The sequence below is a fragment of the Microbacterium sp. bgisy203 genome (assembly GCF_965345155.1).
Lineage (GTDB): Bacteria > Actinomycetota > Actinomycetes > Actinomycetales > Microbacteriaceae > Microbacterium.
The window spans coordinates 55,606-112,532 of the sequence record NZ_CBDRLZ010000006.1 but is presented as its reverse complement, the minus strand read 5'-3'; the positions used below and the strand labels follow the sequence as shown (position 1 = coordinate 112,532).

Annotated in this window: 49 protein-coding genes (2 of these 49 only partly in view); 32 read left to right on the top strand and 17 right to left on the bottom strand. The window is 70.3% G+C overall.

Annotated features, from left to right (window positions below; translation table 11 throughout):
• Positions 1-476: the 3' portion of an enoyl-CoA hydratase/isomerase family protein gene (locus ACRVYW_RS10845; RefSeq protein WP_431804473.1), read on the top strand. It extends 343 nt beyond the left edge of the window; the window shows 476 of its 819 coding nt (coding positions 344-819); its start codon lies off the left edge, out of view; the stop codon is at positions 474-476.
• Positions 473-1,300, top strand: coding sequence for an SDR family oxidoreductase (locus ACRVYW_RS10840; protein ID WP_431804471.1), 828 nt, complete (start codon positions 473-475; stop codon positions 1,298-1,300). Before ACRVYW_RS10845 ends, ACRVYW_RS10840 begins: the two co-directional genes overlap by 4 nt.
• Before the next feature lie 68 nt (positions 1,301-1,368).
• On the opposite strand, the gene ACRVYW_RS10835 is transcribed toward ACRVYW_RS10840, so the two are convergent.
• From ACRVYW_RS10835 to ACRVYW_RS10820, 4 genes are all read right to left on the bottom strand, one after another.
• Positions 1,369-2,253, bottom strand: a complete 885-nt coding sequence (locus ACRVYW_RS10835) for a Cof-type HAD-IIB family hydrolase (RefSeq protein WP_431804469.1) — start codon at positions 2,251-2,253, stop codon at positions 1,369-1,371.
• Positions 2,254-2,351: 98 nt separating this feature from the next.
• The gene (locus tag ACRVYW_RS10830; RefSeq protein WP_431804515.1) at positions 2,352-3,215 is read right to left on the bottom strand and encodes a Cof-type HAD-IIB family hydrolase; all 864 of its coding nucleotides are present in this window, start codon (positions 3,213-3,215) and stop codon (positions 2,352-2,354) included.
• Complete coding sequence (locus ACRVYW_RS10825; protein ID WP_431804467.1) at positions 3,215-4,639, bottom strand: glycoside hydrolase family 1 protein; 1,425 nt, start codon at positions 4,637-4,639, stop codon at positions 3,215-3,217. Before ACRVYW_RS10825 ends, ACRVYW_RS10830 begins: the two co-directional genes overlap by 1 nt.
• A complete protein-coding gene (locus ACRVYW_RS10820) occupies positions 4,636-5,196 on the bottom strand; it encodes a CAT RNA binding domain-containing protein (protein ID WP_431804465.1) in 561 nt (186 codons plus the stop codon). Before ACRVYW_RS10820 ends, ACRVYW_RS10825 begins: the two co-directional genes overlap by 4 nt.
• A 111-nt stretch (positions 5,197-5,307) precedes the next feature.
• Here ACRVYW_RS10820 and rlmN point away from each other — a divergent pair, with 111 nt between their 5' ends.
• The 6 genes from rlmN to ACRVYW_RS10790 all read left to right on the top strand — a co-directional run bounded on the left by rlmN (position 5,308) and on the right by ACRVYW_RS10790 (position 11,716).
• Positions 5,308-6,540 (top strand): 23S rRNA (adenine(2503)-C(2))-methyltransferase RlmN, encoded by a 1,233-nt coding sequence (gene rlmN, locus ACRVYW_RS10815; RefSeq protein WP_431804463.1) that lies wholly within the window; start codon positions 5,308-5,310, stop codon positions 6,538-6,540.
• Positions 6,541-6,773: 233 nt separating this feature from the next.
• The gene (gene cofE / locus ACRVYW_RS10810; RefSeq protein ID WP_431804461.1) at positions 6,774-7,574 is read left to right on the top strand and encodes a coenzyme F420-0:L-glutamate ligase; all 801 of its coding nucleotides are present in this window, start codon (positions 6,774-6,776) and stop codon (positions 7,572-7,574) included.
• 146 nt (positions 7,575-7,720) lie between these two features.
• Positions 7,721-8,314, top strand: a complete 594-nt coding sequence (locus tag ACRVYW_RS10805; RefSeq protein ID WP_431804459.1) for a TetR/AcrR family transcriptional regulator — start codon at positions 7,721-7,723, stop codon at positions 8,312-8,314.
• 51 nt (positions 8,315-8,365) lie between these two features.
• The gene (locus ACRVYW_RS10800) at positions 8,366-10,177 is read left to right on the top strand and encodes an oleate hydratase (protein WP_431804458.1); all 1,812 of its coding nucleotides are present in this window, start codon (positions 8,366-8,368) and stop codon (positions 10,175-10,177) included.
• A gap of 27 nt (positions 10,178-10,204) precedes the next feature.
• The gene (locus ACRVYW_RS10795; protein WP_431804456.1) at positions 10,205-10,693 is read left to right on the top strand and encodes an NUDIX domain-containing protein; all 489 of its coding nucleotides are present in this window, start codon (positions 10,205-10,207) and stop codon (positions 10,691-10,693) included.
• Positions 10,694-10,702: 9 nt separating this feature from the next.
• Positions 10,703-11,716, top strand: coding sequence for an aldo/keto reductase family protein (locus ACRVYW_RS10790; protein WP_431804454.1), 1,014 nt, complete (start codon positions 10,703-10,705; stop codon positions 11,714-11,716).
• Positions 11,717-11,992: 276 nt separating this feature from the next.
• Here the strand turns inward: ACRVYW_RS10790 and ACRVYW_RS10785 are convergent, their stop codons facing one another.
• Both ACRVYW_RS10785 and ACRVYW_RS10780 read right to left on the bottom strand, forming a co-directional pair.
• Positions 11,993-12,529: a ribonuclease H family protein gene (locus ACRVYW_RS10785; protein WP_431804452.1), complete on the bottom strand. Its 537-nt coding sequence runs from the start codon at positions 12,527-12,529 to the stop codon at positions 11,993-11,995.
• 220 nt (positions 12,530-12,749) lie between these two features.
• Positions 12,750-12,875: a hypothetical protein gene (locus ACRVYW_RS10780; RefSeq protein ID WP_431804450.1), complete on the bottom strand. Its 126-nt coding sequence runs from the start codon at positions 12,873-12,875 to the stop codon at positions 12,750-12,752.
• 114 nt (positions 12,876-12,989) lie between these two features.
• On the opposite strand from ACRVYW_RS10780, the gene ACRVYW_RS10775 reads away from it, so the two are divergent.
• From ACRVYW_RS10775 to ACRVYW_RS10710, 14 genes are all read left to right on the top strand, one after another.
• On the top strand, positions 12,990-13,658 hold the full coding sequence (locus ACRVYW_RS10775; protein WP_431804448.1) for a GntR family transcriptional regulator: 669 nt from the start codon (positions 12,990-12,992) through the stop codon (positions 13,656-13,658).
• Between the two features lie 4 nt (positions 13,659-13,662).
• Complete coding sequence (locus tag ACRVYW_RS10770) at positions 13,663-15,189, top strand: MmgE/PrpD family protein (RefSeq protein ID WP_431804446.1); 1,527 nt, start codon at positions 13,663-13,665, stop codon at positions 15,187-15,189.
• 145 nt (positions 15,190-15,334) lie between these two features.
• Positions 15,335-16,234 carry a methylisocitrate lyase gene (gene prpB / locus ACRVYW_RS10765; protein WP_431804445.1) on the top strand — a complete coding sequence of 300 codons (900 nt, stop codon included), beginning with the start codon at positions 15,335-15,337 and terminating at the stop codon, positions 16,232-16,234.
• Between the two features lie 22 nt (positions 16,235-16,256).
• Positions 16,257-17,447, top strand: coding sequence for a bifunctional 2-methylcitrate synthase/citrate synthase (locus ACRVYW_RS10760; protein ID WP_431804443.1), 1,191 nt, complete (start codon positions 16,257-16,259; stop codon positions 17,445-17,447).
• Positions 17,448-17,576: 129 nt separating this feature from the next.
• Entirely contained in the window at positions 17,577-23,648 is a 6,072-nt protein-coding gene (gene pulA, locus ACRVYW_RS10755; RefSeq protein ID WP_431804441.1) for a pullulanase-type alpha-1,6-glucosidase, read from the top strand.
• A gap of 63 nt (positions 23,649-23,711) precedes the next feature.
• The gene (locus ACRVYW_RS10750) at positions 23,712-24,917 is read left to right on the top strand and encodes a thiolase family protein (RefSeq protein WP_431804439.1); all 1,206 of its coding nucleotides are present in this window, start codon (positions 23,712-23,714) and stop codon (positions 24,915-24,917) included.
• A 283-nt stretch (positions 24,918-25,200) separates the two neighbouring features.
• Positions 25,201-25,749: a hypothetical protein gene (locus ACRVYW_RS10745; RefSeq protein WP_431804437.1), complete on the top strand. Its 549-nt coding sequence runs from the start codon at positions 25,201-25,203 to the stop codon at positions 25,747-25,749.
• 1 nt (position 25,750) lies between these two features.
• Positions 25,751-26,335: a DNA/RNA non-specific endonuclease gene (locus tag ACRVYW_RS10740; RefSeq protein ID WP_431804513.1), complete on the top strand. Its 585-nt coding sequence runs from the start codon at positions 25,751-25,753 to the stop codon at positions 26,333-26,335.
• A gap of 8 nt (positions 26,336-26,343) precedes the next feature.
• On the top strand, positions 26,344-26,793 hold the full coding sequence (locus ACRVYW_RS10735) for a hypothetical protein (RefSeq protein WP_431804435.1): 450 nt from the start codon (positions 26,344-26,346) through the stop codon (positions 26,791-26,793).
• Between the two features lie 122 nt (positions 26,794-26,915).
• On the top strand, positions 26,916-28,070 hold the full coding sequence (locus ACRVYW_RS10730; protein ID WP_431804433.1) for an acyl-CoA dehydrogenase family protein: 1,155 nt from the start codon (positions 26,916-26,918) through the stop codon (positions 28,068-28,070).
• 4 nt (positions 28,071-28,074) lie between these two features.
• Positions 28,075-28,851: an enoyl-CoA hydratase-related protein gene (locus ACRVYW_RS10725; protein ID WP_431804431.1), complete on the top strand. Its 777-nt coding sequence runs from the start codon at positions 28,075-28,077 to the stop codon at positions 28,849-28,851.
• Between the two features lie 135 nt (positions 28,852-28,986).
• Positions 28,987-29,763: an electron transfer flavoprotein subunit beta/FixA family protein gene (locus tag ACRVYW_RS10720; RefSeq protein WP_431804429.1), complete on the top strand. Its 777-nt coding sequence runs from the start codon at positions 28,987-28,989 to the stop codon at positions 29,761-29,763.
• 12 nt (positions 29,764-29,775) lie between these two features.
• On the top strand, positions 29,776-30,756 hold the full coding sequence (locus ACRVYW_RS10715) for an electron transfer flavoprotein subunit alpha/FixB family protein (protein WP_431804427.1): 981 nt from the start codon (positions 29,776-29,778) through the stop codon (positions 30,754-30,756).
• Between the two features lie 5 nt (positions 30,757-30,761).
• Positions 30,762-32,567: a cytochrome b/b6 domain-containing protein gene (locus tag ACRVYW_RS10710; RefSeq protein WP_431804425.1), complete on the top strand. Its 1,806-nt coding sequence runs from the start codon at positions 30,762-30,764 to the stop codon at positions 32,565-32,567.
• Positions 32,568-32,588: 21 nt separating this feature from the next.
• On the opposite strand, the gene ACRVYW_RS10705 is transcribed toward ACRVYW_RS10710, so the two are convergent.
• The gene (locus tag ACRVYW_RS10705) at positions 32,589-33,107 is read right to left on the bottom strand and encodes an N-acetyltransferase family protein (protein ID WP_431804423.1); all 519 of its coding nucleotides are present in this window, start codon (positions 33,105-33,107) and stop codon (positions 32,589-32,591) included.
• Between the two features lie 124 nt (positions 33,108-33,231).
• Here ACRVYW_RS10705 and ACRVYW_RS10700 point away from each other — a divergent pair, with 124 nt between their 5' ends.
• A complete protein-coding gene (locus ACRVYW_RS10700) occupies positions 33,232-33,792 on the top strand; it encodes a thioesterase family protein (RefSeq protein ID WP_431804421.1) in 561 nt (186 codons plus the stop codon).
• A 4-nt stretch (positions 33,793-33,796) separates the two neighbouring features.
• Here ACRVYW_RS10700 and ACRVYW_RS10695 read toward each other — a convergent pair whose 3' ends face one another.
• Positions 33,797-35,317, bottom strand: a complete 1,521-nt coding sequence (locus ACRVYW_RS10695) for an MFS transporter (RefSeq protein ID WP_431804419.1) — start codon at positions 35,315-35,317, stop codon at positions 33,797-33,799.
• A gap of 161 nt (positions 35,318-35,478) precedes the next feature.
• On the opposite strand from ACRVYW_RS10695, the gene ACRVYW_RS10690 reads away from it, so the two are divergent.
• Positions 35,479-36,216, top strand: coding sequence for a TetR/AcrR family transcriptional regulator (locus ACRVYW_RS10690; protein ID WP_431804417.1), 738 nt, complete (start codon positions 35,479-35,481; stop codon positions 36,214-36,216).
• A gap of 24 nt (positions 36,217-36,240) precedes the next feature.
• Here the strand turns inward: ACRVYW_RS10690 and ACRVYW_RS10685 are convergent, their stop codons facing one another.
• Complete coding sequence (locus ACRVYW_RS10685) at positions 36,241-37,113, bottom strand: LysR family transcriptional regulator (protein ID WP_431804415.1); 873 nt, start codon at positions 37,111-37,113, stop codon at positions 36,241-36,243.
• Positions 37,114-37,226: 113 nt separating this feature from the next.
• Here ACRVYW_RS10685 and ACRVYW_RS10680 point away from each other — a divergent pair, with 113 nt between their 5' ends.
• Positions 37,227-40,979: a proline dehydrogenase family protein gene (locus ACRVYW_RS10680; RefSeq protein ID WP_431804413.1), complete on the top strand. Its 3,753-nt coding sequence runs from the start codon at positions 37,227-37,229 to the stop codon at positions 40,977-40,979.
• A 241-nt stretch (positions 40,980-41,220) separates the two neighbouring features.
• On the opposite strand, the gene ACRVYW_RS10675 is transcribed toward ACRVYW_RS10680, so the two are convergent.
• The gene (locus ACRVYW_RS10675; protein ID WP_431804412.1) at positions 41,221-41,988 is read right to left on the bottom strand and encodes a hypothetical protein; all 768 of its coding nucleotides are present in this window, start codon (positions 41,986-41,988) and stop codon (positions 41,221-41,223) included.
• A gap of 155 nt (positions 41,989-42,143) precedes the next feature.
• On the opposite strand from ACRVYW_RS10675, the gene ddaH reads away from it, so the two are divergent.
• Positions 42,144-43,040, top strand: coding sequence for a dimethylargininase (gene ddaH, locus ACRVYW_RS10670; protein WP_431804410.1), 897 nt, complete (start codon positions 42,144-42,146; stop codon positions 43,038-43,040).
• On the top strand, positions 43,037-44,263 hold the full coding sequence (gene rocD / locus ACRVYW_RS10665; RefSeq protein ID WP_431804409.1) for an ornithine--oxo-acid transaminase: 1,227 nt from the start codon (positions 43,037-43,039) through the stop codon (positions 44,261-44,263). The genes ddaH and rocD overlap by 4 nt, the downstream gene beginning before the upstream one ends.
• Positions 44,264-44,300: 37 nt before the next feature.
• On the opposite strand, the gene ACRVYW_RS10660 is transcribed toward rocD, so the two are convergent.
• Complete coding sequence (locus tag ACRVYW_RS10660) at positions 44,301-45,884, bottom strand: molybdopterin-dependent oxidoreductase (RefSeq protein ID WP_431804407.1); 1,584 nt, start codon at positions 45,882-45,884, stop codon at positions 44,301-44,303.
• A 149-nt stretch (positions 45,885-46,033) separates the two neighbouring features.
• Between ACRVYW_RS10660 and ACRVYW_RS10655 the strand changes: the two genes are divergently transcribed.
• Genes ACRVYW_RS10655 through ACRVYW_RS10645 form a run of 3 tightly spaced genes read left to right on the top strand, consistent with a single transcriptional unit; the run spans position 46,034 to position 49,490 of the window.
• Complete coding sequence (locus ACRVYW_RS10655) at positions 46,034-47,722, top strand: circularly permuted type 2 ATP-grasp protein (protein ID WP_431804405.1); 1,689 nt, start codon at positions 46,034-46,036, stop codon at positions 47,720-47,722.
• Positions 47,716-48,648, top strand: coding sequence for an alpha-E domain-containing protein (locus tag ACRVYW_RS10650; protein ID WP_431804404.1), 933 nt, complete (start codon positions 47,716-47,718; stop codon positions 48,646-48,648). The genes ACRVYW_RS10655 and ACRVYW_RS10650 overlap by 7 nt, the downstream gene beginning before the upstream one ends.
• Positions 48,645-49,490: a transglutaminase family protein gene (locus tag ACRVYW_RS10645; RefSeq protein ID WP_431804402.1), complete on the top strand. Its 846-nt coding sequence runs from the start codon at positions 48,645-48,647 to the stop codon at positions 49,488-49,490. The genes ACRVYW_RS10650 and ACRVYW_RS10645 overlap by 4 nt, the downstream gene beginning before the upstream one ends.
• Before the next feature lie 34 nt (positions 49,491-49,524).
• Here the strand turns inward: ACRVYW_RS10645 and ACRVYW_RS10640 are convergent, their stop codons facing one another.
• The 3 genes from ACRVYW_RS10640 to ACRVYW_RS10630 form a co-directional block, all read right to left on the bottom strand.
• On the bottom strand, positions 49,525-50,178 hold the full coding sequence (locus ACRVYW_RS10640; RefSeq protein WP_431804400.1) for an alpha/beta hydrolase: 654 nt from the start codon (positions 50,176-50,178) through the stop codon (positions 49,525-49,527).
• Positions 50,175-51,101, bottom strand: a complete 927-nt coding sequence (locus ACRVYW_RS10635; protein WP_431804398.1) for a VOC family protein — start codon at positions 51,099-51,101, stop codon at positions 50,175-50,177. The genes ACRVYW_RS10640 and ACRVYW_RS10635 overlap by 4 nt, the downstream gene beginning before the upstream one ends.
• Positions 51,102-51,297: 196 nt before the next feature.
• On the bottom strand, positions 51,298-51,876 hold the full coding sequence (locus ACRVYW_RS10630) for an NADPH-dependent F420 reductase (protein WP_431804397.1): 579 nt from the start codon (positions 51,874-51,876) through the stop codon (positions 51,298-51,300).
• A 114-nt stretch (positions 51,877-51,990) separates the two neighbouring features.
• On the opposite strand from ACRVYW_RS10630, the gene ACRVYW_RS10625 reads away from it, so the two are divergent.
• Together ACRVYW_RS10625 and ACRVYW_RS10620 are read left to right on the top strand one after the other, a co-directional pair.
• On the top strand, positions 51,991-52,611 hold the full coding sequence (locus tag ACRVYW_RS10625; protein ID WP_431804396.1) for a MarR family winged helix-turn-helix transcriptional regulator: 621 nt from the start codon (positions 51,991-51,993) through the stop codon (positions 52,609-52,611).
• Positions 52,612-52,615: 4 nt separating this feature from the next.
• On the top strand, positions 52,616-53,221 hold the full coding sequence (locus ACRVYW_RS10620; RefSeq protein WP_431804394.1) for a TetR/AcrR family transcriptional regulator: 606 nt from the start codon (positions 52,616-52,618) through the stop codon (positions 53,219-53,221).
• Between the two features lie 179 nt (positions 53,222-53,400).
• Here the strand turns inward: ACRVYW_RS10620 and ACRVYW_RS10615 are convergent, their stop codons facing one another.
• The 3 genes in view from ACRVYW_RS10615 to ACRVYW_RS10605 are tightly spaced (at most 5 nt apart) and all read right to left on the bottom strand, a layout consistent with a single transcriptional unit that may run on beyond the window.
• Positions 53,401-53,895, bottom strand: coding sequence for a MaoC family dehydratase (locus ACRVYW_RS10615; protein ID WP_431804393.1), 495 nt, complete (start codon positions 53,893-53,895; stop codon positions 53,401-53,403).
• Positions 53,892-55,922, bottom strand: coding sequence for a biotin carboxylase N-terminal domain-containing protein (locus tag ACRVYW_RS10610; RefSeq protein WP_431804391.1), 2,031 nt, complete (start codon positions 55,920-55,922; stop codon positions 53,892-53,894). The genes ACRVYW_RS10615 and ACRVYW_RS10610 overlap by 4 nt, the downstream gene beginning before the upstream one ends.
• Before the next feature lie 5 nt (positions 55,923-55,927).
• On the bottom strand, positions 55,928-56,927 hold the 3' portion of the coding sequence (locus tag ACRVYW_RS10605) for a carboxyl transferase domain-containing protein (protein ID WP_431804511.1). Its footprint extends 593 nt past the window's final position; the window shows 1,000 of its 1,593 coding nt (coding positions 594-1,593); its start codon lies beyond the right edge, outside the window — the gene reads right to left on this strand; the stop codon is at positions 55,928-55,930.

The following is a 56,927-nucleotide window of genomic DNA, read 5'->3' as shown; positions in this document are numbered from 1 at the left end:
TCATGCTGACGGCCGACTACATCGTCGCGAGCCCCCGCGCCAAGTTCGTCAGCCGCTACGCGAACATCGGCCTGAGCCCCGATCTCGGCGTCTCGACGCTGCTGCCGGCGGCGATCGGGCAGACCCGAGCGCTGCGCCTGCTGCTGCAGGACGAGACCATCGACGCCGACACCGCCCTCGACTGGGGCCTCGTCACCGAGGTCGCCGATGACCCGGGTACCCGCGCGGCGGAGATCGCGGCATTCTGGCTCGGCAACGCGACGGCCGCCTTCGGCACCGCCAAGCGCCTCATCCGCACGGGCGCGGGTCGCTCGTTCGCGGAGAACCTCGACGACGAGGCCGCCTCGATCGGGGCGCGCTTCGACACCCCCGAGTCCGCCGTCCGGGTCGCCGCGTTCGCCGCGGCATCCACCAGGAGCCGCCCGGCCGCACCCGCCACCCCGGCCGCACCTGCCACCCCCAAGGAGAACGCATGAGCCTCGCCGGCAAGACCATCCTGATGTCGGGCGGCAGCCGCGGCATCGGCCTCGCGATCGCCCTGCGCGCCGCCCAGGACGGCGCGAACATCGCGATGATCGCGAAGACCGACACCCCGCACCCGAAGCTTGAGGGCACCGTGCACACGGCGGCGGCGGCCATCGAGGAGGCCGGCGGGCACGCGCTCCCGATCGTCGGCGACGTCCGCAACGACGACGACATCACCGAGGCGGTCCTGAAGACGCAGGGCGAGTTCGGCGGCATCGACATCGTCATCAACAACGCGTCGGTCATCGATCTGTCGGGCTCGCTCGATCTCGCGGCGAAGAAGTACGACCTCATGCAGGACGTCAACGTGCGGGGGACGTTCATGCTCTCGCGCGCCGCGATCCCCGTGCTGAAGGATGCCCCGAACCCGCACATCCTCTCGCTCTCGCCGCCCCTCAACATCACGCCGCGCTGGCTCGGCGCGCACACCGGCTACACGCTCGCGAAGTACGGCATGACGATGGCGACGCTCGGCTTCGCCGCCGAGTTCGCCGACGCCGGGATCGCCGCGAACACCCTGTGGCCCGAGACGACGATCGCGACCGCCGCGGTGCAGTACTCGCTCGGCGGAGACCGGATGATGAAGGTCAGCCGCACGCCCGAGGTCTACGCCGACGCCGCGTACGAGGTGCTGAACAAGCCCGCGCGTGAGTACACCGGTCAGACGCTGATCGTGGAGGACGTGCTGCGGGATGCCGGGGTCACCGACTTCTCGCGTTACGCCGCGGTTCCCGGCACCCCCGACTCGGAGCTGTTCCCCGACATCTTCCTCTGAGCGGCGGCGTTTCGATTCGGTGAGCGAGGCGCGGAGCGCCGAGTCGAAACGGCGAAGCGCCGCGCAAGCTAGATCAAGCCGAGCGCGACGAAGGCGTTCCAGACGCCGTCGTCGAGCACGCCGGTCGTCACCCGGTCGGCCTTCGCCTGCAGTTCGGGGTCGGCGTTGCCCATCGCGACCGAGACGCCGCAGACCTCGAACATCTCGACGTCGTTCCAGCTGTCGCCGATGCCCACGGCCTCCTCCGCCGACCGCCCGAGGTGACCGAGCACCTCGACGATCGCGGCGCCCTTGTTGACCCCGAGCGGCCCGATCTCGCCGTTCGAACCGCCCGGCAGCGGCATCGATCCGGGGATGACGTGGAACCGGTCGCCGAGATCCTCCTGCGCACGCGAGACCGTGTCGGATGCCTCGCTCACGAACACCGCCTTCGCAATCTCGTCGAGGTCGGCCTCGTCGAGGGGGCTGTACCGCTCCGCGGCGTCGGTCATGACGGCATCCAGCAGGTCTGCGGTGTCGCCGTGACCGAGGTGACGGAGGTCTTCCGCGCGGCGCTCGGCGCGCAGCCGGACGAACTCGTTCATCATCGCGAAGACGCCGGGGCTCGCGTAGATGTGGTCGTGCGCCTGCAGGAAGTAGTGGATGCCGTGCGCGACGAAGTACGCGACGAGCCGGTCGAGGTCGGGGCGTGACATCGTGTGCGACACGACGAGGTCCGTGCCGATGGTCGCGAACGCGCCGCCGTTGGTGATCGCCCCGTCGAAGCCGATCGCGCGGACCGTCGGGTGGATGTCGCCCTCGGCGCGCCCGGTGCACAGGTACACGAGGTGGCCGTTCGCGCGCGCGGCGCGGATCGCGGCGATCGTCGAGGGTGCGATGACGGACCCGTGTTCGAGGATCGTCCCGTCGACGTCGACGAACACGGTGCGGGAGGGGGTCTCGGTGCCGGTCACGCTCCCATCCTCGCGCACTCGGATGAACGCCCGCTGGCCGCGCACGGGCAGCTAACCCGCCGACCCCTCGCGAACAAGGGCGAGAGCGGGCAGCCGGGTCAGAGGAGGTCGTTGGCGGCGAACGCGTTGCGGACGCCGTCGTCGTCGATCGCCGTGGTGACCTGATCGGCGAGGGCCTTCACGCCGTCGACGGCGTTGCCCATCGCGATCGACGTGCCGCACACCTCGAACATCTCGGCGTCGTTCCAGTTGTCGCCGATGCCGATCGCGTCGGCCCGGTCGATGCCGAGCCGGTCGAGGATCGCCTCGATCGCGGCCCCCTTGTGCACCCCCTTCGGCGCGACCTCGCCCGAGGCGGCGAACGCCAGCGGGATCGTCCCGCCGACGACGGCGAAGTCCTCGCCGAGCTCGGTCAGCGCCTGCTCGGCGGCGGCCACGTCGTCGGTGACGAAGACGAGCTTCGCCATCTCGGCGGGGTCGAAGTCCTCGTCCGCGTGGAACACTTTCGGCGGCAGCCCATACGCCCCGAACCGCTCCGCGATGAGCTCGGGGAGCCCCGCGGAGGCGAACATCTGGTCGTAGGACTGGAAGTAACCGTGGATGCCGCGCTCGGTCAGGTACTCCTTCAGCCGCGCGACCTCGTCGGCGGTGAGGAGCGACCCGGCGACGATCTCGTCGCCGACGCTCGCGAAGGCGCCGCCGTTCGAGACGGCGCCGTCGAAGTCGATGTCCATCAGCTCGCCCTGCAGCTCCGCCATCCCGCGGCCCGTCGAGAGGAACACCAGGTGCCCTCTCGCGCGGGCCGCGCGGATCGCCTCGGCCGCCGACGGCGGAATGTGGACGCCGTCCTGCATGATCGTGCCGTCGACGTCGAGGAAGATCGCCTTCCGGTGGAAGGGCGGCGCGGAGGCCGGTTCCCCGGCCCCCACGCCCGTCACGGCGGCGCTGTCTGCGGCATCCATCACGCCTCCAGCGACGCGCCGTTCGTGCGGATCACCTCGGCGTACCAGCCGAACGACTTCTTCCGGAAGCGCTCGAGAGTGCCCGAGCCATCGTCGTTGCGGTCGACGTAGATGAAGCCGTACCGCTTCGACATCTGCGCGGTGGATGCCGAGACGAGGTCGATGCAGCCCCAGGAGGTGTAGCCGAGGACGTCCACGCCGTCGGCGATCGCCTCGCCGACCTGCACGAGGTGGTCGTTCATGTACGAGATGCGGTAGTCGTCGACGACGGTCTTGACGCCGTCGACCTCGACCAGCTGGTCCTTCGCGCCGAGCCCGTTCTCCACGATGAACAGCGGCTTCTGCCAGCGGTCCCAGAACTGGTTCAAGACGATCCGCAGGCCCACCGGGTCGATCTGCCAGCCCCACTCGCTCGCCTCGAGGGTGGGGTTGGGGATGCCGCCCATGATGTTCCCCTGGCCCGACGTGTACCTCTCGGGCTCGGCGGTCGCGGCGACCGACATGTAGTAGCTGAACGAGACGAAGTCGACCGTGTTCTGCAGGTCCTCGCGGTCCTGGTCGGTGATCTCCAGCTCGATGCCCTTCTCACGGAGGGTCCGCAGGAAGTAGCCCGGGTAGGTGCCGCGCGTGTGCACGTCGCCGTAGACGAGGTTCGAGTGGTCGAAGTCCATCACCGCGAGCGCGTCGGCCGGCGACGGACTCAGGGGATAGGTGGGCATCGACAGGACCATGCAGCCGATCTGCGCGTTCGAGGCGACCTCGCGCGCGATGCGCGTCGCGCGCGCCGAGGCGACGAGCTCGTGGTGCATCGCCTGGTACAGGGTCTGCGCGCTCAGCTCCTCCTTCGGGGTGCTGATGCCGCCCGACATGAACGGGGCGTGCAGGAGCGAGTTGATCTCGTTGAAGGTCAGCCAGTACTTCACGCGCGAGCCGAACCGCTCGAAGAGCGTGCGAGCGTACCGCTCGTAGAACCCGATCATGCGCCGGTCGGCCCACCCGTTGTAGGTCTCGGCGAGGTGCAGCGGCGTCTCGTAGTGCGAGATCGTGACGAGCGGCTCGATGCCGTACTTCTCGAGCTCGTCGAGCAGACGGTCGTAGAACGCGAGGCCGGCCTCGTTCGGGGTCTCTTCGTCGCCCTGCGGGAAGATCCGACTCCACGCGATGGAGAAGCGGTAGGTCTTGAAACCCATCTCGGCGAAGAGGGCGATGTCCTCCGCATAGCGGTGGTAGTGGTCGATGCCGACGAGCTTCAGGTTGTCGGGGGTGGGGCCGTCGGTGCGCGCCTGGCCGATGCCGCCGTGGGGCAGGACGTCCTGGACCGAGAGGCCCTTGCCGTCTTCGTCGTAGGCGCCCTCGAGCTGGTTGGCGGCGGTCGCGCCGCCCCAGAGGAAGCCCTCGGGGAAGGTCGGGGTCGTGGTGCTCATGATGATGTCTCTTCTCTTGCGTGTGTGCGTCGTTGCGTGTGCGTGTGCGTGTGCGTGTGCGTCGGGGTGAGGGTCGGGGGCCCGGCGTCGCGGGCCCCCGACGGGCTCACTTGCCGGAGACCGTGGCGAGCGACTCCACCGCGACCGCGTAGAACAGCGGGTCGCCGTGCGCGATGGGGCCCGACGCCGGGGTGCCGCAGCTCCGGCATCGACGTCGAGGGGATGCGGACACCGGCGTCGAGCCGCTCGAGCACGTACGACACGTGGTCCAGCACCGCGATCGTGAATCCGCGCCCCAGTGAGCGCCCGAGGCGCCGTTCGGCGCCGTCGATCGCGCGTGCCACCGCCTGGATCACCGGGTACGGGGTGTCGTCGAGCAGGCGGAGTTCGCGGGCGCCCGCCTCGCCGTCGTCGAGGATGAACGTCTTCTCGACTTTCGCGGGATCCACGGCATCCGACGGCTTCAAGCCGAAACCGAGCCCCCGGCCCATCAGCACCCGCTCGCGGCACGACTCGTCGATCTGGATCACGACGTTGTTGTTGAGCACCTTGTGCACGGTGTGCCCCCACCCGCGTCGGCGCTGCTCATGGCGACGAGTCTATGGTCGCGCGGTGGCACCGGCATCCATCACCGGCATCCGTCCAGATGCCGCCGGTACCCTGAGAGCATGGAAGACTCCACCCCGATCCGCGCGACCACCCCACGCCAGGTGCGCCCGCGCACAGAGGGCTGGACCCAGAAGACGGATGCCGACGGCAAGCCGCTGTTGCAATTCGCGGCTCCCAAGCGAGGGATGCCTCCCGTGCACCTCGCCGACCTCACGCCCGCGCAGCGCGTCGAAAAGGCGAAGGAGCTGGGGCTCCCGAGGTTCCGGGCGAAGCAGATCGAGAAGCACTACTTCCAGCACTACACGTCCGATCCCGCGCAGATGACCGACCTTCCGGCATCCGGCCGCGACGAACTCGTCACCGGCATGCTGCCGCACCTGCTCACCGAGGTGCGGCGCCTGCAGACCGACCGTGGCGACACGATCAAGTTCCTCTGGAAGCTGCACGACGGCGCGCTCGTCGAATCCGTGCTCATGCGCTACCCGGGCCGCATCACGCTGTGCGTGTCGAGCCAGGCCGGGTGCGGCATGAACTGTCCGTTCTGCGCGACGGGGCAGGCGGGGCTCACGCGCAACATGTCCGCGGGAGAGATCATCGAGCAGGTCGTGCGTGCGAACGCCGCGATCCGCGCCAGCGAGCTCGGGCCCGCCGAGCACGAGGGTGAGCGCGTGACGAACATCGTCTTCATGGGCATGGGCGAGCCCCTCGCCAACTACAACCGCGTCATGCAGGCCGTCCGCACGATGGTCGACAAGGACCACGGGCTCGGCATGAGCGCTCGCGGGGTGACGGTGTCGACTGTTGGTCTCGTGCCGGCGATCAACAAGCTCGCCGACGAGGAGATCCCCGTCACCTTCGCCCTGTCGCTGCACGCCCCCGACGATCACCTGCGCGACGAGATGATCCCGATCAACTCGCGCTGGAAGGTCGACGAGGCCCTCGACGCCGCGCGCCGTTACTTCGAGAAGACCGGGCGGCGCGTCTCCATCGAGTACGCGCTCATCAAGGACATGAACGACCACGCCTGGCGTGCGGACCTCCTCGCCCAGAAGCTCAACGAGCGCGGGCGCGGCTGGGTGCACGTGAATCCCATCCCGTTGAACCCGACGCCCGGTTCGGTGTGGACGGCGTCCGAGAAGGACGTGCAACGCGAGTTCGTGCGGCGCCTGAACGAGGCCGGCATCCCGACGACCCTCCGCGACACGCGCGGCAAGGAGATCGACGGGGCGTGCGGCCAGCTCGTCGCGACTGAGGAGGACCGCGAGGTCGCCGCGGCCGTCCCGATCGACTGACGCTGGCGGTCTCCGCGCCCCCGCTCCGCGCCCCCTTTCCGCGCTGTGATTCCGCGCGCCGTTTCCGCGCGCGGGCGTTCGGTTCGCAGGACAATCGTCGCGCGAGGCCCCATCGAATCGGTGCGACGGGGTGTTCGGCGACGGATCTCCTGCGAACCGAACACGGATCGCGTGACAAGCAGGTGTTCAGCACACGGTGACCGGGGGAGCGGTGGCTGTGAGAGAGTGCCAACATGATCTCGATCTGGGCTCCCGGCGGCATCGGCGAGGTGCGGGAAGGTGACGACCTGGCGGCGCTCGTCCTCGACGCGTGCGCACGCGAGGGCACGCTGCTCGAGAGCGGCGACGTCGTCGTCGTGACCTCGAAGATCGTCTCCAAGACCGAGGGGCGCGTGCTCCCCGAGGAAGAGCGCGAGCGCGCGCTCGAAGCCGAGACCGTGCGCGTCGTCGCGACCCGCGTTCGCGAGAGCGGCGCGGTCACCCGCATCGTCGAGAACCGTCTCGGGATCGTGGGCGCTGCCGCCGGCATCGACGCTTCGAACACCGTTCCCGGCACGGTGCTCCTCCTCCCCGAAGACCCGGATGCCTCGGCCCGCGCGCTCGCTGCCGCGCTCCGCGCCGCGACCGGCGCGGTCGTCGGCGTGATCATCTCCGACACCCTCGGCCGCGCGTGGCGCGACGGGCAGACCGACATCGCGATCGGTGCGGCGGGCGTCCGCGTGTTCGACGAACTCGCCGGGCAACTCGACTCCTCGGGGCGCCCCCTCCACGTCACACGCCCGTGCCTCGCCGACGAGTTGGCCGGTGCGGGGGACCTCGCGAAGGGCAAGCTCCGCGGCCGACCCGTCGCGATCGTCCGGGGGATGCCGGACGTCGTCGGCGACCTGGACCTGCCCGGCGCCCGGTCGATCGCGCGCCCCGCCGCCGACGACATGTTCCGTCTCGGTACCGACGAGGCCTACGCCCAGGGCTACGCCGACGGCTACGACGAGGGTGCGGCCGAGGGCGCCGCGCTCGACGAGGGCGACGCCTGACGCTCACCTGACCGTTCCCGTTCGTTCGCCTATGGGTCCGGCGGGGGCCTGTCCGCGCGCGCTGTAGATGAGTACGCTCACAAGCGAGACCTCATATCGAGCGCAGGGGGTGCGTGATGAGTGGTGTTCGGGATATCGACCCGAAGGTGGGCGGTAAGTCCGAGGCCACCCGTGCGCGCATCATCGAGGTCGCCGCGCGTCTTTTCGCCTCCGACGGCTACGACGCCGTCACGACGCAGCGCATCTCGCGCGAGGCCGGCATCGCCGCCGGGACGCTCTTCCGCTACGCCGGTACCAAGAGCGAGCTGCTGCTCCTCGTGCTGAACGACCGCTTCGCCGAGGCGATCGACGACGGCATCCGCGCCGCCGCCGCCCTCGATGATCCCGCCGCCGCTCTTGCGGCGCTCGCCGACCCGGTGATCGCGTTCGCCGCGGCGCAGGGCGAGAACACGGCGCACTACCAGCGGGCGCTCCTCTACGGCCCGAGTGGCGAGCCGCACCGCGACCGCGGTCGCGCGCTCGTCGGCGCGTGGCGCGACGCCGCCGCCGGCGTCTTGGCGCGCACGCTCGACGTCGCCGCCGGCGACCCGATGCCGCGGCTCGCCGCGGAGACGGCGTTCGCGGCGCTCAGCCTTGCGGTCACCGACGTCACCCAGTCGCGCGGCGTCGCCGACCTGCACGCCCAATTCGACCTCATCACTTCCGGCCTGTCCATCCGACGATCGAGCACTCCCGCCTGATCGCCACCGCTCCACGCGAGCCCGAGAGGGCTCCACCACGAAGGGAAACCGATGTACTACAGCAGTGGGAATTACGAAGCGTTCGCCCGGCCCCGCAAGCCTGCGGGAGTCGACGACAAGTCGGCGTGGTTCGTGGGCGCGGGCCTCGGCAACATGGCCGCCGCCATCTTCATGATCCGCGACGGGCAGATGAAGGGAGACCGCATCACGATCCTCGAGGAGCTGAAGCTCCCCGGTGGCGCGCTCGACGGCATCAAGTACCCGAAGAAGGGCTTCGTCATCCGTGGCGGGCGTGAACTCGAAGACCACATGGAGTGTCTGTGGGACCTCTTCCGCTCGGTCCCCTCGCTCGAGATCGAGGGTGCCAGCGTGCTCGACGAGTTCTACTGGCTCAATAAGGACGACCCGAACTACTCGCTGTGCCGCGTCACGGAGAAGCAGGGGCAGGATGCCCACTCCAACAAGCTCTTCACCCTGTCGGAGAAGGGGCAGAAGGAGATCGTCAACATCATCATGGCGACCCGTGAGCAGATGGAGAACAAGACGATCGAGGAGGTCTTCACCGACGAGTTCTTCAACTCGAACTTCTGGCTGTACTGGCGCACGATGTTCGCGTTCGAGCCGTGGCATTCGGCGCTCGAGATGAAGCTGTACCTGCACCGCTTCCTGCACCACATCGGCGGACTGCCCGACCTGTCGGCGCTGAAGTTCACGAAGTACAACCAGTACGAGTCGCTCGTGCTGCCGATGTACCGGTGGCTGCTCGACCAGGGCGTGACCTTCCTGTTCGAGCACGAGGTCACCGACATCCAGTTCGACATCTCCGAAGGTCGCAAGCAGGCGACGCGCATCGACTGGGTGACCCGCGACGGCGAGGTGGGCGGGGTCGACCTGACCGAGAACGACCTCTGCCTCGTGACGATCGGATCGCTCACCGAGAACTCCGACGACGGCGACCAGGAGACCCCGGCGGTCATCAAGGACGGCCCGGCGCCCGCGTGGGACCTCTGGAAGAAGATCGCCAAGAAGTCTCCCGACTTCGGTCGCCCCGAGGTCTTCTGCGGCGACATCCAGAAGACGAAGTGGGAGTCGGCGACGGTCACGACGCTCGATGAGCGCATCCCCGCGCACATCGAGAAGATCACGCAGCGCAGCCCCTTCACCGGCAAGGTCGTCACGGGCGGCATCGTCACCGCCAAGGACTCGTCGTGGCTCATGAGCTGGACGATCAACCGCCAGCCCCACTTCAAGGCCCAGAAGCCGAACGAGGTCGTCGTGTGGGTCTACGGCCTGTTCGTCGAGGAGGAGGGAGACTTCGTCAAGAAGCCGATGCAGGAGTGCACCGGTGAGGAGATCGCGCAGGAGTGGCTGTACCACATCGGCGTTCCCGTGGACGAGATCCCCGAGCTCGCGAAGAACGCGGCCAAGACGGTGCCGGTCATGATGCCGTACGTGACGTCGTTCTTCATGCCGCGCCAGGCGGGCGACCGCCCGCAGGTCGTGCCCGAGGGGTCGGTGAACTTCGCGTTCATCGGCCAGTTCGCCGAGACGACCCGCGACTGCATCTTCACGACGGAGTACTCGGTGCGCACCGCCATGGAGGCGACGTACCAGCTGCTCGACATCGAGCGGGGCGTGCCGGAGGTCTTCAACTCGACCTACGACATCCGCTACCTGATGAAGGCGACGACGCGCCTCGCCGACGGCGACTCGGTCAACATCCCCGGGCCGAACTTCATCAAGGGCAAGCTCCTCGACAAGCTCGACAACACCCAGATGGGTCAGCTCGCCACGGACTTCGGGCTCTTCCCGGAGCACGGCGACACGAAGGCGCGCCCGCGTCACGACGACGCGATCGCGTGATGGAGTGGGCGTGAGAATGCCGCGCGAATGAGGACGACGAGCGCCGGCATCCTGCTGTACCGGGTCGCACCGGAGGGCGGGGTGTCGGCGCTCGTCGCGCACATGGGAGGCCCGTTCTGGGCGCGGAAGGACGCGGCGGCGTGGTCCATTCCGAAAGGGGAATACGACCCTGAGGCGGAGTCGGCACGGGATGCCGCGGTGCGCGAGTTCCGGGAGGAGCTCGGCGTCGAGCCGCCGCCCCTCGATGAGGGCGAGCTCGGCACCTACGCGTATGCGTCCGGCAAGCGGGTCACGGTGTTCATCGGGGACGGCGCGGGATTTCCGGCATCCCCCTTCGTTTCGGAGGAGTTCGGACGGTTCGAGATGGAGTGGCCGCCCCGGTCGGGCCGCAGGAAGAGCTTCCCCGAAGTAGACCGCGCCGAATGGATGCCGCTGGATGAGGCCCGTCCGCGCCTGGTCGCCGGGCAGCGCCCCGCGCTCGACGATCTCGCCCTCCGTATCGCTGAGGCCCGCTAGCTTGGGGGGATGGTCAACTATCGGTACCTCGGCAACAGCGGCTTCAAGATCTCGGAGATCACCTACGGCAACTGGGTGACGCACGCCTCGCAGGTGGGCGACGAGGCCGCGATCGCGACGGTGCACAAGGCGCTCGACCTCGGCATCACGTCGTTCGACACGGCGGATGCCTACGCCAACACGGCCGCCGAGGTCGTCCTCGCCAAGGCGCTCGCCGGGCAGCCGCGCGAGAACCTCGAGATCTTCACGAAGGTGTACTGGCCGATCGGACGCAAGGGCCCGAACGACACCGGGCTGTCGCGCAAGCACCTCTTCGACGGCATCCATGGTTCGCTCCGCCGCCTGGGCGTCGACTACGTCGACCTGTACCAGGCGCACCGCTACGACTACGAGACGCCGCTCGAAGAGACGATGCAGGCGTTCGCCGACATCGTGCGTCAGGGCAAGGCCCTCTACATCGGTGTGAGCGAGTGGACCGCCGAGCAGCTGCGCGACGGCCACGCCCTCGCCACCGAACTCGGGTTCCAGCTGGTCTCGAATCAGCCGCAGTACTCGGCGCTGTGGCGCGTCATCGAGGGGAAGGTCATCCCGACCTCCGAGGAGCTCGGGATCTCGCAGATCGTGTGGTCGCCGATGGCGCAGGGCGTGCTCACCGGCAAGTACCTGCCCGGTCAGCCCGTGCCGGCGGGCTCGCGTGCGACCGACGAGAAGAGCGGCGCGAACTTCATCAAGCGGTTCCTCACCGACGACGTGCTCGAAGCGGTGCAGAAGCTCACCCCGATCGCGGAGGAAGCGGGCATCACGGTGCCGCAGCTCTCGCTTGCGTGGGTGCTGCACAACCCGAACATCTCGGCCGCGCTCGTCGGCGCCTCGCGCCCCGAGCAGCTCGAAGACACCGTCAAGGCCTCGGACATCACGCTCGACGATGCGACCTACGCCGCCGTCAACGACGCGCTCGCATCCGTCGCCGTGACCGATCCCGAGGAGACCTACACCGTCTCGCCGAAGACGCGCGTCGCCTGACCCGCGTCGCCTGACCCGCGCCGCCGCGATCGCGTTCGCAGCGGGACGAAGCGTCCCGAAAGCAGGGCCAACCGGCACCCGGGGGTGCGCCGCGCCTCGTCGGGCGCGATCGGCCCTGCTTTCGGAACGTGACGCGCGTCTTTCGGAACGGGACGCGCGCCTTTCGGAGCGCGACGCGCGCCTTTCGGAACGGGACGCGCGTCTTTCGGAACGTGACGCGCGCCGAACGCCACGCCTCCCGGCGCGGCCGACCCTGCGCGCCGCCGGCGCCGGGCGTCAGCGCTTCTTCGCCGGCGCCGCGCTCACGTTGAGCACCGGGTGCAGGCCGCCGAGTGACGACCACGCGCTCGCGGTGCCCTTCGCCGCGTGCTCCGCGCCGCGCACGGCGCGCTCGTCGGCCCATTCGTTGAGGACATGGCCGCGATGCCCGCGCACGTGCTCGAGAACGACGTCGGGAAGACCCGCGTCGCGCCGGGCGTCGCGGGCAGCGATGAGCTGCTCGAGCAGGTCGCGGTTCTTCGTGGGGGCGCCGGTCGAGGTCTTCCACCCGCGGCGACGGTGCGCATCCATCCACGACGAGTACGAGTCGATCGCATACTTCGAGTCGGCCTGCACGACGAGGTGCGCGACGTCGGCGTGGTCTTCGATGGCCTTCAGCAGGCCCATGAGCTCGCCGATGTTGTTCGTGCCGACGGGAATCGCCCCCGCCGCCCACTGGCCGTCTTCGCCGACCCACGCCCATCCGGTCGGCCCAGGGTTGCCCTTGCAGGCTCCGTCGGTGGCCACGGTGTAGCTGTCGGGGGAGGAGGTCACCCCTCGACGGTAGTCGATGACGGTTCGCCCGCCCCGACCACTGCAGGGCGGCGACGACCTGAGCCATCTCCTCCGGCGACTCGTGCGCGCCACGGCGCAGCCACGCGACGAGCAGGCTGTCGTAGGCGCCCGCGATCATGGCGAGCGTGTAACCGCTCCGCGCCCCGTCCGGCCGGTGGGGACTCCCGGACCGTTCGGCGACGTCGGGGATGACGGCGTTCTAGGTGTGAAGCAGCCCGTTCTTGGCGAGGAGTCGGAGGAAGTCGAGGTGGGCGGACCAGAATCTGAAGTGGACGACGGCGACCTGTTCGGGTCCTGAGGCGGCGACCGGCGAGGTGCGTGTCATGGCGTACGGCGTCTTCTGTGTCGGCGCGCACCACGCCGTGCGGATCTGTATACGCTCGCAGGAGCATACCCGCTTCTCTCCCTGGTTCTTCCGCGTTATGTATACAATGATCCCATGCGCGCGAGCGACCGGGCCTATGCAACGCTGCTGGACGAGATCCAGTCCGGCGTCCTCGCCCCGGGCGCCGTGCTCGGTGAGGTCGAGCAGTCGACCCGCCTCGGAGTGAGCCGCACGCCGCTGCGCGAGGCCCTCGGGCGCCTCGCCGCCGACGGGCTCGTGGTCCAGGCATCCCCGCGTGTCACCGTCGTGAGCGACCTCGACGCCGACGACATCCGGGACCTCTTCGAAGTGCGCCGCGCGCTCGAAGAGACCGCCGCGCGCCTCGCCGCCGCGCGCACCTCGACCACGGGCGTCTTCGCCGACATCGCCGCGGCCCTTGAGGCGACCGACGCCGCCGCCGACCCCGACGCGTACTACGCGCTCATCGCACGGTTCGACGATGCGCTGGATGCCGCGGTGTCGAACGACTACCTGACCTCCGCCCTCCGCACCGTGCGCACCCACCTCGTGCGCGTGCGCCGGCTCGCCCGCGACAACCCCGACCGGCTCGCGGCATCCGTCGCGGAGCACCGCCTCATCGCCGCGGCGATCGCTGCCGGCGACGGCGATCTCGCCGCCCACGCCACCCACGTCCACCTGCACAACGCCCTGAGCTCGATCCTCGCCTCCCTCGAGGGCGGCGATGTCTCGACTCGCTTCGCTCGCTCAACGACCGGAAAGTAGCCCCATGACCGTCACCCACCACGTCCGCGTCCACCGCTCCGACGAGAACCTCGCGCGTGAGGACCAGCTCGCCTACAAGATCGCCGAGGTCGCCGCCGACCCCGTCGAGGTCGAGCCCGCCGTCGTCGACATGATCATCAACCGCGTCATCGACAACGCCGCCGTCGCCGCGGCATCCCTCACCCGCGGGCCGGTCACGGCGGCACGCGCGCAGGCGCTCGATCACCCCGTCTCGCGCGGCGGCCACGGGTCGACGATCTTCGGCGAGCCGAACGAGACCCTCACGAGCCCCGAATGGGCAGCCTGGGCGAACGGCGTCGCCGTGCGCGAGCTCGACTACCACGACACCTTCCTCGCCGCGGAGTACTCGCACCCCGGCGACAACATCCCGCCGATCCTCGCCGTCGCCCAGCACACCGGCAAGGATGGTGCGGCGCTCGTCCGCGGCATCGCGACGGGGTACGAGATCCAGATGGACCTCGTCCGCGCGATCTCCCTCCACAAGCACAAGATCGACCACGTCGCGCACATCGGTCCCTCGGCCGCGGCCGGCATCGGAACCCTCCTCGGCCTCGACGTCGAGACGATCTACCAGGCCGTCGGCCAGGGGCTGCACACGACGACCGCGACCCGCCAGTCGCGCAAGGGCGAGATCTCCACCTGGAAGGCGCACGCTCCCGCCTTCGCCGGCAAGATGGCGGTCGAGGCCGTCGACCGCGCGATGCGCGGGCAGACCTCGCCCTCGCCCATCTACGAAGGCGAGGACGGCGTCATCGCCTGGATGCTCGACGGCCCCGACGCGTCTTATGACGTGCCGCTGCCCGCCCCCGGCGAGGCCAAGCGCGCGATCCTCGACTCGTACACGAAGGAGCACTCCGCCGAGTACCAGGCCCAGGCGTGGATCGACCTCGCCCGGAAGCTCCACGGCGAGCACCCCGAGATCGCCGACCCGGCCAATGTGGCATCCATCGTCCTTCACACGAGCCACCACACCCACTACGTGATCGGCTCCGGCGCGAACGACCCGCAGAAGTACGACCCGAACGCCTCCCGCGAGACTCTCGACCACTCGATCCCGTACATCTTCGCGGTCGCCCTCCAGGACGGCGGCTGGCACCACGTCGACTCGTACACGCCCGAGCGCGCGGGCCGAGAGGACACCGTCGCCCTGTGGCACAAGATCACGACGGCGGAGGATGCCGAGTGGACCCGCCGTTACCACTCCGAGGACCCCGACGAGAAGGCTTTCGGCGGGCGGGTCGAGATCACCCTCGCCGACGGGTCGACGATCGTCGACGAGATCGCCGTCGCCGACGCGCACCCGCTCGGCGCCCGGCCCTTCGCCCGCGCCGACTACGTCGCGAAGTTCCGCCTGCTCGCCGAGCCGGTGCTCACCCCCGCCGAGATCGAGCGGTTCCTCGGCCTCGCCGAGCGCCTGCCGGAGCTGACCCCCGCCGAGGTGCAGGAGCTCAACATCGTCGCCAAGGACGGCGTGCTGGACTCCGTGCCGACTCCGAAGGGGCTGTTCTGATGCCGTCCGCCGCCGATCGCGTTCGGTTCGCAGGACTTCTGCCGACAATCGCCGCGGGCGGGCCCGAATCGGGTCCTGTCGAGCAAGATTTCCTGCGAAACGAACAGCGGGCCGCTCGCACCTGCCTTGAAAGGGACGTGAACTGATGCTCTACAGCCAGACACCGGCCGCCGAGAAGCGGCGGATCCTGCGCGAACGCCTCGCGGCAGGAGAGCTCCTGCGCTTCCCGGGAGCGTTCAACCCGCTGTCGGCCCGGCTCATCGAGCAGAGGGGGTTCGAGGGCGTCTACATCTCGGGCGCCGTGCTCTCCGCCGACCTGGGCCTTCCCGACATCGGGCTGACGACGCTGACCGAGGTCGCCGGCCGCGGCCAGCAGATCGCGCGGATGACGGAGCTCCCCGCGATCATCGACGCCGACACCGGTTTCGGCGAGCCGATGAACGTCGCCCGCACGATCCAGACACTCGAAGACGCGGGACTGGCCGGCACCCACATCGAAGACCAGGTCAACCCGAAGCGGTGCGGCCACCTCGACGGCAAGCAGGTCGTCGACGACGACACGGCCCTCAAGCGCATCCGCGCCGCCGTCGACGCCCGCCGCGACCCGAACTTCCTCATCATGGCGCGCACCGACATCCGCGCCGTCGAGGGGCTCGATGCCGCGATCGCCCGCGCGAAGGCGCTGGTGGATGCCGGGGCCGACGCGATCTTCCCCGAGGCGATGACGGGCCTCGACGAGTTCGAGGCCGTCGCGAAGGCTGTCGACGTGCCGATCCTGGCCAACATGACGGAGTTCGGCAAGAGCGACCTGTTCACCGTCGATCAGCTGCGGGATGCCGGGGTGCAGATCGTCATCTGGCCCGTGTCGCTCCTGCGGATGGCGATGGGCGCGGCGGGCCGCGCGCTGGATACGCTGAACGACGAGGGCAGCCTCACCGCCCGCCTCGGCGAGATGCAGCACCGCGCCGACCTGTACGACCTGTTGGACTACGAGGCGTACAGCCATTTCGACACGAACGTCTTCAACTTCACCATCGACCGGTAACCCCCCCCACGAAGGAGTGAGCATGACCGACCAGGAGATCCACAAGGGCCTCGCGGGCGTCGTCGCCGACGTCACGGCCATCAGCAAGGTCAACCCCGAGACGAACTCGCTGCTCTATCGCGGCTACCCCGTGCACGAGCTCGCCGGCACACAGTCCGCCGAAGCCGTCGCGTACCTGCTGTGGAACGGTGATCTGCCGGATGCCGAGCAGCTCGCGGCCCTGCGCGCGACCGAGCGCGCCCATCGCGCGCTCACCGACGACGTCAAGACGGTGATCGATCTGACACCGCTGGACGCGCACCCGATGGACGAGGTGCGCTCGGCCGTCAGCGTCATCGGTGCGCGCGACCTCGCCGGCACCGGGTCGGTGCTCGACGCGACCGGGTCTCCCGAGGAGAACCTCGAGCGCAGCATCCGCCTGTTCGCCGCCCTTCCCGCGATCGTCGCGTACGGGCAGCGCCGGCGCCGCGGAGAGGACCTCATCCCGCCGCGCGACGACCTCGACTACGCGGCGAACTTCCTCTGGATGACCTTCGGCGAGGAGTTCGACCCCATCGTCGTCGACGCGTTCAACCGCTCGATGATCCTCTACGCGGAGCACTCCTTCAACGCGTCGACCTTCACTGCGCGCGTCATCACCTCGACGCTCAGCGACCTGTACTCCGCCGTCGTCGGCGCGATCGGCGCTCTCAAGGGTCCGCTGCACGGCGGGGCGAACGAGGCCGTGCTGCACATCTTCGATGAGATCGGGGATGCCGACAACGTCGTGCCCTGGCTCGATGACGCCCTCGCGCACAAGCGCAAGATCATGGGCTTCGGGCACCGCGTCTACAAGCGCGGTGACTCGCGGGTGCCGACGATGAAGGCCGCGCTCGACACCCTCATCGACTACTACGACCGGCCCGACGTCGAGGCGCTGTACGCGACGCTCGAGCGCGAGTTCGTCGAGCGGAAGGGCATCTACCCGAACCTCGACTACCCCTCCGGCCCGGCGTACAACCTGATGGGCTTCGACACGCTGACCTTCACCCCGCTGTTCGTGGCGGCGCGGGTCGTCGGATGGACGGCGCACATCATGGAGCAGGCCGCGTCGAACGCGCTCATCCGCCCGCTGTCGGTGTATGTCGGACCCGACGAGCGCCACATCGACGGCTTCGTCGACGAGGCGGGCACGGCCGCGATCTCGCTGCGCGCTGCGGAAGCCGAGGGCTGAGCCCCGGCGCGCCACGCGTCGCCGCCCGGGATGAGAGGTTTCTCATCCCGGCCTGTGACCGGTCACAGTATTCTCGGAGGCGACCGCACTCGGGCACATCGCCGTGCCCGCACCCCTCAGGAGCCCACTGTGCCTTACCCCGCGTCGACGTTGACCCGCTTCCTGGCCGCACGCCGTGCCCTCGCCCTCGCGACCAGCGCGATCCTCGTCGCCGCCGGCGCTGTAGCGCTCGCCGCTACCCCGACGCTCGCCGCGGAGCGCAGCCCCGTGCTCGTCGGGGACCTGCAGAGCGAGCTCGGCTGCGGCGCCGACTGGGACCCGGGCTGCGCAGCCACGGCGCTCGTGCCGGTCGACGGCGCCACCGCCCTGTACGCGCAGACCTTCGAGGTGCCCGCCGGCACATACGCCTACAAGGTGGCGCTCGGAGGCGGCTGGGACGAGAGCTACGGCGCGGAGGGCGCGGCGGGCGGCGCGAACATCCCGCTCACCATCGCAGGGCCGGCCACTCTCCGTTTCGTGTACGACGACGAATCGCATCGCCTCGCGATCGAGGTGGAGTCGCTGGCATCCGACTACTCCGCCGCCGACGACGCGCTCGTCGCGCCGCCCGTCCGGCAGGAGGGCGACGGCAAGCAGTTCTACTTCGTGATGACCGACCGCTTCGCGAATGGGGATGCCGGGAACGACGCGGGGGGCCTCGCGGGCGACCGCCTCGCGACCGGGTTCGATCCGACCTCGACCGGCTTTCACAACGGCGGCGACATCGCGGGCCTGCGGCAGAACCTCGACTACATCGCGGGGCTCGGCACCACCGCGATCTGGCTCACCCCGAGCTTCGCGAACAAGCCCGTCCAGGGCGAGGGCGAGAACGCGAGCGCCGGGTACCACGGCTACTGGATCACCGACTTCACGCGCATCGACCCGCACCTGGGCACCAACGACGAGCTGAAGGCGTTCATCGACGAGGCGCATGGGCGCGGCATCGACGTCTACTTCGACATCATCACCAACCACACCGCCGACGTCATCTCCTACGCCCAGAACGAGTACGGGTACATCGACCAGGCGACGCGTCCGTACACGGATGCCGCGGGCACGCCCTTCGACCCGGCCGACTACGCGGGCACGGGGACGTTCCCCGCGATGGATGCCGCGACGAGCTTCCCCTACACGCCCGTGGTCGACCCGGCCGAGGCCGACGTGAAGGTCCCCGCGTGGCTGAACGACGTAACCCTGTACCACAACCGCGGAGACTCGACGTATTCGGGGGAGTCGACGACGTACGGCGACTTCTCGGGCCTCGACGACCTGATGACCGAGAACCCGGCCGTCGTCGACGGCTTCGCCGACATCTACACGGCATGGATCGACCTCGGCATCGACGGCTTCCGCATCGACACGGCCAAGCACGTCGACTTCCCCTTCTGGCAGCAGTGGACCGAGAAGATCAGCGCGTATGCCGCGAGCCAGGGCAAGCCCGACTTCTTCATGTTCGGTGAGGTGTACGACGCCGATCCGGCCGTGCTCTCTCCGTACGTCCGCGACACCGACATGGACTCGGTGCTCGACTTCGGCTTCCAGTCCGCCGCGACGAGCTACGCGAAGGGCGGGAATGCGGCCGTGCTGCAGAAGCTGTTCGCGGGCGACGATCGCTATACGACACCCGACTCGTCGGCGACGGCGCTGCCGACCTTCCTCGGCAATCACGACATGGGCCGTATCGGCTACTTCCTGAAAGACACCGCCGACGCGGAGCAGCGCGACCTGCTCGCACACGATCTGATGTTCCTCAGCCGCGGCCAGCCCGTCGTCTACTACGGCGACGAGCAGGGCTTCACGGGCGTCGGTGCCGGAAACGACAAGAGTGCGCGCCAGTCGCTGTTCGCGAGCCAGGTCGCCGAGTACCGGGACCAGACCCTCATCGACGGGACGCCCGCCGGCTCCGTGGACCGGTACGCGACCGACACCGCCGTGTACGAGCGCGTCGCGGGCCTCTCGTCGCTCCGGAAGGCCCACCCCGCCCTCGTCGACGGCGCCCAGATCGAGCGCTACGCCGATGGCGGTGTGTACGCGTTCTCTCGCGTCGACGCCGACGAGAAGGTCGAGTACCTCGTCGCCCTCAACAACACGGCGAGTGCGCAGACGGTGACGGTGCCCACGCTTACGGCGGAGGGGTCGTTCGCCGCGCGGTACGGAGCGGAGGGCACCGTCTCGACGGGTGCGGATGCCGCGGCATCCTTCACCGTCCCCGCCCTGTCGGCCGTGGTCTATCAGGCCGATCGCGCGGTCACCGCGCCCGAGGCCGCCGCACCGATCGAGGTGACCGTTCCCGCGGCCGGCGCGGGCCTCTCCGGTCAGGCGCCGGTCGCGGCGACCGCCGACCAGTCGTGGCGGCAGACGAGCTTCGCATGGCGGGTCGTCGGGGACGACCAGTGGCAGGCGCTGGGCACGGCGGAAGACACGACCCCCGGCGTCTTCCACCACGTCTCCGGTCTCGCCGCCGGCACCCTCGTCGAGTATCGCGCGGTGTCGACGGATGCCGCCGGCCACCGCTCCGCGGCATCCACGTATGCGTCGGTGGGCAACCGGGTGAACCTCGTCGACGATCCGGAGCCCGAACAGCCCGAGGAGCCGACGCTCTACGACACCGTCAGCATCGCGGGGTCACTGAACTCCGAGATGGGGTGCGCGGGTGATTGGGCTCCCGACTGCGACCAGGCGCAGATGACCCTCGTCGACGGCGTGTGGCGGCTGAGCGTTGACCTCCCCGCGGGTACGTACGAGTACAAGGTCGCGACGGAGCGCAGCTGGGATGAGAACTACGGCGCGAACGGTGTCGCCAGCGGTCCTAACATCGCGATCACCCACGCTGGCGGCGCGCTCACCTTCTGGTTCGACCCGCTGACGAAGGTCGTGCAGTCGAGCGCCGAAGGCCCCGTCGTCACGCTTGCCGGCTCGTTCCAGTCCGAGCTCGGGTGCGCGGGAGACTGGGCTCCCGACTGCCTGCGGGCGCTCATGCTCGACGGTGATCGCGACGGCGTGTACGACTTCTCCACCACGAAGCTGCCGACCGGTTCCTACGAGCTGAAGGTCGCGCACGGTCTGAGCTGGGACGAGAACTACGGCGCCGGCGGGGTGAAAGACGGGCCCAACATCGCGTTCTCGGCGACCAAGGGCAAGCGCGTCGCCTTCCGCTACGACTCCTCGACGCACCAGCTCGAGATCATCTCCGCCGACCCGCCGCTCGAGGGCACGGGTCAGTCGCGCGCGCACTGGATCGACGCCGAAACCCTCGCCTGGCCGGGCGAACTCGGCGCCGACCCCGCCGGCGCCACGTGGGAGCTGTACGGGTCGGCGTCCGCCGGGCTGGCGGTGTCGGACGGCGCCGTGACCGGCGGCGACGCCGTCGCCCTCACCCGCATCGAGTCGGGCCTTACCGATGCGCAGCGCGCACGGTTCCCCGCCCTCTCCGGATACGTCGCGCTGCACGTGGACGGGCAGGACCGGGATGCCGTGGCGGCGCTCCTGCGCGGTCAGCTGGCCGTCGCCCAGCGCGACGCCGACGGAGAGCTCGCCGCCTTCACCGGCGTGCAGATCCCGGGTGTCCTCGACGACCTGTATGCAGATGCCGTCGAAGACGACGCTCTCGGTGTGTCGTTCACGAAGCGCGCGACGACGTTCCGGGTGTGGGCTCCGACGGCTCAGACCGCGACGCTTCTGACGTGGGATGCCGGTTCCGACGGGGCCGAACCCGTCCGCCACGACGCCGCTTTCGATGCGGCATCCGGCACCTGGACGGTGAAGGGCGGCACACGCCTCACGGGCGACGAGTACCTGTGGGAGGTCGCGGTCTACGCGCCGACGACCGGCAAGATCGAGACGAATCGCGTCACCGATCCCTATTCCGTGGCGCTCACGACGAACTCGACGCGCTCGGTCGCGGTCGACCTCGACGACCGCGCGTGGAAGCCGGCCACCTGGGCGAGGACCAAGGCGCCCGTGATCACCCGCGACGTCGACCGGGCGATCTACGAGCTGCACATCCGTGACTTCTCGATCACCGACGAGACGGTGCCCGAGAACGAGCGCGGCACCTACCTCGCTTTCACTCGCGAGTCGGCGGGCACGGCGCAGCTGAAGCAACTCGCCGCGGCCGGCATCAACACGGTGCACCTGCTGCCCTCGTTCGACATCGCGACGATCGAGGAGGATCGTGCGGCGCAGGCGGTGCCCGACTGCGACCTCGCCTCGTTCGCTCCCGACTCCGACCAGCAGCAGGCGTGCGTGTCGGCCGTGGCTGCGCGCGACGGCTTCAACTGGGGTTACGACCCGTACCACTACCAGGCGCCCGAGGGCTCGTACGCGACGAACCCCGAGGGCGGTGCGCGGGTCAGCGAGTTCCGCTCGATGGTCGGAGCACTGCACGCGATGGACCTGCAGGTCGTGCTCGACGAGGTGTACAACCACACCTCCGCCGCCGGTCAGGGCGACACCTCCGTGCTCGACAAGGTGGTGCCCGGCTACTATCAGCGGCTCGACGCGAACGGGGCGGTGCAGACCTCGACCTGCTGCCAGAACGTGGCGACAGAGCACGAGGTGGCGCAGAAGCTCATGGTCGACTCGGTCGTGCTGTGGGCCCGGGAGTACAAGGTCGACGGGTTCCGATTCGATCTCATGGGCCACCACTCGAAGGACAACATGCTCGCCGTGCGTGCGGCGCTCGACGAGCTCACCCTGAAGAAAGACGGTGTCGACGGGAAGAAGGTCTACCTCTACGGCGAGGGCTGGAACTTCGGCGAGGTCGCCGACGACGCCCTCTTCGTGCAGGCACGTCAGGGGAACCTCGGCGGGACGGGCATCGGCACGTTCAGTGACCGGCTGCGGGATGCCGTGCACGGCGGCAGTCCCGTCGACAGCGGATCGACGTTCCGTCAGGGGTACGGCACGGGACTGGCGACCGACTCGAACGGCAACGAGGTCAACGGGACGCCCGAGCAGGCGCTGGCAGCTCTCGCGCACCAGACCGACCTCGTCAAACTCGGCCTCGCCGGCAATCTCGCCGATTTCGCCTTCACGACGGCCGACGGCACGGTGAAGAAGGGCTCGGAGCTCGACTACAACGGGCAGGCGGCGGGCTACGCCGCAGAGCCCGGCGAGATCATCTCCTACGTCGACGCGCACGACAACGAGACCCTGTACGACCTCGGGGTGCTGAAGTTGCCGACGGATACCTCCATGGCCGACCGCGTGCGCATGAACACGCTCTCGCTCGCAACCGTGACCCTCTCGCAGACGCCGTCGTTCTGGCACGCCGGCACCGAACTGCTGCGGTCGAAATCGCTCGATCGCAACAGCTTCGACTCCGGCGACTGGTTCAACCGCATCGACTGGACCGGGCAGTCCTCGACGTTCGGCTCGGGGCTTCCCCCCGCCGCCGACAACCGCGAGAAGTGGCCTCTCATGCAGCCGCTGCTCGCCGACCCCGCGCTGAAGCCGCAGGCCGCCGACATCGCGGCGGCGGAGGCATCCGCCCTCGACCTGCTGCGTGTGCGCAACGAGGTGCCGTTGCTGCGGCTCGGGTCGGCCGAGCGCATCGCGCAGAAGGTGTCGTTCCCGACGAGCGGGCCAGGAGCGACTCCCGGTGTCATCGTCATGCTGATCGACGACCTCGTCGGAGAGGACGTCGACCCTGAGCTCGCCGGGGCGCTCGTCGTGTTCAATGCGTCGCCGGAGGCGACGACGCAGCAGCTTCCGACGCTCACCGGGCGCCCGTTCGCGCTCACCGCCGCGCAGGCGAACGGGTCGGATGCCGTCGTGAAGACGACCGGGTGGGATGCCGCGACCGGCACGCTGACCGTGCCCGCCCGTTCGGTCGCCGTCCTCACCGAGCCCCAGGTGCAGGACGTCGCGACGCGATTGATCGCGCAGCCCGATCGGCTGATCGTTCGAAGCGGCGCCTCGGTCGGGGTGTCGGGGAAGGTCTTCGCCGATGATCGCAGCGCCCCGCTCGGCACGGTGACGGTCACCGACAACGGTCGGGTCGTCGCGACGGTCGAGTTGCGGGAGGGTGACCGCGGACGATTCTCGGCGACCGTCCCGAAGGTGTCCCGCGGCATCCACGTTCTGCGTGTCACGTTCGACGGCGCGCCCGGATGGGCCGACGCGCGCGCGAAGGGGGTGCTGCCGATCATCGCCTACTGACCGGCCCCCACCTCAGCGCCCGTCCGCGTCGCCGACCGCCGTGCGCGCGGCATGATGGATGCCATGAGCATCGCCGCCCGCACCGCTGTCATCGTGGACGCCGTCCGTACCCCCTCCGGGCGCGGCAAGCCGGGCGGGGCGCTCAGCGGCATCCATCCGGTCGATCTCGCAGCCCGCGTGCTGCGCGCCGTGCTCGAGCGCAACGGACTCGACTCCACGCAGGTCGACGACGTGCTCCTCGGATGCGTGAGCCAGGTCGGCGAACAGGCGATGAACATCGCCCGGCAGGCGGTGCTGGCAGCCGGGTTCGACGAGCGCGTTCCCGCGACGACGATCGACCGCCAGTGCGGATCGAGCCAGCAGGCCGCGCACTTCGCGGCGCAGGGGGTCATGGCGGGCCAGTACGACATCGTGATCGCCGGCGGCGTCGAGTCGATGAGCCGGGTGCCGCTCGGTGCGGCGACAACCCTCGCGGCATCGGGCGCCGGGTCGCCCTTCTCACCAGGGCTGCGCGCACGCTACCCCGAGGGGCTCGTCAACCAGGGGGTCTCGGCGGAGCTGATCGCGGAGCGCTGGGGCCTCAGCCGCGCTGACCTCGATGCGTTCGCGGCCGAGTCCCACGAACGCGCCGCCGAGGCGCAGGCGCAGGGCAGGTTCTTGTCGCAGCTGCTGCCGGTCGTGACGGATGCCGGAGAGGTCGCGGTCGATGAGACCGTCCGGCCCGGCACCACGACGGCGGGCCTCGCGGGTCTTCCCGCAGCGTTCCGCACGGAAGAGATGGCTACGCGCTTTCCTGATGTCGACTGGAGGATCACGCCGGGCAACTCCTCGCCGCTGACCGACGGGGCATCCGCGGTCGTCATCATGAGCGAGCAGAAAGCGCTCGAGCTGGGGCTCACGCCGCGCGCGCGGTTCCACGCGTTCGCGGTGGTGGGCGACGACCCGCTCATGATGCTCACCGGGCCCATCCCCGCGACGCGTCGGATCCTCGAGCGCAGCGGTCTTCGAATCGACGATCTCGATGCGTACGAGGTGAACGAGGCGTTCGCGTCGGTGCCGCTCGCGTGGGCGGCGGAGGTCGGGGCGGATGCCGCGAAGCTCAACCCGTGGGGAGGCGCGATCGCCCTCGGCCATGCGCTCGGATCGAGCGGCACTCGGCTGCTGGGTACGCTTCTTGCCTCCCTCGAGGCGACCGGCGGCCGCTACGGGCTGCAGACGATGTGCGAGGGCGGCGGTATGGCGAACGCGACGATCATCGAGCGTCTCTGACCCCCCCGGTCGTTGAGCGAGCGCACCCCCCGTTCGTTGAGCGAGCGTAGCGAGTCGAAACGCCCCGCGATCTGCCTCTTCCGCAATCCGCGTCTCGCCGCATAGGTTCGAATGCGGAGGTTTCCACGTGGGCATGATGTTGCCGAACGAGCTGATCTGGGTGATGGAGAAGCTCGGGTTCGATTGGCCTGACGTCGATGAAGATGAGCTTCGCCGTGTCGGGCGGATCGTCGGGACGTTCACGGGCGAGCTCGAGGGCCGGATCCAGGCGATCGACCGCAAGGTGAACGGCGACATCGCCGCGTCGATGCGCGGGCAGGCCGGGCCGGCGTTCGTGAACGCCTGGAACGTGAACCGGTCGCAGAACCTGCAACGTCTCCTCGACATTCTCGGCCCCGTTCCGGTCGGCACCGACGTGGCTGCGGGCGCGGTCCTCGCGTTGAAGATCAAGTGCATCGCCGATGTGACGACGACGATGATCGCGTTGATGGCGATGCTCACGAATCCGATCACCGCCGCCGGCGCCGGCCCCATGCTCATCATCAAGAAGCGGCTCTTGAACGCCGCGGTCGACACCGCCGTCGAGGAGGTGCTGGCTCAGATCTTGCCGACGGTGATCGAGCCCCTGGCCAACGAACTGCCGGCCGTGATCATGGCCGCGCTCGACGCGCCGATGGTCGAGGCGATCGTCGGTGATCCCGATGAGTACTACGCCGATCTCGAGGCGCTCGAACAGGCGGAGGGTGAACTGGAGCAGCATGCTTCCGACATCGACACCCTCACGGGGCGGTTGATCGCCGACCTCGCGACGATCAATCTGGGCGGTGATTGACATGGGACGCGACGTGCTAAACGAAGTCGGCGAGGTGATCGTCGACACTGTGCGGAGTGCGGCCCGGGTAATGGACGACATATCGCAGGTACCCGTCAAGGCCGGCCGGCAGGGCCAGCAGAACCGGCGACGTACGAACGATATGGATCATTTCGAAGCCGACGGCACGCTGAAGAAGAATCACTCCTACACGACGGGCGAATACAACTACCGCTACCACACCGACGAGAACGGCTACATCGACCGGGTGCAGGCCGACAACCTTCACCTGACCGGCCGCGAGAAGCGTCTGCATCATGACGGGAACACGCCGGGAAAGCTGCCGGGCGACCACGCCGGGCATCTGATCGGCGACCGTTTCGGCGGTTCGCCCGAGATCGACAACATCGTCAGCCAGCTATCGACGCACAATCTGAGCACGTTCAAGAAGCTCGAGAACCGGTGGGCAGACGCTCTCAGCAAGGGTGGTACCGTGACGGACGTCGAGATCAACATCGTCAGTGATGCCACGGGGCGGCCGACGAGGTTTGTGATCAACTCGTTCATCGACGGTAAGCCGACGCCAACATTGAGGTTTAGACAGTAGGAGCAAGAGTGGACGAAGAGAAGCGGATTCTGCAGGAGTTGGCGTCGTCGTGGGTGTCGTTGGCGGCGGAGTACGCGGGGGACGCGCCGGGTGTGACGGCGTACTACATATACGGTTCGGATGAGCGCGGTGCGTCGACGGCCAATGCCTATTTCGAGCAGGACGGCGTTGTGGTTTTTCCGAGCGACCTTGTCGGTACGGATGCCAGTGTCGGCACGGTGAGGGAGATGCAGAGCCTCCTGATGGACGACATGGAAGCAGCAGCCGATGCGTTCACTGCGGCGGGTATTCCGGCGCCAACGGAGTACCGGTTGGAGTACATCGTGGAGGGCGGGAAGCTGGACTTTCAGTTGTCCCGTGAGGAGCTCTATGGTCCCGGCGGGCGTGAGAAGTCGCAGATCGAGGGCATCGAGTACTGGTTGGGTGACCGTGCTCCGAAACTGATTCCAGGAGACTGACCGAAGGCCCGGCGAGCTGGTGTCGGGACCCTCGCGCATCGGCGCGCGGTCACGTAGTCTGAGCAACATGCCCTACCGGGCGCCGACGATGATGTCGAAATGTCTCACGAGGACGTGACTACATGAGCATGACTGCCACCCCGACCACCCTGACCGCAGACGAGCGCGCGGCCATCCTCGACGCTGTGCGCGAGTTCTCGGAATCGAACCTCGCGCCTCATTCCCTCGAGTGGGATCGCGAAGAACGGTTCCCCCGCGACGTCCTCTCTGCGGCGGGCGAGCTCGGACTCGGTGGCATCTACGTGCGCGACGACATCGGCGGGGCTGGCCTCGCCCGCGAAGACGCCGTGGCGATTTTCGAAGCGCTCGCGATGGGTGACCCGACGATCGCCGCGTACGTGTCGATTCACAACATGGTCGCTTGGATGATCGACGCGTTCGGCACGGCATCCCAGCGTGAAGCGTGGCTGCCACGCCTTGTGACCATGCAGGACCTTGGCGCCTACTGCCTCACAGAGCCCGGCGCGGGGTCGGATGCCGCCGCCATCGCGACCTCGGCGATCGTAGACGGCGACGACTACGTGCTGACGGGCGTCAAGCAGTTCATCTCCGGGGCGGGAGAGGCCGCCGTCTACGTCGTCATGGCACGCACCGGCGAACTGGGAGCGAAGGGCATCACGGCGTTTCTCGTGCCGGCGGACTCCGAAGGGCTCTCGTTCGGGTCGCACGAGCGGAAGATGGGGTGGAAGGCGCAACCGACCAGGCAGGTGATCCTCGACGAGGTGCGGGTACCGGCATCCGCGGTGCTCGGATCGGTCGGTGGCGGCTTCCGCATCGCGATGAAGGGTCTGGACGGTGGTCGGCTGAACATCGCGGCCTGCTCGATCGGCGGCGCTCAGTGGGCGCTCGACCGCGCCGTGCGCTACGTGCACGAGCGGTTCACGTTCGGTGAGGCGCTCTCGGAACGCCAGTCGGTCGTGTTCACGCTCGCCGACATGGCCACCGACCTCACCGCCGCCCGTGCGCTGGTGCGCGACGCGGCGCGCGCGATCGATGCGGGCGACCGCGACGTGGCCGTCCCGTGCGCGATGGCCAAGCGCTTCGCGACGGATGCCGGGTTCGACGTCGCGAATCGGGCGCTACAGCTGCACGGTGGTTACGGCTACCTTCACGACTACGGCATCGAGAAGGTGGTGCGCGACCTGCGCGTGCATCAGATCCTCGAGGGGACGAACGAGATCATGCGGGTCGTCATCGGGCGCTCGGTCATAGGGTGAACCCATGACCGAGTACGCCACCATCCTGACCGAGACGCGAGGACGCGTCGGCTGGATCACCCTCCACCGCCCCGACGCGCTGAACGCCCTGAACTCCCAGGTGATGCGCGACGTCGTCGCCGCCGCTGAGGCGTTAGACGCCGACCCCGGCATCGGCGCCATCGTCGTGACCGGAAGCGAGCGCGCGTTCGCCGCAGGCGCCGACATCAAGGAGATGGAGGGCAAGTCGGGTCGCGACATGCTCATGGATGATCACTTCGGATCGTGGGCGCGTTTCGCCGCCGTCCGCACGCCGGTGATCGCCGCGGTGTCGGGGTATGCGCTCGGCGGCGGGTGCGAGCTCGCGATGATGTGCGACATCATCTTCGCCGCCGACACCGCACGCTTCGGTCAGCCGGAGATCACGCTCGGCGTCATCCCCGGCATGGGCGGCACGCAGCGCCTCGTGCGCGCGGTCGGCCCGTACGTCGCCGCCGACCTCGTGCTCACGGGGCGGCTGATCACCGCCGATGAGGCCGCGCGGGCGGGGCTGGTGTCGCGGGTCCTCCCGGCATCCGACCTGCTCGATCAGACCGAGAAGGTCGCGCAGGAGATCGCGGCGAAGTCGCTCGTGGCGCTGTTCGCGGCGAAGGCGGCGCTGGATGCCGCGCTGGAGAGCTCGCTCGCCGAGGGCTTGCGCTTCGAACGTCAAGCGTTCGCGGGCCTGTTCGACACCGAAGATCAGAAGGAAGGCATGGCCGCGTTCCGCGAAAAGCGCGCCGCCACCTTCACGAACCGCTGAGCGGGTCGGGATGCCGGACGGCACGGCATCCCGCTGCCGCCATATCGCGTTATGCATCGCGGCGTGAACCTGAGTCTCAGGTTTCGCGACACTGCGTCGCATCTCGTAGAATGTCCCCATCGCGAAGGAGAACCGATGAAGATCGTGGTGCTGGTCAAAGAAGTCCCCGACACCTATGGCGACCGCAAGCTGAGCCTGGAGACCGGGCTCGCCGACCGCGGCGCGTCCGAGCGGGTGCTCGATGAGATCGGCGAGCGGGCGCTCGAAGTCGCCCTGAGCTACGCCGACAAGAACCCCGGCACGGAGGTGGCCGTCGTCTCGATGGCCTCCGAAGAGGCGTCGGCGACGATCCGCAAGGGCCTCGCGATGGGGGCCGCGACCGCGCTGCAGGTCGTTGACCCGGCGCTCGTCGGAGCCGACCTCGGCATCACCGCTCGCGTGTTGGCGGCCGCCGCGCAGCGGACGGGTTTCGACCTCGTGATCACGGGCAACCTCTCCACCGACGGCTCGGGCGGTGTGCTGCCGGCGATGCTCGCCGAGCACCTGGGTGTTCCGCAGGCGACCGCACTGTCGTCGGTGACGATCGGCGAGACCGAGGTCTCCGGCACGCGGGCGACCGACGGCGGAACCGCGCAGGTCACCGCCGCTCTCCCCGCGGTGATCTCGATCACCGAGGCGCTGCCCGACGCGCGCTTCCCGAACTTCAAGGGCATCATGGCGGCGAAGAAGAAGCCGTTCGAGACCGTGTCGCTCGAAGACCTCGGCGTCGACGTCGATCCGGCATCCGCGCCGCAGTCGATCCTGACGGTGGTGAGCGAGAAGCCGCCGCGCGGTGCGGGCGTGAAGATCGTCGACGAGGGCGATGCGGGCGAGAAGCTCGCCGCCTACCTCATCGAGAACCGACTGGCGTAAAGGGGCGCGGACATGACTGATTTCGCTGCGGATTCCATCCTCGTCCTCCTGGACGTCACTCCGACGGGCGAGCTCGCCTCGTCGGCCGCGGGCCTGCTCGGCGCCGCCTCGCAGGTCGGCACCCCGGTCGCCGTCGTTGTGGGCGGAGGCGACGACGTCGGCGCCGCGGCCGGCGCTCTCGGTGCGACCGTGGTGCTCACCGCACCCGCCGGAGACGGGCTCACGGTGCCCGCGACCGACGCCCTCGCGGCGGCGTTCGCGCTCGTGCAGCCCGACGCGGTGCTCGTGTCGAACTCCATCGAGGGTCGCGATGTCGCGGGCCGCTTCGCCGCGCGCCAGAGCCTCGCGCTCGCAGTCGACGCGGTGGGTGTCGCCCGCGACGGTGAGGGAGTCCTCGCCCAGCACTCCGTTTACGGCGGCGCGTACAACGCGACGAGCGCCCCGACGTTCGGTCCGCTCGTCGTGACGGTGCGTCAGGGGTCGATCGACGCCCGCGCCGAGGCGGTGGCCGCGCCGGTCGTCGACGCACTGGCGGTGGAGCCCTCGGGCAAGCCCGCCGCGACCGTGGTATCGGTCGACGCGGTGGTCGAGGCATCCAGCCGCCCGGAGCTTCGCGGCGCCTGCAAGGTCGTCTCGGGCGGGCGCGGACTCGGCTCGAAGGAGAAGTTCGTGCTCGTCGAGGAACTCGCCGACGAGCTGGGCGCCGCCGTCGGCGCATCGCGCGCGGCGGTGGATGCCGGGTACATCCCGTACGCGCACCAGGTCGGCCAGACGGGCGTATCCGTCGCGCCGCAGCTGTATGTCGCGCTCGGCATCTCCGGCGCGATCCAGCACAAGGCGGGTATGCAGACGGCGAAGACGATCGTCGCGATCAACAAGGACGGCGACGCGCCGATCTTCGACATCGCCGACTACGGCGTCGTGGGCGACGTGTTCACGGTCGTGCCGCAGCTGATCGCCGCCCTGCAGGCGGACCGCGCGAAGAAGGCGTAAGCCCCATGGCGACCTACGGATCCGCGCTCCGCCGCGGGCTTCCCCGAACGAAGGGCGGCGACGGCTGGCCGCCCGCCGGATCGGCGGTGGAAGGTGTCGTGCCGGCGGGCGAGGCGCCGGGTGGTTCGGTGCCGAGTGATTCCGGGGTCGCTGCGGCGGCCGCGCCGGACGCATCACGGGCGGAATCCGTTGCGGCAGAGGCCGTATCGGAGCAGAACGTGCCCGTAACGCCCGTCGCGTCGGCGCCGGCAGTGCCGGCCGCGCCCGCCGCGGCATCCGTGAGTCTGCGGCGCGGGCTTCCGCGTCGGGCCGGGGGCGACCCGTGGCCGCCCGCCGGTGCGTCCGCGAGCGGTGTCACCGCTGCCTCTCCCGCTGCAGCCGCGGCATCCGACCTGCCCGCCGCTGCGACGGGCGCCACTTCTTCGTCCGGGCGCCAGGAATCTGTGGCGCCCGTGCAGGAAGCAGGCGCCACACCCGTCGGGTCGGCGTCGGCAGCCTCCGTCGCGGCTGCGGCGGCATCCGGCTCGGGCGAGCCCCTCCGCCGCGGACTGCCGCGTACCGCCGAGGGCGAGCCGTGGCCGCCCGCGGGCACCGTGTCGCGTGTGGGCGCCACGTCTGCGTCCGGGCTCCAGGAATCTGTGGCGCCCGAGCAGGAAAGTGGCGCCGCAACGGTGGATGCCGGGGTTTCGGCCCCCGGAACGGTGGATGCCGGGGTTCCCGCCACCGCAGCCACATCCGGAGCCGCAGCGCCGGCCGCCGCATCCGCGCCGGCCGCATCGACTGCGGTCGCGACGCACGAGGGGCCGCGCGAGCCGCTCACCGTGCCGAAGACCGTCTGGGCGGGCCGCGCTGCGAGCCATCGCCCCGAGCCCGAACCGGAACCTGCCCGCATCGGCCCCTTCACGAAGGGCCAGTGGGCGGGCGTCGTCATCATCGGCGGCCTCGGCCTGCTGATCGCCGCGGGGATGGCCGTGGCCTTCGTGCGGTTCCTGCTGAGCCTCGAGCCGCTGCAGGACTTCTTGGCAACCTACCCCGGCGAGTACCACCTGCCCGAAGGGGCGCCGGTCGGATTCCCCGCGTGGCTCGGGTGGCAGCACTTCTTCAACGTGTTCCTGATGGTGCTGATCATCCGATCGGGCCTCACGATCCGGAACGAGAAGCGGCCCGCCGTCTTCTGGACGCCCAAGAACGACCCGAAGGGCAAGACGAGCCTCACGATCTGGTTCCACCAGTCGCTCGACCTGCTGTGGATCATCAACGGCGTGATCTTCGTCGTCCTGCTGTTCGTCACCGGCCAGTGGATGCGCATCGTGCCGACCAGCTGGGAGGTCTTCCCGAACGCCCTCAGCGCGATGCTGCAGTACATCTCGCTCGACTGGCCGACCGAGAACGGCTGGGTGAACTACAACGCGCTGCAGCAGATCGCGTACTTCACGACCGTGTTCATCGCGGCGCCGCTCGCGATCATCACCGGCTTCCGGATGAGCGGGCTCTGGCCGAAGAAGAACGAGAAGCTCAGCCGGGCGTACCCGATCGAGTGGGCGCGGAAGGTCCACTTCCCGACGATGCTCTACTTCGTGGTGTTCATCGCGATCCACGTGTTCCTCGTGTTCGCGACGGGCGCGCTCCGCAACCTCAACCACATGTACGCCGCGCAGGGCTCGGTCGACCCGAACGCCTACGCAGACAACTGGACCGGGTTCTGGATGTTCGTAGCCTCGATGGTCGTCATCGCGGCGGCGTGGGTGGCTCTGCGGCCCATGACGATCGCGCCGATCGCGCGCCTGTTCGGCACCGTCTCGGGACGCTGACGGCACGTGGCGCTGACGGCGTCAGCGGGTGAAGCGGACCTCGGTGAGGGTCTCGCCGAGGAACGGCTCGGTGTGGGTCGCGCCGTCGAGGGTGAACCCGTTGCGGACGTAGAAGCGGTGCGCGCGCGGGTTGTCGTCGGCGACCCACAGGTAGATGGGCTCTTCGGGCTCGACGACCGCATCGAAGAGGCGCTGCCCCGTGCCGGTTCCGTGGAAGGCGTCCAGCAGGTAGATGAAGTACAGCTCACGGGCGCGCGGGGCGTCGCGGTCGCGCGCCGGACCCGACCCCGAGAACCCGATGATCTCGCCGTCGGCGAGCGCGGCGAACATCCGAAAATCCGGTCCCTGTGCGGCCCAGTGGGTCCAGAGTTCGGCGAGGCGCTTGGGCGACACGTTCTCGAGCGCCGCCTTGCTGATGAGGTGGTCGTAGGTCTCGTGCCAGCACGCGGCGTGCACACGGCCCAGGGCCTCGGCATCCACGTCACGGACGGGACGGACGACGATGTCGGTCTGCGTGGGGATCTCGGAGGGGGCTTCCATGGCCTGAATATACGTCTGCGCCCGAGAAAGGCGAAATCGACGCCGGCGGGAGAAACCCGCGGTGCTGGAGGGTGTCCACAACGAGTTTCGTGTGCGACGAGGTCGAACCGATAGCATCCCCCGCGTGAACGTATGGTGGCGGACCCTCCTGACGATGCTGCACGCGAAGGTGCTGCTGCGCCGCAACGGCCCGATCTCGCCGCGGACGGTCGGACGCGTGAGGGTGCGGACCCTCCCCACCGACATCGACCTGCTGATGCACATGAACAACGGCCGGTACGCCTCGCTGTTCGACCTCGGACGCTTCGACCTGCTCGTGCGCACCGGTATCTGGGACGCGATGAACGCGCGCCAGTGGTACGCAGTCGTCGCGAGCGAGACGATCACATTCCGGAAGTCGCTGCAGCTGTGGCAGCGCTTCACGATCGAGTCGCGCTTGTACGGACACGACGACAAGGCGGTCTATCTCGTGCACCGCGCGGTCGTGGGCGGGGAGGTCTACGCCGAGATGATCGTGCGCGCGCGGTTCCTGCAGCGCGGCGGCGGCATCGTCCGCAATGAGGAGCTCTTCAGCGCGCTCGGCCGCCCCGACGACCTGCCGCCGCTGCCGGCGTGGATCTCCGCCTGGGCGGAAGGCTCAGCGCTCCCCTCGACGAAGGCCCCGGCGCCGAGCAGCTGGGACTGACGGCTCAGGCGCGCGTCGAGACGTCCGACGCCGAGGCGTCCCGAGCAGCGCCCTCCGGCGCCGGGTGCTCGTCGGTGTCGCGCGAGTTCGTGAGCGTGAGGGCGCCCGCCGCGGTGATGAGGCCGACGGCGATCGCGAGGATCGCGAAGAGCACCCGCTCGCCGGAGAAGAAGCGTGCGACCAGTTCCGGCGCCCACGCACCATCGGGGAGGACCGTCGCGACGAGCACGGCGATCACGGTGCCCACGACGGCGGTGCCGACGCTCGTGCCGACCTCTTGCGCGGTGTCGTTGAGCGCGGCGCCCATCGAGGTGCGGTTCTCGGGCATGGCGCCGACGAGGGCGACGGCGCAGATCGTCATGATTGTCCGCAGCCCCACGGTCATGATCACCATCGCACCCGCGATCGCGACGTAGTCCTGCGAGACCGCCCACGCCATCGCGCCGAGCCCGGCGGCGAGGAATGCGGCGCCGATGAGGCACGCGATGCGATGTCCGAAGCGGCTCACGAGCCACTCGGTCAGCGGAGTCGCGAAGATCATCGTCAGAATGAGCGGCAGGTTCGCCAGGCCCGCCTGCAGAGGCGTCCACCCCCAGGCGTACTGGAAGTGCAGGATGAGCGCGAACATCACGGCGGCCATCGCGATCGCGGTGCCGAACTGGGCGATCGCGGCGCCGCGGACGACGCCTCCGCGGAACACGCGCAGATCGAGCATCGGAGCCGCCGCGCGGTGCTCGTGGACCAGGAAGAGCGTGAGGGATGCCGCGGCGCCGCCGATGACGCCGAGGGTGACGGGCGACCACCACCCGAACTGCACACCGCTCGTGAGCGCGTAGCAGGCGAGACCGATCGTCAGGATGCTGAGCACGGCGCCCGGAAGGTCGAGCCGGTCGTGCGTCAGGCCCTCGGGAGAGTCGGCGGGCACGCCGAAGTGCACGCCGAGGGCGGCGATGAGGGCGATCGGGGCGTTGATGAGCAGCAGCCACTGCCACGGCAGATGCGCGAGCATCGTGCCGCCGAGCAGCGGCCCGAGGACGAAGCCCGACATCCCGACGACCATCATCAGGGTGATTCCCCGCATGCGCAGCTTCTCGTCGTCGAACAGCCGGAACGCGAGGGAGTTGGTGATCGGGGCCATCGCGGCGGCGGCGATGCCGAGCACGGCGCGCAGGCCGATCAGCTCGCCGATCGAGCTGACGGCGAGCACCGCGAGGCTGACGAGCCCGAACATCGCGAGCCCCACCTGCAGCACGCGGCGTCGTCCGAAGCGGTCGGCGATCGCCCCCGCTGTGAACAGCAGGCCACCGAAGGTCAACGAGTAGGCGCCGCTGACCCACTGCAGCGCGGTCGTCTCCCCGCCGAGATCGCGGCCGATCGTCGGCAGCGCGATCGACAGCAGGGTGTTGTCGATCATCTCCACGAAGAACGCGAGGCAGAGCGCCGCGAGGGGGATCCACGCGGCGCCGAGCGATGCGTAGGTCCCGGAGGTGACGGTCGGGGAGGAGGTGTGGGGTGATGCGCTCATGAGGTCTTCCTTTCTCGTCGGGCGTCTCATCGTGCGGGCGGAGGCGTCCGCGGTGTCATGTCGAAATCTCGAACGCTGTTCGATAATAGAACACCGTTCGATAATCTGGAACACTGTTCGATATTCCGCAAGCGACGCTCCGCGTGTGATGGGATGAGACCGTGACCGAAGCAACGACGACGGATGCCGCGCGCGGCGGCGACCGCCCCCGCCGGAGTGCGCGCAGCGCGCGCACGCGCGAGCGCGCCTCGCACTCGCTCGACTCGGTTCTCTCCGAGGCGGTGGCGATCCTCGACGAACAGGGCGCTCAGGGCCTCACGATCCGCGCGCTCGCCGCGCGCCTGGGCGGGGGCCCCGCCAGCATCTACTGGTACGTCTCCGGCCGCGACGAACTGCTCGACCTCGCCGCCGACGCGGTGCTCGCGGGCGTTCTCGCCGCGGTCGCCGACGTGCACACCGACGATCCCATCGACGACATGCGCACGATCGCCGTCGCCCTGTTCGACGCGATCGTCGACCGCCCCTGGCTCGGCGCCTACGCCCTGCGCAACACCGGCGCGCAACCGCACGGGCTCGCGCTCTACGAGCGCATCGGCGAGCAGACGCAGCGGCTCGAGCTCACGGCGCGCCAGCGCTTCCACGCGACATCGGCCGTCGTGGGGTTCGTCCTCGGGACGGCGGTGGACATGGGGCAGGAGCCCCCGGCGGAGGTCGTCACGGGAGAGATCAGCCGCAGCGAGTACCTGACCCGCGCGGCCGATCAGTGGCGTGCGATGGATGAGGCATCCTTCCCCTTCATCCACGAGATCGTCGACGAGTTCGCCGGGCACGACGACGCCGACCAGTTCCGCGCCGGCCTCGATCTGCTGCTGGACGGCCTGCGCCGCCAAGCGGGCTGACGCGGCGTCGTCGTGCCGTGCGGCTCAGGCCGCGAACGCGTCGGCGATCGCCTCACGGGCGAGTCGGATGCCGATGCGTCCGGCACTCGCGCGGCGTGAGGCGGTGAAGATCTCGCGCGCCGGCTCTCCCGGCAGCGTCGTGAGGGTGACAGGCGGGGTGACACCGGTCCAGAGCAGGTCGGGGAGGAGCCCGACCGCGTGGCCCGCGGCGATGAGTGAGACGTGGGCACCGAGGTCGGCGAGCTCGTACCGCACGTCGGGTTCGAACCCGGCCGAGCGACACTGCTGCACCGCCCACTCGCGCGCCGCGGTCCCCGCCGGCTCCATGACCCACGGGCGGTCCGCCACGTCGCGGAGCGATCCTCCCGGCCCGCGCGTCGCGAGCCGCATGGGGTCGGCGCCGAGCACGTGCCGCACGAGGTCGGGGCGGTGCGCGCGCGTGAGGCCCGGGTACTGCTCGGCGATCGCGAGATCGAACCCGCGCGCCGACAGCTCGAACAGACCCTCCTCGGGCGGCACCTCGGCGAGCTCGACGCGGAGCGTCGGCGCCCGCTCTGCCAGCAACGACAGCGCGGCGGGCACGATCGTCCGCGCCGCGGTCTGGAGGACGGCGATCCGCACGGGGGCGATGCCCGGCTGCAGCTCGTCGAGCTCGCCGCGGATCTCCTCGTCGGCGTCGAGCGCCCGGGCCGCGTGCGCGGCGAGGGCGGCGCCGTGCTCGGTCAGCCGCACGCGGCGCCCGTCGGGCGCGAGAAGCGGGACCCCCGCTTCTCGCTCGAGCTGCGCGAGCTGCTGCGAGATCGTCGAGGGGCTGTAGGAGAGGGCTTCGGCGACGGCCGAGAGCGTGCCGCGCAGCGCCAGTTCGTGCAGCAGGCGCAGGCGGCGCAGCTCGAACACGCGGGCCTCACCGGCATCCGTCTCGCGCTCTCCGAAATCATCGACAGAATCGAACGGTATAGATCGGAGATGATCGCTTTTCTCGAATCATAGTCGTGCCGCATCCTGATCGGATGAACGAGGTGCACTCTGGTCAGATGACCGACGACTCCCTGCCCGCCGACGGTGCGACCGAGCCGACCGAGCTGACCGAGCTGAACGAGGCGACCGCGCTCGTCGACCGTGCCGTCGCTCTCGCCGAGCGCTGGGTCGCCGAGTCCGCCGACGTTCCCGTCGACCCCGCTACCGAGCGTCTCGCCGGCGTCCTCAAGGACCCGAACGGGCTCCCCTTCACGATCGGCTTCGTCGACGGCGTCATGCGTCCCGAGTCGCTGACGGCCGCGGCATCCAACCTGCAGCGCGTCGCCCCGCTGGTTCCCGACTTCCTGCCGTGGTACCTGCGCGCCGCCGTCCGCACGGGAGGCGCCGTCGCGCCCGTGCTCCCGAGCCCCGTCGTGCCGATCGCGCGGCGGGTGCTGCGCGAGATGGTCGGGCACCTCGTGGTCGACGCCCGCCCCGACAAGCTCGGCCCGGCGCTCGCGACCATTCGCGAATCGGGTGCGCGCCTCAATCTCAACCTCCTCGGCGAGGCGGTGCTCGGCGAGCACGAGGCGCTGCGCCGCCTCGACGGCATCCACGACCTCATCCGTCGCCCCGACGTCGACTACGTCTCGGTGAAGGTCTCGGCGATCGCGAGCCACATTTCGATGTGGGCGTTCGATGAGACGGTCGACACCGTCGTCGAGCGTCTGCTGCCGCTGTACCTCACGGCCGCGACCGATCGCACCTTCATCAACCTCGACATGGAGGAGTACCGCGACCTCGACCTCACGATCGCGGTCTTCACCCGCATCCTCGAAGACCCGCGCCTGAGGGACCTCGAAGCCGGCATCGTGCTGCAGGCGTACCTCCCCGACGCGCTCCCGGCGCTCCAGCAACTCACCGCGTGGGCGACGGAGCGGGTGGATGCCGGCGGCGCCCCCATCAAGATCCGGCTCGTCAAGGGCGCGAACCTCGCGATGGAGCGGGTGGATGCCGTGATGCACGGCTGGGACCTCGCGACGCACGGCTCCAAGCTCGACTCGGATGCCTCCTACCTCCGCTGTCTCGACGAGGCGCTGCGCCCCGAACACACGCGGGCCGTCCGCATCGGTGTCGCGGGCCACAACCTCTTCGACATCGCCTACGCGTGGCTACTGGCGGGGGAGCGGGGCGTCCGCGACGCGGTCGAGTTCGAGATGCTCCTCGGCATGGCGCAGGGGCAGGTCGAGGCCGTCACCCGCGAGGTGGGACACGTCTTGTTGTACGTGCCGGTCGTCCGCCCCGACGAGTTCGACGTCGCGATCAGCTACCTCGTGCGGCGCCTGGAAGAGAACGCGTCGAGCGACAACTTCCTCTCCGCCGTCTTCGAGCTGCACACCGACCCCGCGATGTTCGCGCGCGAGCGCGACCGGTTCATCGCCTCGACGCGCCGCGCCGCCGACCCCGCGCTGCCGGTCGGCCCGAACCGCCGCCAGGACCGCGGCACCGAGGACGCTCAGGGCGGCGACGCCGCGAGCCGCCTGCGCACGTCGCCGGCCGACGAGGCCGACCTGACCCAGGCCGTGCTCGGCATCGCCCGCGCCGCCTCGCGCGACGAGGACGACATCGATCTCGGCGCCGAGCAGGTCTTCGCCGACGGGTACGTCGAGACCGCCGTCTTCGCGCGCCGCGAGTCGGGCGCGCCCGCGCGCGGCGCTGCGGGCTTCGTGAACACGCCCGACTCCGACCCGGCGCTGCCCGCGAACCGCGCCTGGTCGGCGGACGTCCTCGCCCGCGTCGAAACCTCGACCACCGGCGACGAGACGATCGCCGCGGCTCGCCTCGACAGCGAAGAAGCGCTGGAGGAGACCGTCGCGCGCGTCCGCACGGCCGCGGATGCCTGGGGTGCGATGCCGGCCGCCGACCGCGCCCGCGTGCTCGAAGCCGCCGCCCGCGCGCTCGAGGCCCGCCGCGGCGAGCTGATCGAGGTCGCAGCCTCGGAGACCGGCAAGGTCTTCGCCGAGGCGGACGTCGAGATCAGCGAGGCCGTCGACTTCGCGAACTACTACGCGGCGACCGCGAAGGAGCTCGACCGCGTGCCGGGCGCCGTGTTCGTGCCCGCGACGCTCACAGTGGTCACCCCGCCCTGGAACTTCCCCATCGCGATCCCGGCGGGCGGTGTGCTCGCCGCGCTCGCCGCGGGCTCCGGCGTCGTCTTCAAGCCGGCTCCGCAGGCGCGGCGCTGCGCCGCGGTCGTCGCCGAGGCGATCTGGTCGGCGTTCGATGAGGCGGGCGTCTCGCGCGACGTGCTCGCGCTCGTCGACATCGATGAGGGCGGGCTCGGGCAGCAGCTCATCTCGCACGACGCGGTCGACCGGGTCATCCTCACCGGCTCGTGGGAGACCGCGGCGCTGTTCCGTTCGTGGCGTCCCGAACTGCCGCTGCTCGCCGAGACGAGCGGCAAGAACGCGATGATCGTCATGCCCTCGGCCGACCTCGACCTCGCCGCATCCGACCTCGTGAAGAGCGCCTTCGGGCACGCGGGGCAGAAATGCTCGGCCGCCTCGCTCGCGATCCTCGTCGGACCGGTCGCGCGCTCCGAGCGTTTCGCCCGCCAGCTCGTCGATGCGACCGAGTCGCTGCGCGTGGGCCCGCCGTCCGACCCGCGCAGCGAAGTCGGGCCGGTCGTCGAGGTCCCGCACGGCAAACTCGCGTGGGCGCTCACGACGCTCGAAGACGGCGAGCAGTGGCTCGTCGAGCCGCGTGAGGTATCGGACGCGCCGGCGGAGTACGCCGGGAGGCTGTGGAGGCCCGGCATCCGCGTCGGCGTGCGGGCGGGCTCGCGCACGCACCTCGAGGAGTTCTTCGGCCCCATGATGGGCGTCATGCACGCCTCGTCGCTCGCCGAGGCGATCGAGCTGCAGAACGCCGTCGCGTACGGCCTGACGGCGGGCCTCTACACGCAGGACCCCGGCGACCTCGCGACGTGGCTGGACGGCGTCGAAGCCGGAAACCTCTACGTCAACCGGGGCATCACGGGCGCGATCGTCCAGCGGCAGCCGTTCGGCGGGTGGAAGCGCTCGTCGGTCGGGGCGGGGACGAAGGCCGGCGGCCCGAACTACCTCGTCGGTCTCGGCTCGTGGCGGGCGACGTCGGGCGGCGCCCCGTCGTCGACGCTGCACCTGCGTGGGCTCGACTCGCGGATCGGCGCGTTCATCGAGGCGGCGCAGCCGTCGCTCGGCTACGAGGAGTTCGAGTGGCTCCGCCGTGCCGCACTCTCGGACGCCCTCGCGTGGGACCGCGAGTTCGGTCAGGTGCGCGACGTGTCGCAGCTCGGCGTCGAGCGGAACCTCTTCCGCTACCGCCCCGTCGAGGTCGCTGTGCGCGCTACGAAGGATGCCGCGTGGCAGGCCGTCCTCCGCGTTGCGGTCGCGGGCGTCCGCGCCGGCGGTGCGTTCACCCTGAGTGCGCCCGTCGGCCTCCCCGCCGGTGTCCGCCGCGCGCTCGGCGACCTCGACGTGCCGGTGTTCGTCGAAACCGACGGCGAGTGGATCGACCGCGTACGTGCGGGCCAGGCAGACGGGGGAGCGGGACGCGCGCGGCTCGTCGGCGGCACCGAGTCGGTCGGCGCGCTGCAGGCCGCGCTCGCCAAGGCATCCGGCGGCGACCCTGACCTGGCCGTCTACGCGGGCGACGTCACGACCGCGGGGCGTTTGGAGCTTCTGCCGTTCCTCCGCGAGCAGTCGATCACCATCACCGCGCACCGCTTCGGCAACCCGGATCCATGGTCGGAGGCCGTGATCTGAGGGTGGACGGAGTCCATCAATCCACGCCCGGTCAGCGCGGAAGAGAAACAAGTTATCTTTCTGGAACCTGAAGGCGCGACCGGCCACGATGATGAGTGGCGCATCTGGGGAGCGCCGACGGAGACCGGTTCCAGTGAGCGGCACACGCCGCGGGTCGGACCGTCAATGACACACCGGGGGGAGTGTCGCTCTGGAGTTGGGGGACACTCGGCTCCAGAGCTCCCGCCTGCCTGCCGCGAGGTCAGGACTCGGGCGGATCGACGAAGTCGCGAGCCTCGCCCGCCGCCGGGGCCGCGGCTTCGCCATCCACGGGCGTCATGAACTCGTTGACCAGCGCACGCACTCCGAGGGCGAACAGCGTCCACTCCCCGGCCGGGACATCGTCCCCGTCGTGCGCCCGCACGCGCGGATGCTCGATGCCCTCGAGGGCCCGCACGGCGAAGCCCTCGCCCATCGCCGCCATCGCCTCGGTGAAGTCGGTGATCGTGAGGGGAGATTTCATGCGCAGCCCGTAGGACTCCATGAGGAAGGCGTAGAACTCCGCGAACGCGGCGATCGACTCGCGATGCCGCTCGTTGCTCGCCTCGCGCAGCTCCGGCCAGGTCTGGGCGGTCGTACGCAGGGCGAGCCAGATGAGGAACTGCTGTGCGTCGAGGGCGTCGGCGGGGTCGTCGGTGTCGACGGCGGTGGTGCGCACGTGCGCCTCGGCGGCGGCGCGGATGACGTCGTCGCCGCTGGCTCCCGACGTGATGAGCTCCTCGACGGCGACGCGCGCGTAATCGGTCGGCCTGCTCAGCCGCAGGCGCACCATCGCCACCGCGAGATCGCGCTGGTAGTCGTTCTGGTCTGCCCAGAGCCGGTAGGCGGCACCCGTCGTGAGCCCCGCTCGCCGGAGCACGTCCTGCAGGCGGATGTGCTGCACCCCCGCCGACACGCCCCGTTCGAGCAGCATCTGCATCCCGACGCGCAACAGCAGCGCGCGGGTCTCGTCCCCAGAACGACGCACCATGGAAAAGAAATCTACTCACTTGGGCCGACATCGGCCAGGCGGGGTGTCACCGAGCCCGCGTCGGCCGGTCTGACACAATGGATGCCGGCGTGCCCGTGACCGGGCCTCTGGACAGCGTCCGCCGCTCTCTGACACTCGCAGCTACGAGGAGCGAAATGTCCACTTCCCTGGGTACCGGCACACCCGCGGCGTCATCCGCCGCAGCGTCTTCCCCCGCCCGCATCGCGCAACACCGTCGGTACCTCATGTGCCGACCGGAGCACTTCACGGTGAGCTACCGCATCAATCCGTGGATGGAGCCGGCGAAGCCGACCGACACCGCCAAGGCCGTCGCGCAGTGGCAGACCCTGTACGACACGTATGTGGCGCTCGGGCACGAGGTCGAACTCATCGACCCCGTCGAGGGCCTGCCCGACATGGTCTACACCGCCAACGGCGGGTTCATCATCGACGGGCGCGCCCTGGGCGTGCGCTTCCGGGTGGACGAGCGCCGCGGCGAGGAGCGCCCCTTCATGGACTGGTTCGGCGCGCACGGGTTCGAGGTCGTCGAGCCCGTCGAGGTGCAGGAGGGCGAGGGCGACTTCCTGCTGGTCGGCGACACGATCCTCGCCGGCACCGGCTTCCGCTCGGTCGGTGACAGCCACCGCGAGGTCGCCGAGGTCTTCGGCCGCGAGGTGATCTCGCTCCGCCTCATCGACCCGCGCTTCTACCACCTCGACACCGCGATCTCCGTCCTCGACCCCGTCGAGGGTCCCGGCGGCGTCGAGAGGGCGAACATCGCCTACCTCCCGGCCGCGTTCGACGCGCCGTCGCTCGCCGTGCTCCGCGAGCGCTACCCCGACGCGATCGAGGTGTCGGATGCCGACGGTGCCGTGTTCGGGCTGAACTCGGCATCCGACGGGTACAACGTCTTCATCTCGCCGCGCGCGACGGGCTTCGAGCAGCAGCTGCGCGCCCGCGGCTACAACCCGGTGCTCATCGACCTGTCCGAGCTGCTGCTCGGCGGTGGGGGCATCAAGTGCTGCACGCTCGAACTGCGAGGAAAGCGATGACCACCCCCATGACGACGACCGACGCGCTGACCGGCGAGTTCATCGCCGCCGAAGAGGCGCACGTCGCGCACAACTACCACCCGCTCCCCGTCGTCGTCGCGCGCGGCGAGGGCGCGTGGGTCACCGATGTCGAGGGCAAGCGCTACCTCGACCTGCTGTCGGCCTACTCGGCGCTGAACTTCGGGCACCGGCATCCCGCGCTCGTGGCGGCCGCCGTCGAGCAGCTCGGCCGCGTCACGCTCACGAGCCGCGCCTTCCACAACGACCGGCTGGGAGCCTTCGCGGGCGCCCTCGCGGAGCTCTGCGGCAAGGAGCTCGTCCTCCCCATGAACACGGGGGCCGAGGCCGTCGAGACCGGCATCAAGGTCGCCCGTGCGTGGGCGTACCGCGTCAAGGGCGTCGCCGACGGCCAGGCGAAGATCATCGTCGCTGACGGCAACTTCCACGGCCGCACGACCACGATCGTGAGCTTCAGCGACGACGCCTCCGCGCGCGACGGATTCGGGCCGTTCACGCCCGGCTTCGTGTCGGTGCCGTACGGCGACGCCTCGGCGATCGCCGCCGCGATCGACGAGAGCACCGCCGCCGTCCTCGTCGAGCCCATCCAGGGCGAGGCGGGCGTCGTGATCCCGCCCGAGGGGTATCTGCGCGAGATCCGACGCCTCTGCGACGAGAACAACGTCCTCTTCGTCGCCGACGAGATCCAGTCGGGCCTCGCCCGGGTCGGCACGACGTTCGCGTGCGACCGCGAAGGCGTCGTTCCCGACATGTACCTGCTCGGCAAGGCGCTCGGCGGAGGCATCCTGCCCCTGTCTGCGGTGGTGGCGGATGCCGATGTGCTCGGCGTCATCCAGCCGGGCGAGCACGGCTCGACCTTCGGGGGAAATCCGCTGGCCGCGGCCGTCGGGCTGCAGGTCGTCGAGATGCTCGCGTCGGGCGAGTTCCAGACTCGCGCGCAGGCGCTCGGCGAGCACCTCGCCGCCGCGCTCGAGCCGCTCGTCGGGAACGGCGTCACGGCGGTGCGCATCGCGGGCCTGTGGGCCGGCGTCGACATCGACCCGGCGTTCGGCACGGGCCGCGAGGTCGCCGAGAAGCTGCTGCACCGGGGCGTCCTCGTCAAGGACACGCACGGCCAGACGATCCGCATCGCCCCGCCGCTCGTGGTCCGCGCGACCGAGCTCGACTGGGCGGTCGAGCAGCTGCGCCTGGTGCTCGCCACCTGACGCGGCCGGAGCAGAGGGCGGAGCGGGATGCCGGGGGTCAGGCGACCTGCACCTCGACGCTCGGCCAGCCGGTCGCGCCGTCGGGCGCGGGCGGCGCGGTGGCCTCGGTCTGCGGCTCTCCGTCGGCGCCGATCGCGCGCGCGGTGATCGTGTGGCGGCCCGCCGGCGCGTCCCACGGCAGCGTCCACTGCACCCAGGTGTCGTCCGAGATCGCGGTGGCGAGCGAGGCATCCCGCCACGGACCGTCATCGACCCGCACCTGCACGCCGCGCACGCCGACGTGCTGCTGCCACGCGACCCCCGCGATCACGGTGTCGCCCGCAGCGACCGAGGTGCCGCGGCGGGGGACGTCGATGCGGCTCGCGAGCTTCACGGGCCCGCGCTCCGACCAGCCGCGCGGCGTCCAGTAGCCCTCGGCGTCGGAGAAGCGCGTCACCTCGAGGTCGACGACCCACTTCGTCGCGGAGACGTAGCCGTAGAGGCCCGGCACGACCATCCGCACGGGGAAGCCGTGCTCGGGAGGGAGCGGTTCGCCGTTCATCCCGACGGCGAGGATCGCATTCCGCTCATCGGTGAGGGTCTCCAGCGGCGTGCCGGCGGTGAAGCCGTCGCTCGACGTCGACAGCACCATGTCGGCGCCGGGCTGCACGCCGGCCCGCGCCAGCAGGTGTCGGATCGGGTACCCGAGCCAGAGGGCCGTGCCGATCAGGTCGCCGCCGACCTCGTTCGACACGCACGTCAGCGTCGTGACGCTCTCTTCCAGCGGCAGGGCGAGCAGCTCGTCCCAGCCGATCTCGACCTCGCGATCGACGAGGCCGTGGATGCGCAGCCGCCACGACGCGGGGTCGATCTGCGGCACGGCGAGCGCCGTGTCGATGCGGTAGAAGTCGGCGTTCGGGGTGATCACCGGCGCGAGGCCGGAGATGCCCAGCTCGGCAGACGCGGGCACCGCCGCGCGAACGGATGCCGGAGGCAGGGTGATCGCCGAGCGCACGGCCGCGACCGTGCGCGCCCCCGCCTGCAACGCCCACCCGCCGACGGCGGCGAGCGCGCCGACGACGGTCGCCCCTCCCGCCCACACGAGGAACGTGCGCCGCGACGGTCCGGAGCTCGGCAGGTCGCCGTGTAAGAGTTCGGCCTCGTCGTCGTGGGCGCGTTCGGCTCGGGCGGACAGGACGCCGAGGGCCATCAGGGTGGCGGCCGCTCCGAGCGCCGCCGGAACCGCCGACAGCGCCGACGCATCGGCCCGCGAGACGGATGCCGCGACGCCCGCGAGCCCGGCCACGACCACCACGGTCTGCGCCGCGGCGCGCGAGCGGCGCGCGAGGAGTCCCACGGCCGCACCCAGGAGCAGCAGCGCGATCGCAACGCCGACGATGAGTGCGGCCTTGTCACCCGTGCCGAAGAGCCCGATCGCGAGGTCCTTGCCCCAGGGCGGCGCGATGTCGATGAGCGCCGATCCCACGGCGGCGACGGGGCTCGCGCCGAACAGCGCGCCGGCGAGCTCACCGACCCCCGCGCCGAACACGACGGAGGCGACGCCGGCCAGAGCCGCGGGGACCGCGCCCCGCGATCCCGTCGGCTCGTCGCGCATCGCGCGGGAGGCATCCGGCGTCTCCATCCGCCGATCATAGGTCGGCGCCGCCCCCGGTGGGGCGGACCGGGCGACGCCGGCGCGGATGCACAGCCGCTGTCGAGGCTCAGGCCCTGTTCTGTCAAGGCTCAGGCCCTGTGATCTTCGCGAAACATGCGCGGGGATAGGCTCGGGGCATGGGTGATCTCTTCGACGGCTACGGCTCGACCCTCGCGCCGCGCAAGACGGTCTCGGGAGTGCCGGCGTTCGACGAGATGTTCGAGCACCCGGCCGACGCCGGCATCGCCACGCCCTCCCGCGCCGCCTACCGCGAGCTCTATCAGGCGCTCGCGCAGCTGACGCAGGAGGAGCTGCGCGGACGCACCGAGTCGCTCGCGAGCTCGTATCTCGCGCAGGGCGTGACGTTCGACTTCGCCGGCGAGGAGCGTCCGTTCCCCCTGGATGCCGTGCCGCGCGTGATCGACTACGGCGAGTGGTCGACGGTCGAGAAGGGCGTGCAGCAGCGCGTCAAGGCGCTCGAGGCGTTCCTCGACGACGCGTACGGCCACCAGTACTGCGTCCGCGACGGCGTGCTGCCCGCGGCGCTCATCGCCAGCTCGCAGTACTTCTACCGCCAGGCGGCAGGCATCCACGCCGCCAACGGCGTGCGCATCCAGGTCGCCGGCATCGACCTGATCCGCGACGAGCACGGCGAGATGCGGGTCCTCGAAGACAACGTGCGCGTGCCCTCGGGTGTGAGCTACGTCATCTCCAACCGGCGCGTGATGGCGCAGACCCTGCCGGAGCTCTTCCACTCGATGCGTGTGCAGCCGGTGGGCGACTACCCGAACAAGCTCCTCCAGGCGCTCCGGAACGCCGCTCCTCCCGGCGTCGACGACCCGAACGTCGTCGTCCTCACCCCCGGCGTCTACAACTCGGCCTACTTCGAGCACACGCTGCTCGCCCGCCTCATGGGCATCGAACTCGTCGAGGGCCGTGACCTGCAGTGCATGGGCGGCAAGGTGTTCATGCGGACGACGCGCGGACCCAAGCGCGTCGACGTCATCTACCGCCGCGTCGATGACGACTTCCTCGACCCGCTGCAGTTCCGCGCCGACTCGATGCTCGGCGCCCCGGGGCTCATGCTCGCCGCGCGGCTCGGCAACGTCACGATCGCGAACGCCGTCGGCAACGGTGTCGCCGACGACAAGCTGCTCTACACCTACGTGCCCGACCTCATCCGGTACTACCTGTCCGAAGAGCCGATCCTGAAGAACGTCGACACGTGGCGCCTCGAAGAGCCCGCCGCGCTCGAAGAGGTGCTCGACCGGCTCGACGAGCTCGTCGTGAAGCCCGTCGACGGATCGGGCGGCAAGGGCCTCGTCGTGGGCCCGGATGCCTCACCGGCAGAGCTCGAGACCCTCCGCAAGAAGCTCATCGCCGACCCCCGCGGCTGGATCGCGCAGCCGGTCGTGATGCTCTCGACCATCCCGACGCTCGTCGAGGACGGCATGCGCCCGCGCCACGCGGACCTGCGCCCCTTCGCCGTCAACAACGGCGACGAGGTGTGGGTGCTGCCGGGAGGGTTGACGCGCGTCGCGCTCCCCGAGGGGCAGCTCGTCGTGAACTCGTCGCAGGGCGGCGGGTCGAAGGACACCTGGATCGTCGGCGGCGACGCGCCGCAGCGCGGCCCCCGCGGTCCCGAGGGGCTCGCCGGACTGGTCGCCGACCAGGCATCCGTCACCGCGTCGATCCCCGTCATCTACGACCCGCAGGACGTGCAAGCCCACTCCCCGCAGGACCGCCCGCGCACCCGCACGGAGCAGCAACAACAGCAGCAGCAACAGCAGCAGCAGACGGATGCCGGGGAGGTGGCGTCGTGCTGAGCCGCATCGCCGAGAGCCTGTTCTGGATCGGGCGGTACATCGAGCGCAGCGACGGCACCGCGCGCATCCTTGACGTCCACCTGCAGCTGCTCCTCGAAGACCCGTGGATCGACGAAGACACCGCCTGCCGCTCGCTCATGGGCGTCATGGGGTCGCTTCCGCCCGCCGACGTCGCCGCCGTGACGCGCGGCGACGTGTTGACGAGCCTCGCCGTCGACCGCGCCAACCCGTCGAGCATCGCCTACGCCGTGCAGGCGGCGCGCGAGAACGCCCGCCGGGCCCGCGAGATCGTCTCGACGGAGCTGTGGGAGACGCTCAACACGACGTACTCCCGGATGCCGCGACGCATCAACAACGAGAAAGCGCACGAGTTCTTCCAGTGGGTGCGTGAGCGCTCGGCGCTCGCCGTCGGCATCACCGACTCGTCGACGAGCCGCGACGAGGCGTGGCAGTTCCTGACGCTCGGGCGCGCCATCGAGCGCACCGACATGACGGCGCGGCTGCTTGCGACGAGGTCGCTGACCGAGGCATCCGGCCCGTCGTGGACGACCATCCTGCGCTCGTGCGGCGCCTACGAGGCATACCTCCGCACCTACCGCGGCATGCCGAGCGCCGCCAACGCGGCCGAGTTCCTGCTGCTCGACCGGCTCTTCCCGCGGTCGATCATCCACTCGATCACCGTCGCCGAGACGTGCATGAGCGCGATCGACCCCGTGGCCGACCGCGTCGGGCACTCGAACAGCGTGCTGCGCGCGCTCGGGCGCATCCGCAACGACCTCGAGTACCGGCCGATCGACGAGATCCTCGCCGAACTCCCCGACCACATGGAGCAGGTGCAGAAGGTGACCCGCCAGGCATCCGAGGCGATCCGCGCGCGGTTCTTCCCCACCCACGCCGAGCCGAGCTGGATCGGAGAGACCTCATGATGCGGCTGCGGATCGAGCACGCGACCGGGTTCTCGTACCAGGGTGACGTCGGCGCGTCGTACAACGAGGCGCGCATGCTGCCGAGCTCCACCGACGCCCAGTTCGTCCTGAGCGCGCAGCTCGACATCGAGCCGTCGACGAGCGTCAACTACTACACGGACTACTTCGGCACCCGCGTCGCCGCGTTCGACGTGCTCGCGCCGCACCACGCGCTCGACATCACCGCGCGTTCACTGGTCGAGGTGCGGCCCCGGCCCATCGACTTCACCGAGATCGGCTGGAAGCGTCTGCACCGCGAGGCCGCACGGTCGATCCAGACGGTCGAGATGCTCGGCCAGTCCGCCCGCACCGAGCCGCACCCGGAGGTCGCCGAGATCGCCCGCTCGATCGTCGCGCACCACGACGACCCGGGCCGCGCCGCCCTCGCCATCGCGACGGCGATCGGGGATGCCGTGGAGTACATGCCCGGCATCACCGGCGTCCACTCGACCGGCGCCGAGGCGTGGGTCGAGCGCAAGGGCGTGTGCCAGGACATCGCGCACATCACCCTCGGGGCGCTGCGCGAGGTCGGGATTCCCGCGCGCTACGTGTCCGGGTACCTGCACCCCAGCCCGCACCCGGAGGTCGGCGTGCCGGTGACGGGCGAGTCGCACGCGTGGGTCGAGTGGTTCACGGGGGAGTGGCAGGGCTTCGACCCCACCAACAACGTCGAGATCGGCGACCGGCACGTGCTCGTCGGTCGGGGGCGCGACTACAACGACGTCCCGCCGCTGCGCGGCGTGTACGCCGGCCCGTTCAAGAGCGAGCTGCACGTGAAGGTGACGATCACTCGCGAGGCGTGATCCTCGCAGCCGTCGGTCCCTGAGTGCCGCGCGCTCACCCGGCGAGGAACGTCCGCACGTCGGCGATCTCCTCGGGCGAGATGCCGTGGCCGAGGCCCGGGTACGTCCGCGCCGTGAGGGTCGTGTGCTCCGGCATCCATGCGGCGGTGCGGGCGACAGCGTCGGCGGCGATGACGCGGTCGTCCTCGCCGCGGCCCCAGAACGCGGCGGGGCGGCTGGCGGCGAGCGTCTCGTCGGCGGGTTGCGGTGCGCCGAGCACGAAGCCGCCGAGGACGACGGTCGCGGCCATGCGCTCGGGCCGCGTGCGCAGAAGCTGCGTCGCCATGAGGCCGCCCTGCGAGAAGCCGACCGGGATGATCGGGGTGTCCGCGTCGAGCGCGCCGTCGATCCAGTCCCACAGGGTCTCCGTCGCCTCGTCGACCGCGGACGGGTCGGGGCGACCGGGAGTCGTGATCGGGAACCAGGCGTTCCCGCCGTGCGGCAGGCGCTGGGGTGCGCGCACCGAATACCACGGGGAGTCCGGGGCGAGCAGCGGCGCGAGCCGGGCGAGGTCGTTCTCGTCGGCGCCGTACCCGTGCAGCAGGATCAGGCTGGGGGCGGATGCCGCGGCATCCGGGGCCGAGGCCGCACCCGCGACGCGAGCCGGACCCGCGCCGCGAGCTGGACCCGTGCGATACGAGAGGCTCATCGCTCGATCAGCTCGTCGAGGTCCGTGCCGCCGACGGCGACGGTGACCTGCGTGTCCCACGGGTCGGCGGTGACGACGGAGGTGCCGTTGTCGCTGAAGGCGAGGCCGTGGGCGCGCAGGCGCGCGGTCAGGGCGTCGAGGTCGGCGCGGGCGGGGACGGTCAGGGCGAGGTCGCCGAGGCCGAGGCGGGTCGCGCGCGGACCGGCGCCCTGGGAGTGCCAGGTGTTCATGCCGACGTGGTGGTGGTAGCCGCCGGCCGACGCGAAGAGCGCGCCGGGGTAGCTCGTGACGGTCGCCTCGAACCCGAGCGTGTCGACGTAGAAGTCGCGCGCGACGCCGAGGTCGCCGACCTGCAGGTGGACGTGGCCGACGCGGCCGGCGAGGGCGGGCCCGGCATCCAGCGCTTCTTGCGTGAGGTGATCGCGGAGGTACTGGTTCGGGTCGAGATAGATCGTGCCCATGTCGATCTCGGCGCCGATGTGGTTCCACGTCGACCGGGCGCGGTCGGTGTACAACTCGATCCCGTTCTCCTCCGGGTCGGTGAAGTAGAACGCCTCGCTCACCTTGTGGTCGCTCGAGCCGGTGAAGCGGGTGCGCCCGTCCTGCGCGGCGCGATAAACGGTCGCGGCGAGGCTCGCCTGATCGTCGAAGAGGAAGGCCGTGTGGTAGAGCCCGGCCTCGCGCGGGTCGACGGAGGGGAGGTCGGGCGTGTGGACGAGCCGCATCATGGGCACGCCGCCCCGCCCGAGCACGCGGTGCACCTCGCGGCCGCGGGCGCGCTCCTCGATCGGCGCGAGCGCGAACGCCTCGCCGTAGTAGCGCGACATCAGGTCGAGGTCGCGGACCCGCAGGGTCACGGCATCCATCGCCGTGTCGGCGCTGAGGAGGCGGTCGTCGGTCATGGCGGTGGGCGGCGTGGTCATGGGTGGCTCCGGGGTTCGGGTGGGCGGCTCGGCTGGGCGGCTCGGGTCTCGGGTGGGGCGGGTGTGGGGCGGGGTGCGCGTTCACAACTCAGGAAGAATGCGGGGGCGGCGCACGGGCGGCCACGGAATTCCGCGGGTCGTCATCGGCCCAGCCGCCGATCTTCCTGAGTTGTGAACGCCTCTGCGTGTCGAGCGGTCAGCGGGCGACGGCGAAGCCGCCGGTCCAGCCGATCTTCTCGCTTGCGGCGAGGGTGAGCTGCAGGAAGCCGAGGGACTCGAGCTCGTGCGCACGGGTGAGCGCGCCGGCGTCGATCGCGCCGACGCCGCCCGCGGTGATCGCCTCGGCGAGCTGGGTCTTCGCGGCCGCGTCGTCGCCCGCGATCAGGACGGTGGTCTGGAGGCCGCCGACCTGCTTCGAGGCGAGGGTCGCGGCGAACGTCGTGTTGAAGGCCTTGAGGACCTTCGCGGCGGGTAGCTTCGCCTGGAGCTCTGCGGCGGCGGACGAGCCCACCGGCACGACGAGCGCATCGAAGGTCTCGAAGTTCAGCGGGTTGGTGATGTCGACGACCGTCTTGCCGTCGAACTGCGAACCGTAGGCGGCGACGATCGCGTCGAGTGCGGGGTAGGGGACGGCGAGCACGACGATGTCGCCGTTCAGGGGAGCGGTACCGGTCTCGTCCTGCGAGATGTAGTCGACGGTGCTGCCGCCGGCTGCCAGGACGCCGCCGATCGCGTTCGCCATGTTGCCGGTGCCGATGATCGTGATGTGAGCCATGATGCGCTCTGCCTTTCTGTGCGGCTCGGGCTGTCGGAGTCGTTTGCTTGTAGGTACAACAATCACTGTATACACTTTGGTTGTAGATGCAACTTTCGGGCGTAGAATGTTCCTATGACGTCGCTGAATCCGGAGCCGGCCCCGGCTCTGACCCACCCCGAACGGGTCGCCGTGGCGCGCCTGCATGCCCTCCTGGAGCTTCTGCCGACGGCGCTCGACAAGCAGCTCGCACCCGTCGGGCTCACCTCCTTCGAGTACACGCTGCTCGAGGCGCTCGCCGAGGCGGATGCCGGGCGCCTGCGCCTCTCGGCGCTCGCATCGCGGTCGAACGCGACGCTCCCGCGCCTGTCGCGCGTCGTCACGGGGCTCGAGCGCAAGGGCTATGTCCTGCGCGCGCCGTGCGAGCAGGACGGCCGTGCGACGAACGCCGTCCTGACCGACGCGGGCCGGGCCGCGCGCGCCGGGGCAGCTCCCCTGTATGCGGATGCCGTGCGCCACATGATCCTCGACGGGCTCGACGACGACGGCGTCGACGACCTCGCCCGCCTCACCTACGCCGTGCTCGACCGACTCGACCCCGACCGCCGGCTCGCGATCACGTCGGAGGGGAAAGCTCCCGCCTGCGCCGCCGATCCGTCCGCGGAGACGCCTCCCGCCTGCGCCGCCGATCCGGCGCCGGTCGCGGACGGGACGTGCGCCGCCGACCCGGCGCCCGCGGAGCTCTCGGTACGCTGACATCGTGACGGCGACGTGGCGGAGCACCCAGAAGGCGAACCGCCGCGCGCGCCTCCTCGACGAGGCGGCGGCCCTCTTCGCCGCGCGGGGGTTCGCCGCCGTCACGACCGCCGAGATCGGTGAGGCCGTCGGCATGAGCGGCCCCGCCCTCTACAAGCACTTCTCGAGCAAGGACGCGATCCTCACCGAGCTCCTCGTCGACGCGAGCGAACGCCTGCTGGCGGGATGCCGCGAGATCCTCGCCGCGCGGGGGTTCGGTGGCGGGCGGGGGCTCGACGCGGATGCCGCGGCATCCGTCCTCGCCGACCTCATCGTCTTCCACATCGGCTTCGCGACGGCCGCCCCCGACATCATCCGCATCCAGGATCGCGAGCTTGCCGGGCTCGGCGCCGAGGCCAGCCACCGCGTGCGGAGCCTGCAGCGGTCCTACGTCGACGCGTGGGACGAGGTGCTCGCCGCGGCGCAGCCGGGCCTCTCCGACGCGGAACGTCAGACACGCCTGCTCGGTGTCTTCGGGCTCCTCAACTCGACGCCCCACAGCGCGGCGGCGAGCGGTGCGGATGCCGCCGGCATCCTCGCCGGCATGGCGCAGCGCGCGCTCGGGGGCTGAGCTCGACCCCCGCGAGACCCGCGGTACGCGACGAGACCCGGGTTCGTAACCAAGGGTTTCGTCGCGTGGAGGCGGTCTCGCGGGCAGGCGACGAGTGCCGAGAGCCCGCCCCGGGGCAGGCGACGAGTGCCGAGAACCCGCCCCGGGACAGGCGACAAGTGCCCGGCTCCCGCCCCGGGTCAGGCGCCCGGCAGGCAGAGCATGAGGGTCTTGCGGGATGCCTCGGCCACGACGACGCCGTCCTGGTTGCGCATCGTGTGGGCGAACTCGACGATGCCCTGGCCCGGTCGCGACGACGACAGGCGCTTCCCGGCGATGAGGGTCTCGGCGTAGAGCGTATCTCCGACGCGCACGGGAGCGGGGAAGCGCACCGCGTCGAAGCCCAGGTTCGCCACGATCGTCCCCTGGGTCAGCTGCGCCACCGAGAGCCCGACCATCGTCGACAGGGTGAACATCGAGTTCACGAGGCGCTCGCCGAACTCCGTCTGCGCCGACCACGCGGCATCGAGGTGAAGCGACTGGGTGTTCATCGTGAGCGTCGTGAAGAGGACGTTGTCGGCCTCGGTCACCGTCCGCCCGGGAGCGTGCGCGTAGACGGCGCCCTCGACGAACTCCTCGAAGTAGAGCCCGCGCTGGACGATCCTCGGCGTGGAGGCCTGCGTCTGCTCGCTCATGCGTCCTCCCCCTCGATCGTCGCGACGACACCGCCGCGGCTCACCTGGTCGCCGACCGCGACCCCGAGTCGCACGATACCGGCGACCGCGGCACGCAGCACGTGCTCCATCTTCATCGCCTCGACCGCGACCACGGGGTCGCCCACCTCGACGGCCGCGCCGTCGGCGACGGCCACCATCACGACGGTGCCGGGGAGGGGCGAGACGACGGTGGGCGAGGCATCCGCCGCGGCATCCGCGCCGTGCTCGGCGACGGCCTCGCTGACGCGCACGGCGTCGCCGTCGGCGCTCAGCCACAGGATGCCGCCGGGCTCCGCCGCGACCGGGAACGTCCGGACGAGGCCGCCCACCCCGACCGAAGCCGTGCCCACCCCGACCGAAGCCGTACCCGGGTCGGCGCGGACGGATGCCGGCACCGCGTCGCCGTCGCCCACGGCGACGCGCAGCGGATCGGCCCACACCCGCACGCGCGCGGTCTGCGTGCCGCTGACGAGGTCGTACACGCTCGGTGCCCTGTCACCGAGGCGCCAGCCGTCGGCGCGCACCCACGGACCCGTCGCGGGCGCGCGACTCGCGCCCGCCCGCGCCTCGTCGGCGTGTGCCGAGGCATCCAGCGCCTGCCGCACGAGCGCGGCTTCGGCGAAGGTCCGGTCGGAGACCTCGGGGAACGGCAGATCGTCGAAGACGCGCGCGATGAGGCCCGTGTCGAGATCGCCTGCGGCGACGTCCGGCCGCTGAAGGAGCAGGCGCAGGAACGCGAGGTTCGTCTCGAACCCGAAGATCGCGGTGTCCTCGATCGCCCGCACGAGCCGGCGCCGCGCCGCGTCGCGGTCGGGGCCCCACGCGATGATCTTCGCGAGCATGGGATCGTAGTCGGTCGAGACGTCCAGGCCGTCCTCGAGCGCGGTGTCGACGCGGATGCCCTCGCCCGGCGGGTGTACGACGCGCAGCACGCGCCCGCCGGTCGGAAGGAATCCCGTGCGCGGGTCCTCCGCGTAGACGCGCACTTCGATCGCGTGGCCGTCGAGCGTCACGTCGTCCTGCGTGAACGCGAGGTGCTCGCCTGCCGCGATCCGCAACTGCTGCTCGACGAGGTCGAGACCCGTGACCATCTCGGTCACCGGGTGCTCCACCTGCAGGCGCGTGTTCATCTCCATGAAGAAGAACTGGTCGGGCTCATCGCCCGGCACGATGAACTCCACCGTCCCGGCGCCGACGTACCCGACGCTGCGTGCCGTCTCGCACGCCGCCTCGCCGATCCGCGCGCGGGTTTCAGCATCCAGCAGGGGAGACGGTGCCTCTTCCACGACCTTCTGGTGCCGGCGCTGCAGCGAGCACTCGCGCTCGCCGAGATGGACGACGTTGCCGTGCGCATCGGCGAGGATCTGCACCTCGATGTGCCGGGGCGAGGTGACATAGCGCTCGAGGAACAGTGTGTCGTCGCCGAAGGATGCCGCAGCCTCGCGCCGCGCTGCCGCGACCGCCGCGGCAAGGCCCGAGGCTTCCTCGACGACGTGCATGCCCTTCCCGCCACCGCCCGCGGAAGGTTTGATCAGCACGGGGTAGCCGACGCCCTCTGCACCCGCGATGAGCTCGTCGTCGCTGAGTCCCGGGCGCGCGAGTCCGGGAACGGTCGGCACGGATCGCTGTTCGACGGTCTGCTTGGCCGAGATCTTGTCGCCCATGACCTCGATCGCCTCGGGAGACGGTCCGATGAACACGATCCCCGCGTCGGCGCACGCCCGAGCGAACGCGGCATTCTCGGCGAGGAACCCGAACCCCGGGTGGATCGCCTGCGCGCCCGTCTGGCGGGCGGCATCGAGGACGCGGTCGATCGAGAGGTAGCTCTCGCCCGCGGCGGCGGGCCCGAGCCGTACGGCCGCGTCGGCGAGGCGCACATGCCGCGCGCCCGCGTCCGCGTCGCTGTAGACGGCGACGGAGCGGATGCCGAGCGCGCGCAGGGTCCGGATGATCCGGACGGCGATCTCGCCGCGATTGGCGATGAGGACGGTGTCGAAGGTCGCCATGACGCTCACATCCGGAAGACGCCGTAACGGGCGTCGGGCATCGGGGCGCGGGAGACGACGTCGAGGGCGAGCCCGAGCACGTCGCGGGTCTGCGCCGGCTCGATCACCCCGTCGTCCCACAGGCGCGCGGTCGAGTAGTAGGGGCTGCCCTGCTCGTCGTAGCGGGCGCGGATGGGGGCCTCGAACGCCGCCTTGTCGTCGTCGCTCCACGGGGTGCCCGCGGCATCCAACTGCTCCGCGCGGACGGTGGAGAGGACGGATGCCGCCTGCGGCCCGCCCATCACCGAGACGCGCGCGCCGGGCCAGAGCCAGAGGAATCGCGGGGAATATGCCCGCCCGCACATCGAGTAGGTGCCGGCGCCGAACGAGCCGCCGACGACGACCGTGAGCTTCGGCACTCGCGCGCAGGCGACCGCGTTCACCATCTTCGCGCCGTGCTTCGCGATGCCGCCGTGCTCGTACTCGCGGCCCACCATGAAGCCGGTGATGTTCTGGAGGAACAGCAGCGGGATGCCGCGCTGATCGCACAGCTCGATGAAGTGCGCGCCTTTCAGTGCCGACTCGGCGAACAGGACGCCGTTGTTCGCGAGGATGCCGACGGGATGGCCGTGGATCTGCGCGAAGCCGGTGACGAGCGTGTCGCCATACTCCCGCTTGAACTCGTCGAACCGGCTGCCGTCGACGAGCCGGGTGATGACCTCGCGCGCGTCGTAGGGCGTCGTGAGGTCGACGGGGACGACGTCGTAGAGCGTCTCGGGGTCATGTCGAGGTGCGTCGGCCGGGCCGAGGTCGTAGGGGAGGGGTGCGGGCTGCGGGAGGGTCGCGACGATGTCGCGGACGATCTGCAGGGCGTGCGCGTCGTTCTCGGCGAGATGGTCGGTGACACCGGAGATGCGCGAATGGGTGACACCGCCGCCGAGCTCCTCGGCCGTGACGACCTCGCCGGTCGCCGCCTTCACGAGGGGCGGACCGCCCAGGAAGATCGTGCCCTGGTCGCGTACGATG

What these genes read in the sequence shown, in the direction of transcription:
- ACRVYW_RS10840 (WP_431804471.1), top strand. Translation starts at nt 473, where the DNA reads ATGAGCCTCGCCGGCAAGACCATCCTGATGTCGGGCGGCAGCCGCGGC.
- ACRVYW_RS10830 (WP_431804515.1), bottom strand. Translation starts at nt 3,215, where the DNA reads ATGGATGCCGCAGACAGCGCCGCCGTGACGGGCGTGGGGGCCGGGGAA.
- ACRVYW_RS10825 (WP_431804467.1), bottom strand. Translation starts at nt 4,639, where the DNA reads ATGAGCACCACGACCCCGACCTTCCCCGAGGGCTTCCTCTGGGGCGGC.
- rlmN (WP_431804463.1), top strand. Translation starts at nt 5,308, where the DNA reads ATGGAAGACTCCACCCCGATCCGCGCGACCACCCCACGCCAGGTGCGC.
- cofE (WP_431804461.1), top strand. Translation starts at nt 6,774, where the DNA reads ATGATCTCGATCTGGGCTCCCGGCGGCATCGGCGAGGTGCGGGAAGGT.
- ACRVYW_RS10800 (WP_431804458.1), top strand. Translation starts at nt 8,366, where the DNA reads ATGTACTACAGCAGTGGGAATTACGAAGCGTTCGCCCGGCCCCGCAAG.
- ACRVYW_RS10795 (WP_431804456.1), top strand. Translation starts at nt 10,205, where the DNA reads ATGAGGACGACGAGCGCCGGCATCCTGCTGTACCGGGTCGCACCGGAG.
- ACRVYW_RS10790 (WP_431804454.1), top strand. Translation starts at nt 10,703, where the DNA reads ATGGTCAACTATCGGTACCTCGGCAACAGCGGCTTCAAGATCTCGGAG.
- ACRVYW_RS10780 (WP_431804450.1), bottom strand. Translation starts at nt 12,875, where the DNA reads ATGACACGCACCTCGCCGGTCGCCGCCTCAGGACCCGAACAGGTCGCC.
- ACRVYW_RS10775 (WP_431804448.1), top strand. Translation starts at nt 12,990, where the DNA reads ATGCGCGCGAGCGACCGGGCCTATGCAACGCTGCTGGACGAGATCCAG.
- ACRVYW_RS10770 (WP_431804446.1), top strand. Translation starts at nt 13,663, where the DNA reads ATGACCGTCACCCACCACGTCCGCGTCCACCGCTCCGACGAGAACCTC.
- prpB (WP_431804445.1), top strand. Translation starts at nt 15,335, where the DNA reads ATGCTCTACAGCCAGACACCGGCCGCCGAGAAGCGGCGGATCCTGCGC.
- ACRVYW_RS10760 (WP_431804443.1), top strand. Translation starts at nt 16,257, where the DNA reads ATGACCGACCAGGAGATCCACAAGGGCCTCGCGGGCGTCGTCGCCGAC.
- ACRVYW_RS10750 (WP_431804439.1), top strand. Translation starts at nt 23,712, where the DNA reads ATGAGCATCGCCGCCCGCACCGCTGTCATCGTGGACGCCGTCCGTACC.
- ACRVYW_RS10740 (WP_431804513.1), top strand. Translation starts at nt 25,751, where the DNA reads ATGGGACGCGACGTGCTAAACGAAGTCGGCGAGGTGATCGTCGACACT.
- ACRVYW_RS10730 (WP_431804433.1), top strand. Translation starts at nt 26,916, where the DNA reads ATGAGCATGACTGCCACCCCGACCACCCTGACCGCAGACGAGCGCGCG.
- ACRVYW_RS10725 (WP_431804431.1), top strand. Translation starts at nt 28,075, where the DNA reads ATGACCGAGTACGCCACCATCCTGACCGAGACGCGAGGACGCGTCGGC.
- ACRVYW_RS10720 (WP_431804429.1), top strand. Translation starts at nt 28,987, where the DNA reads ATGAAGATCGTGGTGCTGGTCAAAGAAGTCCCCGACACCTATGGCGAC.
- ACRVYW_RS10715 (WP_431804427.1), top strand. Translation starts at nt 29,776, where the DNA reads ATGACTGATTTCGCTGCGGATTCCATCCTCGTCCTCCTGGACGTCACT.
- ACRVYW_RS10710 (WP_431804425.1), top strand. Translation starts at nt 30,762, where the DNA reads ATGGCGACCTACGGATCCGCGCTCCGCCGCGGGCTTCCCCGAACGAAG.
- ACRVYW_RS10705 (WP_431804423.1), bottom strand. Translation starts at nt 33,107, where the DNA reads ATGGAAGCCCCCTCCGAGATCCCCACGCAGACCGACATCGTCGTCCGT.
- ACRVYW_RS10695 (WP_431804419.1), bottom strand. Translation starts at nt 35,317, where the DNA reads ATGAGCGCATCACCCCACACCTCCTCCCCGACCGTCACCTCCGGGACC.
- ACRVYW_RS10680 (WP_431804413.1), top strand. Translation starts at nt 37,227, where the DNA reads ATGAACGAGGTGCACTCTGGTCAGATGACCGACGACTCCCTGCCCGCC.
- ACRVYW_RS10675 (WP_431804412.1), bottom strand. Translation starts at nt 41,988, where the DNA reads ATGGTGCGTCGTTCTGGGGACGAGACCCGCGCGCTGCTGTTGCGCGTC.
- ddaH (WP_431804410.1), top strand. Translation starts at nt 42,144, where the DNA reads ATGTCCACTTCCCTGGGTACCGGCACACCCGCGGCGTCATCCGCCGCA.
- rocD (WP_431804409.1), top strand. Translation starts at nt 43,037, where the DNA reads ATGACCACCCCCATGACGACGACCGACGCGCTGACCGGCGAGTTCATC.
- ACRVYW_RS10660 (WP_431804407.1), bottom strand. Translation starts at nt 45,884, where the DNA reads ATGGAGACGCCGGATGCCTCCCGCGCGATGCGCGACGAGCCGACGGGA.
- ACRVYW_RS10655 (WP_431804405.1), top strand. Translation starts at nt 46,034, where the DNA reads ATGGGTGATCTCTTCGACGGCTACGGCTCGACCCTCGCGCCGCGCAAG.
- ACRVYW_RS10645 (WP_431804402.1), top strand. Translation starts at nt 48,645, where the DNA reads ATGATGCGGCTGCGGATCGAGCACGCGACCGGGTTCTCGTACCAGGGT.
- ACRVYW_RS10640 (WP_431804400.1), bottom strand. Translation starts at nt 50,178, where the DNA reads ATGAGCCTCTCGTATCGCACGGGTCCAGCTCGCGGCGCGGGTCCGGCT.
- ACRVYW_RS10635 (WP_431804398.1), bottom strand. Translation starts at nt 51,101, where the DNA reads ATGACCACGCCGCCCACCGCCATGACCGACGACCGCCTCCTCAGCGCC.
- ACRVYW_RS10630 (WP_431804397.1), bottom strand. Translation starts at nt 51,876, where the DNA reads ATGGCTCACATCACGATCATCGGCACCGGCAACATGGCGAACGCGATC.
- ACRVYW_RS10625 (WP_431804396.1), top strand. Translation starts at nt 51,991, where the DNA reads ATGACGTCGCTGAATCCGGAGCCGGCCCCGGCTCTGACCCACCCCGAA.
- ACRVYW_RS10615 (WP_431804393.1), bottom strand. Translation starts at nt 53,895, where the DNA reads ATGAGCGAGCAGACGCAGGCCTCCACGCCGAGGATCGTCCAGCGCGGG.
- ACRVYW_RS10610 (WP_431804391.1), bottom strand. Translation starts at nt 55,922, where the DNA reads ATGGCGACCTTCGACACCGTCCTCATCGCCAATCGCGGCGAGATCGCC.